At 71.2% G+C, this 46,030-nt stretch carries 46 protein-coding genes, 1 tRNA gene and 3 pseudogenes; 16 read left to right on the top strand and 34 right to left on the bottom strand.

Going from position 1 to position 46,030, the window contains the following annotated elements:
* Together EEJ42_RS30270 and EEJ42_RS30265 are read right to left on the bottom strand one after the other, a co-directional pair.
* Window positions 1-406, bottom strand: a pseudogene (locus tag EEJ42_RS30270) (hypothetical protein); the annotation flags it as partial.
* Between the two features lie 93 nt (window positions 407-499).
* Window positions 500-1,282 carry an HAD-IIA family hydrolase gene (locus EEJ42_RS30265; RefSeq protein ID WP_123104965.1) on the bottom strand — a complete coding sequence of 261 codons (783 nt, stop codon included), beginning with the start codon at window positions 1,280-1,282 and terminating at the stop codon, window positions 500-502.
* A 147-nt stretch (window positions 1,283-1,429) separates the two neighbouring features.
* Between EEJ42_RS30265 and EEJ42_RS30260 the strand changes: the two genes are divergently transcribed.
* Entirely contained in the window at window positions 1,430-1,624 is a 195-nt protein-coding gene (locus EEJ42_RS30260; RefSeq protein ID WP_123104963.1) for an antitoxin, read from the top strand.
* 5 nt (window positions 1,625-1,629) lie between these two features.
* Here the strand turns inward: EEJ42_RS30260 and EEJ42_RS51190 are convergent, their stop codons facing one another.
* On the bottom strand, window positions 1,630-3,105 hold the full coding sequence (locus tag EEJ42_RS51190; protein ID WP_184503342.1) for an MSCRAMM family adhesin: 1,476 nt from the start codon (window positions 3,103-3,105) through the stop codon (window positions 1,630-1,632).
* Window positions 3,106-3,222: 117 nt separating this feature from the next.
* On the bottom strand, window positions 3,223-4,305 hold the full coding sequence (locus tag EEJ42_RS30250; protein WP_123104975.1) for an ROK family transcriptional regulator: 1,083 nt from the start codon (window positions 4,303-4,305) through the stop codon (window positions 3,223-3,225).
* 67 nt (window positions 4,306-4,372) lie between these two features.
* Here EEJ42_RS30250 and EEJ42_RS30245 point away from each other — a divergent pair, with 67 nt between their 5' ends.
* The 5 genes from EEJ42_RS30245 to EEJ42_RS30225 all read left to right on the top strand — a co-directional run bounded on the left by EEJ42_RS30245 (window position 4,373) and on the right by EEJ42_RS30225 (window position 9,979).
* Window positions 4,373-5,512 carry a Gfo/Idh/MocA family oxidoreductase gene (locus EEJ42_RS30245; RefSeq protein WP_123104961.1) on the top strand — a complete coding sequence of 380 codons (1,140 nt, stop codon included), beginning with the start codon at window positions 4,373-4,375 and terminating at the stop codon, window positions 5,510-5,512.
* Window positions 5,509-5,997 (top strand): heme-degrading domain-containing protein, encoded by a 489-nt coding sequence (locus tag EEJ42_RS30240; protein WP_123104959.1) that lies wholly within the window; start codon window positions 5,509-5,511, stop codon window positions 5,995-5,997. Before EEJ42_RS30245 ends, EEJ42_RS30240 begins: the two co-directional genes overlap by 4 nt.
* 54 nt (window positions 5,998-6,051) lie before the next feature.
* Window positions 6,052-7,449 carry an MFS transporter gene (locus EEJ42_RS30235; protein ID WP_246097491.1) on the top strand — a complete coding sequence of 466 codons (1,398 nt, stop codon included), beginning with the start codon at window positions 6,052-6,054 and terminating at the stop codon, window positions 7,447-7,449.
* A gap of 7 nt (window positions 7,450-7,456) precedes the next feature.
* On the top strand, window positions 7,457-7,792 hold the full coding sequence (locus EEJ42_RS30230) for an N-acetyltransferase (protein WP_123104955.1): 336 nt from the start codon (window positions 7,457-7,459) through the stop codon (window positions 7,790-7,792).
* A 450-nt stretch (window positions 7,793-8,242) separates the two neighbouring features.
* Window positions 8,243-9,979 (top strand): sulfatase-like hydrolase/transferase, encoded by a 1,737-nt coding sequence (locus EEJ42_RS30225; RefSeq protein WP_123104973.1) that lies wholly within the window; start codon window positions 8,243-8,245, stop codon window positions 9,977-9,979.
* 84 nt (window positions 9,980-10,063) lie between these two features.
* On the opposite strand, the gene EEJ42_RS30220 is transcribed toward EEJ42_RS30225, so the two are convergent.
* From EEJ42_RS30220 to EEJ42_RS30200, 5 genes and pseudogenes are all read right to left on the bottom strand, one after another.
* Window positions 10,064-10,930, bottom strand: coding sequence for a fumarylacetoacetate hydrolase family protein (locus EEJ42_RS30220; protein WP_123104953.1), 867 nt, complete (start codon window positions 10,928-10,930; stop codon window positions 10,064-10,066).
* 142 nt (window positions 10,931-11,072) lie between these two features.
* Window positions 11,073-11,825 (bottom strand): YidC/Oxa1 family membrane protein insertase, encoded by a 753-nt coding sequence (locus EEJ42_RS30215; protein ID WP_123104951.1) that lies wholly within the window; start codon window positions 11,823-11,825, stop codon window positions 11,073-11,075.
* A gap of 120 nt (window positions 11,826-11,945) precedes the next feature.
* A pseudogene (locus EEJ42_RS30210) lies at window positions 11,946-12,267 on the bottom strand (DUF6412 domain-containing protein).
* Window positions 12,268-12,315: 48 nt separating this feature from the next.
* Complete coding sequence (locus EEJ42_RS30205) at window positions 12,316-13,095, bottom strand: class E sortase (RefSeq protein WP_246097489.1); 780 nt, start codon at window positions 13,093-13,095, stop codon at window positions 12,316-12,318.
* Window positions 13,096-13,231: 136 nt separating this feature from the next.
* Window positions 13,232-14,578 (bottom strand): DUF445 domain-containing protein, encoded by a 1,347-nt coding sequence (locus tag EEJ42_RS30200; RefSeq protein WP_123104943.1) that lies wholly within the window; start codon window positions 14,576-14,578, stop codon window positions 13,232-13,234.
* A 273-nt stretch (window positions 14,579-14,851) separates the two neighbouring features.
* Here EEJ42_RS30200 and EEJ42_RS30195 point away from each other — a divergent pair, with 273 nt between their 5' ends.
* Window positions 14,852-16,159 carry an SGNH/GDSL hydrolase family protein gene (locus EEJ42_RS30195; protein ID WP_123104941.1) on the top strand — a complete coding sequence of 436 codons (1,308 nt, stop codon included), beginning with the start codon at window positions 14,852-14,854 and terminating at the stop codon, window positions 16,157-16,159.
* 7 nt (window positions 16,160-16,166) lie between these two features.
* Here the strand turns inward: EEJ42_RS30195 and EEJ42_RS30190 are convergent, their stop codons facing one another.
* The 4 genes from EEJ42_RS30190 to EEJ42_RS30175 form a co-directional block, all read right to left on the bottom strand.
* Window positions 16,167-16,919 carry a DUF1707 SHOCT-like domain-containing protein gene (locus tag EEJ42_RS30190; protein WP_184503341.1) on the bottom strand — a complete coding sequence of 251 codons (753 nt, stop codon included), beginning with the start codon at window positions 16,917-16,919 and terminating at the stop codon, window positions 16,167-16,169.
* 81 nt (window positions 16,920-17,000) lie between these two features.
* Complete coding sequence (locus EEJ42_RS30185) at window positions 17,001-18,023, bottom strand: ABC transporter ATP-binding protein (protein WP_123104937.1); 1,023 nt, start codon at window positions 18,021-18,023, stop codon at window positions 17,001-17,003.
* A 14-nt stretch (window positions 18,024-18,037) separates the two neighbouring features.
* Window positions 18,038-18,802: an ABC transporter permease gene (locus EEJ42_RS30180; protein ID WP_246097492.1), complete on the bottom strand. Its 765-nt coding sequence runs from the start codon at window positions 18,800-18,802 to the stop codon at window positions 18,038-18,040.
* A 58-nt stretch (window positions 18,803-18,860) separates the two neighbouring features.
* Window positions 18,861-19,661 carry an ABC transporter permease gene (locus EEJ42_RS30175; RefSeq protein WP_123104935.1) on the bottom strand — a complete coding sequence of 267 codons (801 nt, stop codon included), beginning with the start codon at window positions 19,659-19,661 and terminating at the stop codon, window positions 18,861-18,863.
* 280 nt (window positions 19,662-19,941) lie between these two features.
* Between EEJ42_RS30175 and EEJ42_RS30170 the strand changes: the two genes are divergently transcribed.
* The gene (locus EEJ42_RS30170) at window positions 19,942-22,233 is read left to right on the top strand and encodes a transglycosylase domain-containing protein (RefSeq protein ID WP_123104933.1); all 2,292 of its coding nucleotides are present in this window, start codon (window positions 19,942-19,944) and stop codon (window positions 22,231-22,233) included.
* Between the two features lie 63 nt (window positions 22,234-22,296).
* Here the strand turns inward: EEJ42_RS30170 and EEJ42_RS30165 are convergent, their stop codons facing one another.
* Window positions 22,297-22,638: a GroES family chaperonin gene (locus tag EEJ42_RS30165; RefSeq protein ID WP_123104969.1), complete on the bottom strand. Its 342-nt coding sequence runs from the start codon at window positions 22,636-22,638 to the stop codon at window positions 22,297-22,299.
* A 100-nt stretch (window positions 22,639-22,738) separates the two neighbouring features.
* Window positions 22,739-23,095: a DUF3618 domain-containing protein gene (locus tag EEJ42_RS30160; RefSeq protein WP_123104931.1), complete on the bottom strand. Its 357-nt coding sequence runs from the start codon at window positions 23,093-23,095 to the stop codon at window positions 22,739-22,741.
* 167 nt (window positions 23,096-23,262) lie between these two features.
* Here EEJ42_RS30160 and bcp point away from each other — a divergent pair, with 167 nt between their 5' ends.
* The 3 genes from bcp to EEJ42_RS30145 all read left to right on the top strand — a co-directional run bounded on the left by bcp (window position 23,263) and on the right by EEJ42_RS30145 (window position 24,629).
* Window positions 23,263-23,730, top strand: a complete 468-nt coding sequence (gene bcp / locus EEJ42_RS30155) for a thioredoxin-dependent thiol peroxidase (RefSeq protein WP_123104929.1) — start codon at window positions 23,263-23,265, stop codon at window positions 23,728-23,730.
* A 215-nt stretch (window positions 23,731-23,945) separates the two neighbouring features.
* Window positions 23,946-24,542, top strand: coding sequence for an HNH endonuclease signature motif containing protein (locus tag EEJ42_RS30150; protein WP_246097488.1), 597 nt, complete (start codon window positions 23,946-23,948; stop codon window positions 24,540-24,542).
* A 12-nt stretch (window positions 24,543-24,554) separates the two neighbouring features.
* A tRNA-Leu gene (locus EEJ42_RS30145) sits at window positions 24,555-24,629 on the top strand.
* Window positions 24,630-24,675: 46 nt separating this feature from the next.
* Here the strand turns inward: EEJ42_RS30145 and rdgB are convergent.
* From rdgB to EEJ42_RS30125, 4 genes are all read right to left on the bottom strand, one after another.
* A complete protein-coding gene (rdgB, locus tag EEJ42_RS30140) occupies window positions 24,676-25,317 on the bottom strand; it encodes an RdgB/HAM1 family non-canonical purine NTP pyrophosphatase (protein WP_123104925.1) in 642 nt (213 codons plus the stop codon).
* 28 nt (window positions 25,318-25,345) lie between these two features.
* On the bottom strand, window positions 25,346-25,750 hold the full coding sequence (locus tag EEJ42_RS30135; protein ID WP_123104923.1) for a hypothetical protein: 405 nt from the start codon (window positions 25,748-25,750) through the stop codon (window positions 25,346-25,348).
* Between the two features lie 64 nt (window positions 25,751-25,814).
* Window positions 25,815-26,540, bottom strand: coding sequence for a ribonuclease PH (gene rph, locus EEJ42_RS30130; RefSeq protein ID WP_063735200.1), 726 nt, complete (start codon window positions 26,538-26,540; stop codon window positions 25,815-25,817).
* Window positions 26,541-26,658: 118 nt separating this feature from the next.
* On the bottom strand, window positions 26,659-26,952 hold the full coding sequence (locus tag EEJ42_RS30125) for a PTS sugar transporter subunit IIB (protein WP_078510412.1): 294 nt from the start codon (window positions 26,950-26,952) through the stop codon (window positions 26,659-26,661).
* 196 nt (window positions 26,953-27,148) lie between these two features.
* On the opposite strand from EEJ42_RS30125, the gene EEJ42_RS30120 reads away from it, so the two are divergent.
* A complete protein-coding gene (locus tag EEJ42_RS30120; RefSeq protein WP_123104921.1) occupies window positions 27,149-28,384 on the top strand; it encodes a PTS transporter subunit EIIC in 1,236 nt (411 codons plus the stop codon).
* Between the two features lie 78 nt (window positions 28,385-28,462).
* Here the strand turns inward: EEJ42_RS30120 and EEJ42_RS30115 are convergent, their stop codons facing one another.
* The 8 genes and pseudogenes from EEJ42_RS30115 to clpS form a co-directional block, all read right to left on the bottom strand.
* Window positions 28,463-29,215 carry an MBL fold metallo-hydrolase gene (locus EEJ42_RS30115; protein WP_123104919.1) on the bottom strand — a complete coding sequence of 251 codons (753 nt, stop codon included), beginning with the start codon at window positions 29,213-29,215 and terminating at the stop codon, window positions 28,463-28,465.
* Window positions 29,216-29,439: 224 nt separating this feature from the next.
* Entirely contained in the window at window positions 29,440-30,390 is a 951-nt protein-coding gene (locus EEJ42_RS30110; RefSeq protein WP_123104917.1) for a PLP-dependent cysteine synthase family protein, read from the bottom strand.
* Window positions 30,390-30,668, bottom strand: coding sequence for a MoaD/ThiS family protein (locus tag EEJ42_RS30105; protein ID WP_123104915.1), 279 nt, complete (start codon window positions 30,666-30,668; stop codon window positions 30,390-30,392). Before EEJ42_RS30105 ends, EEJ42_RS30110 begins: the two co-directional genes overlap by 1 nt.
* Before the next feature lie 115 nt (window positions 30,669-30,783).
* On the bottom strand, window positions 30,784-30,900 hold the full coding sequence (locus EEJ42_RS54310; protein ID WP_342778345.1) for a putative leader peptide: 117 nt from the start codon (window positions 30,898-30,900) through the stop codon (window positions 30,784-30,786).
* Window positions 30,901-30,991: 91 nt separating this feature from the next.
* Window positions 30,992-31,414 carry a M67 family metallopeptidase gene (locus tag EEJ42_RS30100; protein WP_009717528.1) on the bottom strand — a complete coding sequence of 141 codons (423 nt, stop codon included), beginning with the start codon at window positions 31,412-31,414 and terminating at the stop codon, window positions 30,992-30,994.
* An 80-nt stretch (window positions 31,415-31,494) separates the two neighbouring features.
* A pseudogene (locus tag EEJ42_RS30095) lies at window positions 31,495-32,935 on the bottom strand (amino acid permease).
* A gap of 223 nt (window positions 32,936-33,158) precedes the next feature.
* Window positions 33,159-33,767 carry a DUF2017 domain-containing protein gene (locus EEJ42_RS30090; protein WP_123104913.1) on the bottom strand — a complete coding sequence of 203 codons (609 nt, stop codon included), beginning with the start codon at window positions 33,765-33,767 and terminating at the stop codon, window positions 33,159-33,161.
* On the bottom strand, window positions 33,767-34,078 hold the full coding sequence (gene clpS, locus EEJ42_RS30085) for an ATP-dependent Clp protease adapter ClpS (RefSeq protein ID WP_063735273.1): 312 nt from the start codon (window positions 34,076-34,078) through the stop codon (window positions 33,767-33,769). Before clpS ends, EEJ42_RS30090 begins: the two co-directional genes overlap by 1 nt.
* Window positions 34,079-34,160: 82 nt before the next feature.
* Between clpS and EEJ42_RS30080 the strand changes: the two genes are divergently transcribed.
* The gene (locus tag EEJ42_RS30080; RefSeq protein ID WP_123104967.1) at window positions 34,161-35,495 is read left to right on the top strand and encodes a nicotinate phosphoribosyltransferase; all 1,335 of its coding nucleotides are present in this window, start codon (window positions 34,161-34,163) and stop codon (window positions 35,493-35,495) included.
* 106 nt (window positions 35,496-35,601) lie between these two features.
* Window positions 35,602-36,186: a nicotinamidase gene (locus tag EEJ42_RS30075; protein WP_123104911.1), complete on the top strand. Its 585-nt coding sequence runs from the start codon at window positions 35,602-35,604 to the stop codon at window positions 36,184-36,186.
* A gap of 66 nt (window positions 36,187-36,252) precedes the next feature.
* Here EEJ42_RS30075 and EEJ42_RS30070 read toward each other — a convergent pair whose 3' ends face one another.
* Window positions 36,253-36,564 carry a hypothetical protein gene (locus EEJ42_RS30070; protein WP_123104909.1) on the bottom strand — a complete coding sequence of 104 codons (312 nt, stop codon included), beginning with the start codon at window positions 36,562-36,564 and terminating at the stop codon, window positions 36,253-36,255.
* Window positions 36,565-36,676: 112 nt separating this feature from the next.
* On the bottom strand, window positions 36,677-39,064 hold the full coding sequence (locus tag EEJ42_RS30065) for an immune inhibitor A domain-containing protein (RefSeq protein WP_123104907.1): 2,388 nt from the start codon (window positions 39,062-39,064) through the stop codon (window positions 36,677-36,679).
* A 339-nt stretch (window positions 39,065-39,403) separates the two neighbouring features.
* Here EEJ42_RS30065 and EEJ42_RS30060 point away from each other — a divergent pair, with 339 nt between their 5' ends.
* The gene (locus tag EEJ42_RS30060) at window positions 39,404-39,670 is read left to right on the top strand and encodes a hypothetical protein (protein WP_123104905.1); all 267 of its coding nucleotides are present in this window, start codon (window positions 39,404-39,406) and stop codon (window positions 39,668-39,670) included.
* On the opposite strand, the gene EEJ42_RS30055 is transcribed toward EEJ42_RS30060, so the two are convergent.
* The 5 genes from EEJ42_RS30055 to EEJ42_RS30035 form a co-directional block, all read right to left on the bottom strand.
* Window positions 39,656-40,162, bottom strand: a complete 507-nt coding sequence (locus EEJ42_RS30055; protein ID WP_123104903.1) for an RDD family protein — start codon at window positions 40,160-40,162, stop codon at window positions 39,656-39,658. The two genes, EEJ42_RS30060 and EEJ42_RS30055, sit on opposite strands and share 15 nt — an antisense overlap.
* Before the next feature lie 51 nt (window positions 40,163-40,213).
* Complete coding sequence (locus EEJ42_RS30050) at window positions 40,214-40,792, bottom strand: RDD family protein (RefSeq protein ID WP_123104901.1); 579 nt, start codon at window positions 40,790-40,792, stop codon at window positions 40,214-40,216.
* A 78-nt stretch (window positions 40,793-40,870) separates the two neighbouring features.
* On the bottom strand, window positions 40,871-42,511 hold the full coding sequence (locus EEJ42_RS30045; RefSeq protein ID WP_123104899.1) for an RDD family protein: 1,641 nt from the start codon (window positions 42,509-42,511) through the stop codon (window positions 40,871-40,873).
* A gap of 167 nt (window positions 42,512-42,678) precedes the next feature.
* Window positions 42,679-44,046 (bottom strand): FAD-binding oxidoreductase, encoded by a 1,368-nt coding sequence (locus tag EEJ42_RS30040; protein ID WP_123104897.1) that lies wholly within the window; start codon window positions 44,044-44,046, stop codon window positions 42,679-42,681.
* Window positions 44,047-44,111: 65 nt separating this feature from the next.
* Window positions 44,112-45,149 (bottom strand): phage baseplate protein, encoded by a 1,038-nt coding sequence (locus EEJ42_RS30035; protein WP_246097486.1) that lies wholly within the window; start codon window positions 45,147-45,149, stop codon window positions 44,112-44,114.
* 248 nt (window positions 45,150-45,397) lie between these two features.
* Here EEJ42_RS30035 and EEJ42_RS30030 point away from each other — a divergent pair, with 248 nt between their 5' ends.
* On the top strand, window positions 45,398-45,898 hold the full coding sequence (locus EEJ42_RS30030) for a SigE family RNA polymerase sigma factor (RefSeq protein WP_123104893.1): 501 nt from the start codon (window positions 45,398-45,400) through the stop codon (window positions 45,896-45,898).
* Window positions 45,899-46,030 lie beyond the last annotated feature (132 nt).

The raw sequence follows: 46,030 nt of genomic DNA, 5'->3' as shown, positions 1-46,030 counted from the left end.
CGGGCCGCGGCGCACCGCCGCCGCCCGCGTGCACGGGCGCGACGGGCGAGGGCGGGCGTTCCACGGCGACGGACACCTTCCCGGTGCCCCCCGGCGCCGTGCCGCCGCCGCAGTCCACGGAGACCCGATGCGCGCCCTTGGTCGCCGTCGAGCGGATCGTCGCCTCACTGAACAGCCCGTCGCCCTCCGGGGTCAGCTCCGCGTCGCTGACGAACACCGGCGACGTGGCCGTCGCCACCATGCCCTCGCAGCCGAAGGCCCGGACCTCCACCTCGGCGCCGGGCGCGATGGCGAGCGGGCTGACCCGGATCGTGGCGGTTCCGTCGTGGCGCTGATCGGCGAGAGCGGGCCCCGAGGCGACGAGACAGAGGGCCGCCGTACAGAGTGTGAGGGTGGCGATGCGCATCGTGAACCTCCCACCACGAGGCTCACGCGCCCTGCCCGGGCCCGCATCCGCTGCGGACCCGGCCCTGCTCCATATGGGTGCTCGGGCAGGTGCTCAGACGACGCGTTCCACCAGGTCCGCGATCGAGTCGACGACGGTGGACGGCCGGTACGGGAAGCGGTCGACCTGGTCGGACTGGGTCACCCCGGTGAGCACGAGGAACGTCTCCATGCCCGCCTCCAGACCGGCCCGCACGTCCGTGTCCATCCGGTCGCCGATCATCGCGCTGCTCTCGGAGTGCGCGCCGATCGCGTTCAGCCCGGCGCGCATCATCAGCGGATTCGGCTTGCCGACGAAGTACGGCTCCTGGCCCGTCGCCTTGGTGATCAGCGCCGCGACCGAGCCCGTGGCGGGCAGCGCGCCCTCCGCCGAGGGGCCGGTCTCGTCGGGGTTGGTCGCGATGAACCGGGCCCCGTCGTTGATCAGGCGGATCGCCTTGGTGAGCGCCTCGAAGCTGTACGTACGGGTCTCGCCGAGCACGACGTAATCCGGCTCGACGTCGGTCAGGACATAGCCGATGTCGTGCAGGGCGGTCGTCAGCCCCGCCTCGCCGATGACGTACGCGGTGCCGCCGGGGCGCTGCTCGTCCAGGAACTGGCCGGTGGCCAGCGCCGACGTCCAGATGTTCTCGACCGGCACGTCGAGGCCGATGCGGGACAGCCGGGCGTGCAGGTCACGGGGGGTGTAGATGGAATTGTTCGTGAGCACGAGGAACGGCCTGCCGGACTCGCGCAGCCGCTTGATGAAGGCGTCGGCCCCGGGCACCGGTATGCCCTCGTGCATCAGCACCCCGTCCATGTCGGTGAGCCATGACTCGATCGGCTTGCGCTCTGCCACTGGTTGCTCTCCGCTCGGCTTGACCGTCTGGGCGACGTCCACAGCCTAACCGGGGCCTCCGGAGCCTCAGCGCGACAGACCCGCACAGCTGTCCGATCCTGAGGGGAGGGGGAACGCGAGCCGAACGGTAACCGTAAGGAGACCGCCATGGGCATCATGGACAAGCTGAAGGACGCGATCGGCAAGCACCCGGACAAGAGCCGACAAGCCGCACGCAAGGGGGCGGACACCGCCGACAAGAAGACAGGCGGCAAGCACTCGGAGCAGGTCCAGCGCGGCTCGGACAAGGTCGACGAAGAGCTCCGCCGCCGGGGCGAGGGGCCCCGGGGCGGTGAGCGGTAGCGTCCTCAGCGCCTCGCGCGCCGGGACTTCACGACGAGGGCGGCCCCGCCTGCCACGAGTCCGACACTGATCACGCCGAGCCCGGCGAGCCGGACGTTCTGTCCGGTGGCGGCCAGCTCGGGCTTCCAGTGCTCGGGGCGGCGGGTGCCGTCCTCGTCGCTTTTGTCGCTCTCCTCGTCTTGCTCGTCCTGCTCGTCTTGCTCGTGCCCGTCCTCGGGCTGACCGGTGCCGTCTTCGTCGGTGCCGCCGGGGTCGGTTCCGGTGCCGGGGTCGGTGCCGGGCGGGGTTTCGGTGCCGGTTTCGTAGCCGGGGTCGGTGACGGTGCCGGGGTCGGTTCCGGTCTCGGCGCCGGTCTCGGTGCCGGGGTCGGTGCCGGTGCCTGTTTCGGTGCCGGGGTCGGTTTCGGGGTCGGTGCCGGTCTCGGTGCCGGGGTCGGTTTCGGTGTCGCTACCGGTCTCGGTGCCGGTCTCTGTGTCGGTGCCGGTGTCCACGTCGGTGTCGGTGCCCGTCTCCGCGCTCGTGTCGGTGCCGGGGTCCGCCTCCGTATCCGTCGCGTCCGTGCCCGCCTCGTCCGTGCCGGTGCCCAGATCCGTCTCGACGCCCAGGTCTTCGTCCGTGCCGGAATCCGCCTGGCCCTCGGTGCCCTGGCCCGTCTCGCTCTTGAGGCTCGGCGGCGGTGGTGCGACGGGGCTCCGCTCCAGACGGCGGGTCGGGCTCGGCGCGGGAGTCGGCTCGGCGCTCGGCTCAGGGTCCGGCTCCAGCTCGGCCTTGGGCTCGGGCTTGGCGCTGGGCACCGGCTCGGCGCTGGGCTCCGGCTCCGCGCTGGGCTCCGGCGCGGGATCCGCCTCCGACGTGGCGTCCGCGCCGGGTACCGCCGCCGCGTCGATCCGGAACGCGTAGTCGTTCGACTGCCCGACCCAGTCCCCGTCGTCCGCGCGCCGCTGGACGGCGATGGCGTTGGCCGTGACCGGGCCCAGGGGTGCGTCGGTGGTGAAGCGCGAGCGTATGCGCACGTCGACCGTCTTCCCGGCCGCCACGGTGAACCCCTTGAAGTCCTTCTCGAAGACCCCGATGTTCTCGTCCTCATCGGTCGTCTGGAAGGAAACGGGCCGCCAGGTGCCGCCGCCCGCGGACGGGTCCAGGAACTCGAACTGGATCTGGCGGGGCCGCAGCGCATGGCCCTGGTCGACGAGGACCGCGACGGGGTGGACGGCCCGGCAGCCGGTGTCCGTGGTGTTGCGCAGTTCCAGGTGCCACTGCTGCCACCCGGCGCCCCGCGCGTAGTGATCCGGCCCGCCGCGCAGCCGGGTCTCTATGGGGAAGTCGGCGGCGGTCCCGTCCCCGCAGGTCGGGGCGGGTTCGGCCGCGGCGACGGGCGCCCCGATCCCGTACAGGGCCGGGGCGAGGGCGAGCGCGGCGGCGGGCAGGGCGGCGCGGAGGGACAGGGCGGCGCGGAGGGACAGGGCGGTGGGCAGGCGCATGGATGACCTCTGCTGGCAGCGGCGTATCCCCGAGCACTCCGCCACATTCCGCGTCCGCACGCCGACACACCGCGGGAGCGGCCGATTGCCCCCGACTGGCCGTCAACAAACCCTCGATCAGCCCAATGCGAAGAGCGGGGCGAGCACCAGCTGCGCCGCTCCCCCGACCACCGCCCGGGCCCCGCCGCGTACGACGTCGACCGGGACCGTGGGGCGGCTGGTGCGGGCGGCGTCCTCGGCGAGCACGGCGGCCACGCCGCGTACGTACGGGGCGGGGTCGGCCAGCACGACGCGGCCGCCGAGCAGCACCCGGTCGATGTCGAGGAGCCGTACGAGGTTGGCGGCGCCGACGCCGAGCAGCCGGGCCGCGTGCGCCTGTTCGCCGCGGGCGACGGCGGCCAGGCACAGGGCTTCGAGGCAGCCGCGGTTGCCGCAGTCGCAGGGCGGGCCGTCGAGCTGGACCACCTGGTGCCCGAACTCCCCCGCGTCCGTCCGCGCGCCCCGGTACACGCCGCCGCCGAGCACGAGCCCGGCGCCGAGGCCGGTGCCCAGGTGCAGATACGCGAACGAGTCGGTGGCCGGGGCCGCGAGGCCCAGGGCGGCGGCGTTGGTGTCCTTGTCGAGGGCGACGGGCAGGCCGAGCCGCCGGGCGAGCGCGTCGCGCAGCGGGAGCCCGTCCCACTGCGGGAAGCCGGTGACCCGGTGCAGGACGCCGGAGCCGTGGTCGAGTGGGCCGGGCGCGGCGACCCCCACCCCGAGCAGCCCCTCCGCGGCGGTCTCGGCGATCAGCGCCTCGACCTCCGACGCCGCCGCCGTCAGGGCCCGCTCGGCCGGGGCGCCGAAGTCGAAGCGTGCCGTACGGAGGGCCACAGGCGTGCCCGCGAGGTCGACCAGGACCGCCGTCAGCTCGTCGCGGTCCAGGTGCAGGCCGATCGCGTGGCGGGCGTCCGGGACCAGGCGGAGCACGGTACGCGGCTTGCCGCCGGTCGAGGCGCGGCGGCCCGCCTCGGCCGCCAGGCCCTCGGCCCGCAGCCGGGCCGTGATCTTGCTGACGGCCTGCGGGGTGAGGCCCGTGCGGTCGGCCAGCTCCAGCCTGCTGACGCCGTCCTCGCCCGCGTCGCGCAGCAGGCGCAGGACGAGGGCGGCGTTGTGGCTGCGCAGGGCGGACAGATTGGCTCCGGGCCCGGCCGCCCCCGACATCGTGCTGTTCACACCCCCATTGTGGTCATCGCTTGCGCTTTAGCAACACTGTTGTCAAAGTGGCCGCATGGATGCCAACAGCAGGGATGACAGCAACAGGGACAGCAGCGGGGGCGCCAGCAGGGATACCCGCACGCTCCGGGCAGGGCTGATCGGCTACGGCCTCGCGGGCTCCGTCTTCCACGCCCCCCTGATCGCCGCCGCCGACGGCCTCGCCCTCGACACCGTCGTCACCGCCAGCCCCGAGCGGCAGCAGCAGGCCCGCGACGAGCACCCCGGCGTGCGCATCGCCGCATCCGCCGACGAGCTGTGGGCGCGCGCCGGTGAGCTGGACCTGATCGTCATCGCCTCCCCCAACCGCACCCACGTCCCGCTCGCGCGCGCCGCGCTCGAAGCGGGGCTGCCGGTCGTCGTGGACAAGCCGCTGGCCGCGACCGCCGCCGAGACCGAGGAGCTGGCCGCGCTCGCCGAGGCCGGCGGGCTGCTGCTGAGCGCCTTCCAGAACCGCCGCTGGGACAACGACTTCCTCACCCTGCGCAAGCTGCTCGCCGACGGCGCGCTCGGCGACGTGCTGCGCTTCGAGTCGCGCTTCGAGCGGTGGCGGCCGCAGCTCAAGGGCGGCTGGCGGGAGTCCGGCGACCCGGCCGAGATCGGCGGACTGCTGTACGACCTGGGCAGCCACCTGGTCGACCAGGCGCTCACCCTCTTCGGCCCCGCCCTCTCCGTCTACGCCGAGGTCGACGTACGCCGCGCCGGGGCGGAGGCCGACGACGACACGTTCATCGCCATCCACCACGCGAACGGCGTCCGCTCGCAGCTGTGGATGAGCGCGATCACCGCCCAGCTCGGCCCGCGCTTCCGGGTACTGGGCAGCGAGGCGGGCTACGTCAAGTACGGCCTCGACCCGCAGGAAGCGGCGCTCCGCGAGGGCCTGCGCCCCACGGAGTCCGGGGCGTGGGGCGCCGAGCCCGAGTCCGCCTGGGGGCGGCTGGGCGCGGGCGAGTCGCCGCTGACCGGCGGTGGGCAGCCCGTTCCCACCGTCCGGGGCGACTACCCCGCGTACTACGCCGCGATCGCCACCGCGCTGCGCGACGGCACCCCGCCCCCGGTCACCGCGGCCGAGGCGGCGTCGGCGCTGCGGGTGCTGGAGGCGGCCCGGGTGTCGGCGACGGAGGGCCGTACGGTCCACATGGGAGGCGCCGCATGAGCACCCCCGCATCCGATCTCACCGACCTCATCGCCCGCCTGGAGGAGCAGGAGCGCCGGCTGCGCCTCCCGTCCCTCGGCAACGACGACGCCTGGCGCCTCGGCTGCCTGATCGCCGAGCTGGCCGAGGGGCGCGGCGCGGCCGTCACCATCGGCGTGCGCCGCAACGGCCAGCGCCTCTTCCACCGCGCCCTGCCCGGCACCTCGGCCGACAACGACGCCTGGCTGGAGCGCAAGTGCCGGGTCGTCGACCGCTACGCCGCCTCCTCCTATCTCGTCGGCACCCGCTTCCGGGCGAAGGGCACGACCTTCGAGGAGTCCTCCCGGCTCGACCCCGACCGCTACGCCGCCCACGGCGGCGCCTTCCCACTCCATGTGACCGGTACGGGCGTCATCGGCACGGTCGCCGTCTCCGGGCTGCCGCAGGCGGAGGACCACGCGCTGGTGGTGGACGCCCTGGAACGGTTCCTCGCGATCAGGCCCTGACCTGCGGCATCGCTTCGCCGGGCGCCGAAGCTTTCCGCGCCTACGGTGACGTGCATGGCGACGAGAACCGGTACCCCGGACCTACCGGCCACCCGCGGCCCCGCGCGCGTCCTGTCGTGCGCGCTGGTCGCGGTGTGTACGGGCTACTTCATGGTCATCCTGGACAGCACGATCGTGAACGTCGCCCTGCCCGCCCTGCGGACCGATCTGCGGGCGGGCGTCAACGGCCTCCAGTGGGTGGTGGACGGCTATCTGCTGGTGCTGGCCGCCGGGCTGCTGTCGGGCGGGGCGCTCGCGGACCGCTTCGGCGCCCGGCGGGTGTTCCAGGCGGGGCTCGGGGTGTTCGTGGTGGCGTCGCTCGGCTGCGGGCTGGCCCCCGACGTACCGGTGCTGGTGCTCGCACGGGTGGCGCAGGGGGCCGGGGCGGCGCTGGCGGTACCGGCCTCGCTGGCGCTGCTGCGGGCCGCGTACGACGACCGGACGACGCGTGCCCGCGCGATCGGGGTGTGGGGCGGCATCGCCGGGGTGGCCGCGGCCGGCGGCCCGCTGCTCGGCGGCGTCCTGGTCGCCGCGGTCGGCTGGCGCTGGGTGTTCTTCGTCAACGTGCCCATCGGGCTGGCCGCGATGGCGCTGACCGCACGGTACGTTCCGGCGCCGCGCGCGCAGACCGGCAAGCGGCTTGACCCGGCCGGGCAGATCACCGGCGTCGTGGCGCTGACCGCGCTGGCCCTCGCCATGATCGAGGGTGGCCGCACCGGAGTGAACGCGCTGGTGGCGGGCAGTGCGCTGGTGTTCGTCCTGGCGGGCGCCGGGTTCCTGGCCGTCGAACGGACGGTGCGCACGCCGATGCTGCCGCTCGGGCTGTTCCGCGACGCCACCTTCTCCGGCGGCACGGCGGTCGGCCTGCTGATCAACCTCGGCTTCTACGGCGAACTGTTCGTCATCAACCTCTACTTCCAGCAGACCCTGCACTACTCCGCGCTGCTCGCCGGGCTCGCCCTGCTGCCGCAGATGGGCGTGGTGGCGGCCGGTTCATGGCTGTCCGGGCGCTTCACGGCGCGGGTCGGCAGCCCGCGGCCCACGCTGCTCGTCGGCCTGGTCACGGGCGGGGCGGGGCTGCTGACGCTCACGGGGCTCACCGCGGCGGTCGCGCACGTTCCGTATCCGCTGCTGGTGCTCCCGCTGATGGCCACCGGCTTCGGGATGTCGTTCACCATGCCCGCCGTGACGACGGCCGTCACCGACGGCGTGCCCGGCGAGCGGGCCGGGCTCGCCTCCGGGGTGATCAACGCGTCCCGCCAGACCGGCGGCGTCATCGGCGTCGCCCTCCTCGGCGCGCTGGCCGGTCAGGGCGCTGTGGCCGGGCTGCGGACGGCGCTGGCCGCCGCGGGGCTGGCCTTCCTCGCCGGGGCCCTGATAACCCTGCGCACCGTCGACCGCGCCGTGCCATGATCCAGCGGTGCCCGCAGCGACGATACGTCCCCGAACCGACGAGGATCCGGCCGCCTGTGTCACCGCGCTCGCGACCGTACAGCGCGCCGACCGCTACCCGGTCCACTGGCCCGACGACCCCGAGGGCTGGCTGACGCCGGACGGGATGCGCGGGCACGCGGCGCGGGCGGCCCTGGCGGACGGGCTGCGGCCGGTCCTGGAGGTCGACTCGGGCGCCACCGCGGCCATCGGGCTGTACGAGCGCGCCGGGTGGCGCTTCGTCAGGGCCATGACCGCCGACTGGCACACCGCGGACGGACGGCTCGCCGTGGTCCACGCGTACAGCGGACCTGCTGGTCATTGAACACTTCCGGCCGCCGGGCCGTACGGATAACGGCGGCCCTTGACCCCCGAGCCTGGTCCGCCGTGTCACCACCGGGCCACGCACGGAAGGACCTTCGGGATGCGCCAGCAGCCGGACAAGGACAACGCCGACAAGGCTGCCCCGGAGGAGGGCGAAACCCCGGAAGACCGCCCGCCGGAGCGGGAACCGGTGGCCAACGCCGAGGGCCAGGGCAGAGACCCCGAGGGCGGTGCCCCCAAGGACAGTGGCCCCGAGGGCAGTGACGACACCGAGGGCGACCTCAAAGACGAGGACGACGGCGACGGCGACGGCGACGGCGACGGCGACGGCGACGGCGACGGCGAGGACAATACCGACGACGAGGCCGACGACGTCGAGGCCACAGCCCCCGACCACAAAGCCGCCCAGGACAAGGCCGCCGAAGAGGACGACGACGCACCGGCCGAGCTGCTGGGTGCCGCCACCGCCGGTGACGGCGCCGACGACGACGGCCCCGGCCCGGAGCAGGCCGTCACCGGCCGCCGCGGCTGGCGGGGCCGGTATCCCGTCGCGGCACGCGCCCTGTCGTGGACGGTCACCGGCCTGTCGCTCGCCCTGGTGTTCGTCGCCCTGCTGCTGCCGACGAAGCTCGAACTCCTCACGGTCGACCACTTCACCCGCATCCCGGTGGAGCTGATATTCGGCGCCGGTCTGCTGCTGCTCCTGCCGCCCCTCGCCAGGCGAGTGGTGGCGGTGCTGGCGGGGCTGTTCCTCGGCGCGCTGGCCATCCTCAACATGCTCGACATGGGCTTCAACGAGTTCCTGGGCCGCGGCTTCAACGTGGTGCTCGACTGGATCCTGCTCGACGACGCCCAGTCGTACCTGGAGGACTCGGTCGGCCAGACGGCCGCGGCGGCCGCCGTGGTCGGGGTCGGGCTGCTCGCCCTCGCCGTGCTCGCCCTCACGGCGCTGGCGGTCCTCCGGATCGGCAACGTCATGGCCCGCAACAGCGTCGTGGCGACCCGCACCACCCTGGTGGCCGGGACCGTCTGGGTCGCGTGCGCGTCGGTCGGCGCGCAGGTCGCGGGGCTGCCGGTGGCGTCCCGGAGCACCTCCGAGCTGGTCCAGGACCGGGCGGAGCGGGTGCAGAAGACCATCGAGGACGAGCGGGAGTTCCAGAAGATCGCCGCGTACGACACGTACGGGGACACCCCGGGCGATCAGCTGCTGACCGGGCTGCGCGGCAAGGACATGATCTTCACCTTCATCGAGAGCTACGGCCGCAGCGCGATCGAGGACCCGGCGATCGCGCCCGGCGTCGACGCGACGCTGGAGAAGGCGACCAAGCGGCTGGACGAGGCCGGATTCGCCGCCAAGAGCGGGTGGCTCACGTCGGCGACGTACGGCGGCAGCAGCTGGCTGGGCCACTCCACCTTCCTGACCGGCCTGTGGATCGACAACCAGAACCGCTACCGCACCGTCACCGCGGGCGACCACCTGTCCATCACCCGCGCCTTCAAGCGCACCGGCGCCTGGCGGACGGTCGGCATCATGCCGGGCGTCCAGAAGAGCTGGCCGGAGGGCACGTTCTACGGCCTCGACCACGTCTACGACTCGCGCGAACTGGGCTACAAGGGGCCGAAGTTCAGCTGGTCGACCATGCCCGACCAGTACGCGCTGAAGGCGTTCGAGCAGCTGGAGCACGGCAAGAAGCACGACAAGCCGCTGATGTCACTCAACATCCTGACCTCCAGCCACCAGCCCTGGGCGCCCATCCCGAAGACCATCCCGTGGAGCAAGGTCGGGAACGGCTCGGTCTACAAGGGCATCGAGAAGGCGGGCAAGCGGCCCGAGGACGTGTTCACCGACTCCACCAAGGTGAAGCAGGAGTACGGCAAGTCCGTCCAGTACTCGGTGAACAGCCTCATCGACTACATGATCAAGTACGGCGACAAGAACACCGTGCTCGTCTTCCTCGGCGACCACCAGCCTCTGGCCCGGGTCAGCGGCAACAACGCGAGCCGGGACGTGCCGGTCTCGATCGTCGCCCATGACCCGAAGGTGCTGAAGCGGATCGCCGACTGGAACTGGGCGGACGGGCTGATGCCCCGCAAGGACACCCCGGTGTGGAAGATGAACAGCTTCCGCGACCGCTTCTTCAAGGCGTACGGCTCGACGCCGAGCGCCTCCCCGCGCAAGGCCAAGTGATCGCCCGCGGCCCCCGGTGCCCGCTGGGCTCCGGGGGCCGCGCCGTACGTGAGGGGTCGGGCGTGCGGCATCAAACGCCCGGCGTCAGGCGTCCTTGAACTCCTGGCGCTGGCGGCCCAGCCCGTCGATCTCCAGCTCCACCACGTCCCCGGCCCGCAGATACGGCTTCGGCTCGGGACGGCCCATGGCGACGCCCGCCGGGGTGCCGGTGTTGATGACGTCGCCCGGGTAGAGGGTCATGAACTGGCTGAGGTAGCGCACCACATGGGCGACGCCGAAGATCTGCTCGGCCGTCGTGCCGTTCTGCTTGATCTCGCCGTTGACCCACAGCCGCAGGCCGAGGGCCTGCGGGTCGGGGACCTCGTCGGCGGTGACCAGCCAGGGGCCCAGCGGGTTGAACGTCTCGCAGTTCTTGCCCTTGTCCCACTGGCCGCCGCGCTCGATCTGGAAGGCGCGCTCGGAGACGTCGTGCGCGATCGCGTAGCCCGCGACGGCGGCGAGGGCGGCCTCGTCGGAGTCGAGGTAGCGGGCGGTGCGGCCGATGACGACGGCCAGCTCCACCTCCCAGTCGGTCTTCACGCTGCCACGCGGGACCAGCACCGTGTCATCGGGGCCGATGACCGTGTCGGGGGCCTTCATGAAGAGGATCGGCTCCTCCGGGAGGGCAGCGCCGGTCTCGGTCGCGTGATCGTGGTAGTTCAGCCCGATGCACACGATCTTGCCGATGCGGCCCAGCGGCGGGCCGACCCGTACGCCGCCGTCCTGGATCACCGGCAGCGCGTCGGCGCCCTCGGCCTCGGCCGCCGCGCGGATCCGGGCGAGCGCCGCCTCGTCGGCGAGCAGGGTCCCGTCGATGTCCGGGACCAGGCCGGACAGGTCGCGGAGGGTGCCGTTCTGGTCGAGGAGGGCCGGGCGTTCCGCCCCGACCGGTCCGACGCGCAGCAGCTTCATCCTCACAACTCCCTGGTCTCAGGACGGCGGCCAGGGGCGACTCCATGCCCTCTGGCCGCTCGATCCTCCATGAGCCTCATCCACCCCGCAAGACCCCGTTCACTGACTGGACCGAGGTCTCGCTCAAGCGCTTTCCCCCTGCTCACCGTCCGCGGAGCAGCAGGGCCCGCTCCACCGCGGTCCAGGTGGTGCTCGTCGCGAGGTAGAGCCCGGCGGCCAGCGGCACCACGGCGGCGGTGATGAGCGTGCCGAACGACAGCAGCGGCAGCACCCGCGCCACCCCCGCCACACCGGGCGCAGCGGTCGCCGAGGGCGTGCCCTTCGCACCGGTCGCACCCTTCGCACCCGTCGCCCCCCTAGCGCCGGGGGCCGCCGTCGCGTCGCGGGCCGCCTTGCGGTTGCGCACGTACGTCCAGGTCGCGACGGCCGCGATCAGCGCGAACAGGCCGAGGTAGACCAGCCCCTGCTGCCCGGCGAACGCCCCGCCCCAGCGGCCGTCGAGCGGCGCCCCGGCCAGGGTGTGGTCGAGCAGGTCCCCGGCGCCGCTGCCGGTGGAGAACACGTGGTACATGACGAAGAAGACCGGCAGCTGGACCAGGGTCGGCAGGCAGCCCGCCAGCGGGGACGCCCCCTCCTTCGCCTGGAGGTCGGCCATGGCGCGGCGCAGCCGCTCGGGGTCGTTCTTGTGCTTGCGGCTCAGCTCGGCGATCTTCGGCGCCAGCGCGGCGCGCGCCTTCTCGCCGCGCGCCGCCGCCCGGGCGAGCGGATGGAGCGCGGCCCGGACACACAGGGTGAACAGGACGATCGCGGCGGCGGTCGCCGAGGCCCCGAACAGCGGATCGAGCCGGTCGGCCAGGGTGGTCAGCAAGGTGCCGAGGGATGCGAAAACAGACATGGGGAGCCCTCCACGGGTCTCGTCATGGGCCGGATGACCGAAGAGAAAACGGATCGGCGTGACGAGCCGCGTGGGCGCCGCGGCAGGGGGTGATGCGGGATGCTGCGGGTGCGTGCGCCTCTACGCGGCCGTCGGGAGACGACGGCCCGGCGCCCGGGGCCTGGGGCGGCCCGCGGCATCGGGGTCCCGCTGCGGCAGGAACGCGGTGCGGCGCTCCCGGTCCCGTATCGCGGTGCGTATGCGCCCCGGGGGGCGCGGGCACCCGGGCCCGGGCGGCAAGGACCGCGCAGGTCAGCAGCGCGGCCGCGACGGCGGCGGTGGCAGCGGTGGTGGCGGCGAGGGCGACGGCGCTGATCAGCCCGGTCTGGGTGAGCAGGGTGCCGGTCAGCAGGAAGAGGAGCACGCCCAGGTGCATGCGCAGCAGCTCGATGCGATGCGTCATGCGGCTTCCCCCCTTTTACACGTCGCTTCTCACTCGACCGCCATCAGTCTACGAGGCACCTCCGACAACGCGCGGCCCGGCCGCCGTCAGCTTGGCCCACACCACCAGCCGGTAGCGGGAGGTGTATTCGGGGGTGCAGGTGGTCAGCGTGAGGTAGGAGCCGGGCTCGGTGTAGCGGTAGCGCGGATGGACGGAGCTGTACGGCACCTTCGCGATCACCGTGCCGTCGGAGGGCGAGGTGCGCGGCAGGGTGCGCTCGACGACGTAGGTGAAGCGGGCGTGGAAGGTCTCGATGCTCACCCTGTCCCCGGGCCGCAGCTCATCGAGGTGGCGGAACGGTTCGCCGTGCGTATTGCGGTGGCCCGCGAGCGCCACGTTGCCCGTCTGCCCGGGCTGGGCGGTCCCCGGATAGTGGCCCACGTACCCCTTGTTGAGGACGTGCGGCTTGCTGATGCCCTCGGCGACCGGGGCCGTGAGCCCGATGCGCGGGATGCGGATCACCGCGTACGTCTGGTTCCGGCTGGGCGTTCCGGCGCGAAGCGTGGGAATCGCGGTGCGGCTCTGACGGCGCGTATCGCCCGCGCCCGTACCCCCGGAGCCCGTACCGCGCCCGCCCGTACCGCCGGAGTCCGCATCGTCTCCCCCGGACGGGGGCGTGACCGAGGGGTCGTCGGCGCTCCACTGCCGCTCCAGCGACTCCACTTGGCGCTTGGCGCCCGCCCGCGCCTCCCGGTTGGTCCACCACATCTGATGGGCGACCAGCAGGAGCACGACGAGCCCGATCGTGACGGCGACCTCGCCGCCCGTCCACAGCACCCGGGCCAGCACCTGTCTTTTCCCTGGGCGCCGCCGTCGCACACCGACCCGCACACCGACCTCCCCACCCAGGCCACCGCCACCGGGAGGGGCACCATAGGCCCTGCGGCACGCACCCGCCAGAGACGCGCGCCCGGCAGGTGCGGCGCTACCCGCCGCCCAGCCCCCGCGAGACGGTGTAGATGACGAGCCCCGCCAGGGCGCCCACCACCGTGCCGTTGATCCGGATGAACTGGAGGTCGCGGCCGATGTGGGCCTCGATCTTCCGGGAGGTGTGCTCCGCGTCCCAGCTCGCGACGGTCTCGGTGATCAGCGAGGTGATCTCGTTCCGATAGGTCGTCACCACATAGACGGCCGCGTCCTCCAGCCAGCCGTCGATCTTGCCGCGCATCCGAGCGTCCGTCACCATCCGCGTGCCCAGCGACAGGATCGCCGCCCGGGCCCGCAGCCGCAGCTCGCTGCGCTCGTCCTCGGCCGCCGCGACAATCATCGCGCGCACCGAGGCCCAGGCGGAGGCGATCAGGTCCTGCACCTCGCCGCGGCCCAGCACCTCGCCCTTGAGCCGCTCGACCCGGTTCCGGGTGTCGCTGTCCGACTGGAGGTCCCCGGCGAAGTCGGACAGGAAGCGGTCCACGGCGCCGCGCGCCGGGTGGTCCGGCATGTCGCGCATCTCACGGACGAACCGCAGCAGTTCGCGGTAGACCCGCTCGCCGACCCTGCGGTCCACGAACCGCGGCGTCCAGCCGGGCGCGCCGCCGGTCACCGCGTCCATCACCGACTCGTTGTGCTCGACCAGCCAGTCGTGGGCGCGTACGCACACCAGGTCCACGGCCCGGCGGTGGCCGCCGTCCGCGACGATCCGCTCCAGCAGCTTGCCGAGCCCCGGCGCGATCTCCTGGGCGTCCGCGCGCCGCGTGATCGCCTCGCCGACCACGGCCTGTACGTCGGAGTCGCGCAGCACGGTGAGCGCGCCGCGCAGCGCGGTCGCCAACTCGTCCGTCACCCGGTCGGCGTGCGCGGGTTCGGCCAGCCAGGTGCCGAGGCGGCTGCCGATGCCGACGGCGCGCAGTCGCATCCGTACGACGTCGCCGGACAGGAAGTTCTCGCCGACGAAGTCGCCCAGGGTCGCCCCGAGCTGGTCCTTCTTCGTGGGGATGATCGCGGTGTGCGGAATGGGCAGCCCCATCGGCCGCCGGAACAGGGCCGTGACCGCGAACCAGTCGGCCAGCGCGCCGACCATGCCCGCCTCGGCGGCCGCGGCCACGTACCCGGTCCAGCCCCCGGCGCCGGAGTTCTGCGCCCACTTGGCGAGTACGTACACCAGCGCGACGGCGAGCAGCATGCCCGTGGCGATCGCCTTCATCCGGCGCACACCGCGCCGCCGCTCCTCGTCGAGAGGGGTGTCCGCGAACGCGACGACACCACCGGCGGCCGCCCTCGCGCCGGGCGGCGGCGGCCCTTCGGGCCCCTTTTCATCCGTCGTTGTCCGGTTCATACGCTCCACCCGGTCGAGCCGTTCCCTCTATTGTCTCGTTCCTGTCTCACTCGCCCCTGAGTGGAACGAACGGCGAGTTCCCGTCGTCTGTCTGGGGGAGCGACCCCGTCCAACCGGGGGCAGGCCGACAGGCGGACCTCTGTCCGGACATGGGATCATGGAGGACCGACCGGACCGCATCGGCGAAGCACCGTCGCTCGCCGTTCCCGTTCACTTTCGGAGCCTGAAGGCTCCGGCTGCCCGAGGAGACCTCCGCCCATGAGCGTGCCCCCCATGCCCAGACGCACGGCCTATGCCGTGTTCGCTGCGCTGGCGGCTGTGGTGGTCCTCGTCTCGACCGCGATATTCGTCGGGGTCGGCGGCCGGGACCGGAATGTGAACGAATCCGCGCAGGGTACCCGCAACTCCGCGGCCCCGGCCTCGTCGGGCTCCTGGGTGGGCACCTGGTCGACGTCCGCCGCCGCGGCCGAGCCGAACACGCTCCGCGGCCTGTCCGGCATGTCGATACGGAACGTCGTCCACACCAGCATCGGCGGCACGGGCGCCCGCATCCAGCTCTCCAACCTGTACAGCGCCCGCCCGCTGACGATCACGCATGCCTCGCTGGCGCTGGCGGCCGCCCCCAGCAACCCGACGGCCGCCGCCGGCACCATGCGCAGGCTCACCTTCGACAACCGCTCCTGGGTGACCATTCCGCCCGGCCAGGCCGCCACCAGCGACCCGGTGCGCATGAACATCCCGACCGCCGCCGACCTGCTGATCACCATCTACGCCCCGCAGGCGTCGGGCTCGGTGACGTACCATCCGCACGCCCGCCAGACCTCGTACCTGGCGCGCGGCGACCGCACGGAGGACACGGCGGGCGCCGCGTACACCGAACAGAGCCCGTTCTGGCGCTATCTGAGCGCCGTGGACGTGTGGTCCAAGGAGGCACAGGGCTCGGTCGCGGTGCTCGGCGACTCGATCACCGACGGCATCACCTCCACCGCGGGTGCCAACCACCGGTGGACCGACTTCCTCGCCGAGCGGCTCCGCACCGAGCCGGGAGCGCCCCGCCTCGGCGTGCTCAACCAGGGCATCAGCGGCAACCGCGTGCTGAGCGACGGCACCCAGTTCCCGCCGAACAACCCCAGCGGGCTGTCCCGCTTCTCACGTGACGTGCTGGACCGTACGAACGTCAAGGCCGTCATCATCGAGCTGGGCGTCAACGACATCCTGCGCATCCCCCATCAGACGGACCCGAACAAGATCGTTGACGGGCTGCGGCGGCTGACCGAACAGGCGCACGCCCGGGGGCTGCGGGTCATAGGGGCCACCCTGTCGCCGTTCTACGGCCACCGCGGCTACACCCCGCTGCTGGACTCCGTGCGCGAGCGGGTCAACGCCGAGATCCGGGCCGGGAAGGTCTTCGACGAGGTCGTGGACTTCGACAAGGCGCTGCGCGACCCGGCGCAGCCGCTGCGGCTGCGCCCGGCGTACGACTCGGGCGACCATCTGCACCCGAGCGACGAGGGCTACCGGGCTATGGCGCGGGCGCTCCCCCTCGACTACCTCCGGGGGAGCGCGGCCGCCGAGCTGTGACGGGCTCCTAGTGGCCGAGGTCGTGCCTGCGGGCGCGGCGCTCGGCCTGTCGCTCGGCGTGCCGCTCCTCCAGCTCCGCACGGCGCGCTCGGCGCTCGGCGCGCAGTTCCTCCCTGCGCGCCTCCTTCTCCCGGCGGCGCTCCGCCTTGAGCCGCTTCTGCTCCTCCTTGCGGAGCTTGCGCTCGACGCTGACCCCGCCGAACATCGCCAGGCCCGTGACGGTCACCCGCGGGCCTGTGGGGTCGCCGTCGGCCGACCCCCGGTGGTCGAAGCCGCCCATGATGCCGATGCCGCTGACATGCGTCTCCAGGTCCGGCGGCACGATGACCTCTATTCCGCCCATGAACGCGAAGCAACGGATCACGATCTCGCGGCCCTCGAAGCGGGCCTCCCGCAGATCGATCTCGCCGCCGCCCATGAGGGCGAAGGCGGTGAAGGAGCGCGGCGCGGTCCAGGTGCCCTTGCGCTGGAAGCCGCCCATGACCGCGACGGCCATCTTCGACGTCGGGGCGCCGCCGATCCGCGCGTCCCAGCCGTCCCGGGCGGCGAGGCCGGTGGCGTCCGCGGGCCGCGGTTCGACAGCGGGCGCGGCGCCGGGCACCGGGAGGTCCCGGACCAGCGGCTCCAGTTGGGCGTGGGTGCGCGCCTTGTAGGCCGCGTCCAGCCGCTCCTCGAACTCCTCCATGTCCAGGCGGCCTTCGGCGACGGCGTCCCGCAGCACCTCGGCGATGCGCTCGCGCTCGGCGTCGGATGCGCGCATCTCGGAGGCACGCACCGGGGACCCGCCCGGACGGTCGGGGGCCGCTCCCTGGGGAGATCCCTCAATTGTCATACGGACAGACTAATGCGGACCGACCGACCTGACCGCCCCACGCGCCGCGCCCGCTTCCGGCTCGCTCCCGGGGAACAGCATGCGGGCGATCACGTCCTCGATCTCCGGTTCCCGCACCGACAGGTCCACCAGCGGATATCCATCGGCGACCGCCGCGACGAGGGGTGCCGCGCTGGCCGCGGCCGGGAACGCCAGCCACTGCCGCGGCCCCTCGACCCGCACGGTCCGCGCACCGGGCACCTCGATCGGCGGCAGCTCCCGCTCCAGGTCCACCACCAGGGTGCGTTCGCTGCCGCCCACCGCGTGCAGCCCGTCCAGCCCGCCGTCGTACACCAGACGGCCGTGGTCGATGACCATCACCCGCTTGCACAGCTGTTCGATATCGGTCAGATCGTGGGTGGTCAGCAGCACGGTGGTGCCCTGCTCCGCGTTCACCTCGCGCAGAAAGCCCCGCACCTTCGCCTTGCTGACCACGTCGAGCCCGATCGTCGGCTCGTCCAGATACAGCACCTCGGGGTCGTGCAGCAGGGCGGCCGCGATGTCGCCGCGCATCCGCTGGCCGAGGGAGAGCTGACGGACCGGCACGTCCAGCAGGGCGCCGAGGTCCAGAAGTTCGACACAGCGGTCGAGGTTCCGCCGGAAGCGGTCGTCGGGAATCCGGTACATCCGCCGCACCAGCGCGTACGAGTCGCGCAGCGGCAGATCCCACCACAGGGTGGTCCGCTGCCCGAAGACCACCCCGATGCGGCGCGCGAGCCGCGTCCGCTCCCGCGAGGGGTCGATCCCGGCGACACGCAGACGGCCACCGCTGGGCACCAGGATCCCGGTCAGCATCTTGATCGTGGTGGACTTCCCGGCGCCGTTCGGGCCGATGTAGCCGACCATCTCGCCGCGCGGCACCCGGAAGCTGATGCCGTCCACCGCGCGCACCTCGCGCCGCTCCCGGCGCAGCAGCCCGGCCCGGCGCCGCACCTCGAACACCTTCTCGATGCCGTCGAGTTCGATGAAGTCGTCTTCACTGAAGCTGTCCATCGTCGGCTCCCCTCTCAGCTCCCCGTGCTCTGATACGCCCGCAGCCCCGCCCGCCAGGCCAGCCCCGCGAGCGCCGCGCAGCCGCACGCGACCAGCGGCGCGGCGAAGCCGGTCCAGCCCGGCAGGCCCAGCGGGTTCGGGCGGCCCAGGACGTACAGCGCGGGCAGCCAGTTGACGAAGGCCAGCGGAATGACGAACGTGACGCCGCGCAGCAGCTCGTCGGCGAAGACCGTCGGCGGGTACTGGAGCATCGTCGTCCCGCCGTACGTGAACGAGTTCTGCACCTCGGAGGCGTCCTTGGCCCAGAACTGGAAGGCCCCGCCCAGCACGAACACCGCCCCGAAGATCACCGCCCCGCTCAGCAGCATCAGCGGCACCAGCAGCACCCGGTCGGCCGTCCAGCCGATGTCCAGCCGGGTCAGCGACCAGCCCAGCAGCAGCGCCCCCTGGATGATCCGGCCCAGCCTGCGCAGCGCGAAGCGGTCGGCGGCGACCTGGGCGAGGATCGGCACCGGCCGCACCAGCAGGGTGTCCAGCGTGCCGTCGCGCACGCGCCGCCCGACCCGCTCCATGCTGCCGAGCGCCAGATCGGCCAGGCCGAAGGCGGTGCCGGACGTCCCGTACAGGAAGGCGACCTCGGCGAGGGTGAAGCCGCCGAGCGTGTCGATGTGCGAGAACATCAGCGCGATCGCGACGAAGTCCAGCACGTTCACGGCGAAGTTCCCGAACGCCATGATCAGGAACGAGGTGCGGTACGCCATCGTGGAGCGCACCCACATGGCGACGATCAGCGCATAGGCGCGCAGCCCGTCGTACGCCCGGGAGCGGGCCGGCGGCTCAGCCACCCTGGACCACCACCTTCCGGGTCGCGACCGACTGGAGCGCCCGCCCGGCCGCGAACAGCACCGCCGCCCACCCCGCCTGAAAGGCCAGCGCCCCCGGCACCGCGGCCCCGTGACGGTGCCCCAGGAAGACGTCCGCGGGCACCTGGAGCATCGCCGCCCACGGCAGCGCCCCGGCGATCTCGCCGAGCCGCCCGGGGAACACGTTCAGCGGCAGCACCATCCCGGAGAAGAACATGCACAGCAGCCCGCTCATCAGGCTCAGCCCCGTCCCGTCCAGCAGCCAGAAGGCGGCCAGCGCGACCAGATAGCGCACCGCGAACCCCACGCACACCGCGAGCACCACCGACAGCAGGAACCACAGCCAGGTCAACGGGGAGCCGGGCAGGGTGAGTTCGAACGCCACCGCCCCGCACACCATGGGCACGATGCCGCGCCCCACCAGCTGGAAGGCGGCCCGGCCGAGATCCGAGGCCAGCCACCACAGCTGGAGGTCGACCGGGCGGTAGAGGTCGACGGCGATGTCCCCGGACCGGATCCGCCCCTGGAGCTCGTCCTGGAAGCCGCCGCCGAACAGCGCCACGGTCGCCAGCAGCGCCTGGCCGAGCCAGACGAAGGTCAGGGCCTGGGAGAGGTCGTAGCCGCCGAGATGCGGCCGTTCGTCCCACAGCGCGGCGTACGTGTACGCAACGATGAAGCCGAAAACGGTGTTGGTGAACACCCCGGCCACGGTGGCCACCCGGTACGTCGCGTAGCGTTTGAAGCCGCTCAGCGCGACGGCCGCGTAGAGCCGCATCAGCCTGTCTCCCCCTCCCCCGTCCACACGGCACCCAAAGGCACCAAAGCTTGGGAGCTTAGTTCGCGGGCAGGTGACACAGCCAGACATTTTTCACCGGATGGTGTGAGGGGAATCACCCGATCGGCCGGTCACAGACCAGTCACGGGTGCGTGCCACGTCCCTGGCCCGGAACGGATGATGCGACAGTGTTTTATGGGGCGTACGACGCGAATCGCCCGACCGTGCACGATTCCGCCGCGGCGCAACCCTCGACGGCGGCCGAGGAGTCTCAGGAGACATGAGCGACGAGCCCCAACTGATCGACGGCAGCGCGGCCGGCGTGGGCGACCCGAGCAGCCGCAACGGCTCCGGCAACGGCGGCACCGCGGGCAGAAAGGGCCGCCCCCGGCGCACCGGCTGGCGACGGCTGCTCCCCACCTGGCGGATGGTGCTCGGTAGCTCGCTGCTGTTCCTCCTGCTCGTCGCGGGCGCCCTGGTCACCGGCTATCTGCTCGTCGACATCCCCCCGGCCAACAAGGCGGCCATCGCCCAGAGCAATGTCTTCCTGTACTCCGACGGCTCCCCGCTCGCCCGCGAGGGCAAGGTCAACCGGGAGAACGTGCAGCTCAGCCAGGTGCCCAAGCGGACCCAGCACGCGGTGCTCGCCGCCGAGGACCGCGACTTCTACACCGAGTCCGCGATCAACCCCGAGGCGATGGTCCGGGCCGCCTGGAACACCGCCACCGGCAAGGGCAAGCAGTCCGGCTCCACGATCACCCAGCAATATGTGAAGAACTACTACCTGGACCAGGAACAGACGGTCACCCGCAAGGGCAAGGAGTTCTTCATCGCGATCAAGCTGGATCGCGAGGTGAGCAAGGACAAGATCCTCGAGGGCTACCTCAACACCAGCTACTTCGGCCGCAACGCCTACGGCATCCAGGCCGCCGCCCAGGCGTACTACGGCAAGAACATCGACGAGCTGAACACCGCCCAGAGCGCCTACCTGGCCACCCTGCTCAACGCCCCCAGCGCGTACGACATCATCGCCCACCCGCAGAACAAGCCGCGGGCCGAGGCGCGCTGGAACTACGTCCTCGACGGCATGGTCAAGAAGCACTGGCTCAGCCGCGCCGAGCGCAACAAGATGACCTTCCCGGACCCCACCGAGGCCAAGGCCCCCTCCGGCATGTCCGGACAGCGCGGCTACCTGGTCGAAGCGGTCGAGGACTACCTCACCAGCAACGGCATCATCGACGAGCAGACCCTGGCCCGCGGCGGCTACCGGATCACCACCACGATCGACAAGAGCAAGCAGGACGCGTTCACGAAGGCCGTCCGCGACCGGCTGATGAGCAAGCTCAGCGACGACCGCAAGGTCGACCGCTACGTCCGGGCGGGCGGCGCCTCGATCGATCCCAAGACCGGGAAGGTCGTCGCCCTCTACGGCGGCATCGACTACACCAAGCAGTTCGTCAACAACGCGACCCGCCGTGACTACCAAGTGGGATCCACTTTCAAGCCATTCGTCTTCACCTCGGCGGTGGCCAACGAAGCCACCACCCAGGACGGCCAGACGATCACCCCGGACACCCTCTACAACGGCGACAACAAGCGCGAAGTGATCGGGCCGGACGGCCCCACCGGCTACGCGCCCGCCAACGAGGACGACGTCGACTACGGCGACATCGACGTCACCACCGCCACCGACAACTCGGTGAACTCGGTGTACGCGCAGATGGCCGAGGACGTCGGCCCCGCCAAGGTCAAGCAGACCGCCGTCGACCTCGGCATCCCCAAGAGCACCCCCGACCTCCACGCCTCCCCCTCCATCGCGCTCGGCCCCGCCACCGCCAGCGTCCTCGACATGACCGAGGCCTACGCGACCCTCGCCAATCACGGCCGCCACGGGCAGTACAGCCTGGTCGCGGAGGTCACCAAGGACGGGGCGCAGGTCACGCTGCCCGACCGGGAGGAGCGGCAGGCCATCCCCCGGACCGCCGCGGACACCACCACCTCGATACTCCAGAGCGTGGTCGACGGCGGCACCGGCACCGCCGCCCAGGGCGCCGAGCGCCCGGCCGCCGGGAAGACCGGCACCGCCGAGGAGGACAAGGCGGCCTGGTTCGCGGGCTACACCCCGGACCTGGCGACCGTCGTGGCCGTCATGGGCCAGGACTCGAACACCGGCATCCAGAAGCCGCTGTACGGGGCCACCGGGCTGGACCGGATCAACGGCGGCGGCTACCCCGCCGAGATCTGGGCGGACTACGTCTCCGGGGCGCTGGACGGGAAGCCCCCGGCCGACTTCGACCTGAAGCTCGAGGACGGCATCGACACCCCCGATCTGCCGCCGGCCCCCACCCAGGCCCCGACCTCCGCCCCGCAGATCCCCACCACACCGCCCAGCACGGAGCCCACGACCCCGACCCAGCCGCCCACGCTCCCGACGTACGACCCGCCGACCGAGCCCACCGTCGAGCCCCCGGAGACCCCGCCCACGGACTTCCCGACCGGCCCGCCGACCGACGGCGGCCCGGGCGGGCCCGGTGACCCGGGCGGGGACATCGGAGGCCCGGAGGGCGGCTGAGCCCCGGCACACGACAGAGGGTGGTGACGAAAACCGACACCACCCTCTTCTTTACGTCTACCCCTACAGATACAGCCCCGTGGAGTCCTCCGCGCCCTCCAGCCGCTCGGCGGCGACGGCGTGCAGATCGCGCTCGCGCATCAGGACGTAGGCGACCCCGCGGACCTCCACCTCGGCCCGGTCCTCCGGGTCGTAGAGCACCCGGTCGCCCGGCTCCACGGTCCGCACGTTCTGCCCGACCGCGACCACCTCGGCCCAGGCCAGCCGCTTGCCGACCGCCGCGGTCGCGGGGATGACGATACCGCCGGTGGACCGGCGCTCACCCTCCGGAATGTCGGTACGGACCAGCACACGGTCGTGCAGCATCCGAATGGGCAGTTTGTCATGGGACGTGTTCGCACTCACGGTCATGACCGTACCCGCCCGAACGGCCTATCGGCGCCACAGGGCGGCAGGAAAGCCCTAGAACCCCTTACGGCCGCCCTCACCGACGCGCTTACCGCCCTTACCGGCGCCGCTTGCAGCCCTTGCGGCCGCCACTACGGCCACCGCCGCGCGCCGACGATACCGTCAGCAGCCCGACCAGCCCCACCACGACGAGCGCGACCGGCACGATCCGCTCCATCCGCGGCGTCCCGTCCTCGGTGACCAGCTGGCCGCGCACGTTGGTGACCACCCGGTTCGCGGACACATACGCCCGCCCCGCCGTCCGGTCCACGGCCGACGCCGCCTTCGCCTTGGCATCACCCATGATCGTCTTCGGATGCACCCGCACCCCGATCTCGTCGAGCGTCACGGCGAGCTCCTGTCGCCGCCGGGCGATGTCCGCCTCGATCTGCGCAGGGGTCCTGGCATCCGACACCGCGCTGCCTCCGTCGTCGTCTCGATCAGTCCCGATGATTCGTGATGGACAGTCTGTCAGCTTCCCCCCTCCCCCGCCCCACGGCACCCCCGGCGAAGATGCTGGCTAATGTCGTCACGTCACGCCTGCCGTTACGGAACACCCGAAGCCACGAGGAGCACCCGACCATGAGCGAGCGACTTCAGCCCGGCGACACCGCCCCCGCCTTCACCCTCCCCGACGCGGACGGCAAGCAGGTCTCGCTCGCCGACCACGCGGGCCGCAAGGTCATCGTCTACTTCTACCCCGCCGCCCTCACCCCCGGCTGCACCAAGCAGGCCTGCGACTTCACCGACCAGCTCGATTTCCTCACCGGCCACGGCTACGACGTCATCGGCATCTCCCCCGACAAGCCGGAGAAGCTCGCCAAGTTCCGCGACCAGGAATCCCTCAAGGTCACCCTCCTCGCCGACCCCACCAAGGAGACCCTGGAGGCCTACGGCGCCTTCGGCGAGAAGAAGCTCTACGGCAAGACGGTCACCGGCGTCATCCGCTCCACCGTCATCGTCGACGAACAGGGCAAGGTCGAGCGCGCCCTCTACAACGTCAAGGCCACCGGCCACGTAGCCAAGATCGTCAAGGACCTGGGCCTCTGACCCCAGTCCCTCCCCGCGAGGTCCCGCACCACTGGGTGCGGGACCTCTCACGTTGTTGTGCGTGACCGCTGAGCGGGTGGTTCGTTACTCAGTGCGATGGTGCGACATGTGGTCGCAGGGAGCCGCTTCCTCCGCGCAAGCCTTTCGCGTACACGAGGGAGCTTCTGGAAGAGGCCGCCACCCGGACACAAGGCATTCGGGAGATGCTCGACTACATGGGCGTCCCTCCGTACGACAGCGCCTACGCCCACCTCCAGAGGAAGCTGGCGCAGTTCGGCATCGACACTTCGCACTTCACCCGCCGTCACGGCCAAGCGCCCATTCCGCGCGACGATCTGCTCAAGGCCGTCACCGAGTCGCGCAGTCTGGCGGGCGTGCTGCGCGCCCTGGGCCGCCCCAACGGAGGGGCAGGCCGCGCCTTCGTCCGGCGTAGCATCCATGAGTACGGCATCTCCACGGCCCACTTCGTCGGGCAAGGTCATCAGCGCGGCCAGCGGTCACCCCGCCGCAAGTCCGCCGCCGACATCCTTCAGCGAGGTGAGCCCGGCTCTCCCCGGCAGAAGACCGCCTTGCTCCGGCGCGCGCTCGACGAGACCGGAGTACCCCGGGTCTGTGCCGCCTGCGGTATAGGTGACGCGTGGCAGGGTCGACGGCTCGTCCTGGAGATCGACCACATCAATGGCGACCGGCTGGACAATCGGATCGGGAATCTGCGGTATCTCTGTCCTTCCTGTCACAGTCAGACGGAAGCGTTCTCGGTGCGGGGCCGACGACCGTCCGCCACTTGGCGTCAGGGATTCGACACGCAGTAGAGTTGCGCCCGCGGGCCCGTACCCCAGCTGGCTAGAGGGCGCCGGTTTAGGTCCGGTGTGTCGTGGGTTCGAATCCCACCGGGCCCATCGCGGAAGGCGCGGCACCAGTCTTGGTGCCGCGCCTTCGTGTCGTTCACCCCAGCAGTTCGCGCACCACCGGGGCCATCGCGCGGAAGGCCTGGCCGCGGTGGCTGATGGCGTTCTTTTCGTCGGGGGTGAGTTCGGCGCAGGTGCGGGTGTCGCCGTGGGGCTGGAGGATCGGGTCGTAGCCGAAACCGCCGCCGCCGGTGGGTTCGTGGCGGAGGGTGCCGGTGAGGCGGCCGGAGACGACGCGTTCGGTGCCGTCGGGGAGGGCGAGGGCCGCGGCGCATTCGAAGTGGGCGGTGCGGTGCTCGTCGGGGACGTCGCGGAGCTGGGCGAGCAGCAGGTCGAGGTTGGCGCGGTCGTCGCCGTGGCGGCCGGACCAGCGGGCCGAGAAGATGCCGGGGGCGCCGCCGAGGACGTCGACGCAGAGCCCCGAGTCGTCGGCGATGGCCGGGTGGCCGGTGGCCTGCGCCAGGGCGTGGGCCTTGAGGAGGGCGTTCTCGGCGAAGGAGACGCCGGTCTCCTTGACGTCCGGGAGCTCCGGATAGGCGTCGGCGCCGACGAGTTCGACGTCGAGCCCGGCCTCGCCCAGGATCGAGCGCAGCTCGGTGATCTTGTACGCGTTGCGGGTGGCCAGGATCAGGCGGCGGGGGTGTGCGCTGTCCGGCCCTGCGGTGTGCTGTGGCTGCATAGCTGTCGATTAGATCAGGGCGTACGGATCAAGGTGTGCAGACCTTGGTCAGTTCACCGGTGGCGTCCTTCACCGGGGTCAGGTCGGGGTGCTTGCCGCTGTCGACGGAGGTCCGGACGTTGTCCATGGCCTTCCGGAGGTCGTCCAGGGCCTTGCTGACGTCCGTGTTGTCGGTGCGGTCGCCGACCTTGTCGATGTCCTTGTCGAGGGCGTCGAGGATCTTGTCGGCGTCGGCGGGATTGACGGCGGCGCCGGTGACGGCGTCCTGGAGGGTGTCCACGTCGTTGGATATCTCGACCGCGAGGCGGCCGCAGTCGAGGGCCTTGTCCACGGCGTCGCAGCCGACGGTGAGGGGCGCCAGGAAGGCAACGGCGGCGAGCGTGGTGACGGCGGCGAATCGGTGGCGGTCGCGGCGGGTCTGGTGCGGCGTCATGGACGGTCCCCTCCTCTGGGATCGGACGCGGGCGCGTGCGGGAACGCACGCGCCCGTCATCTGACTAAACGCCAAGCGCCGCCCGCTGGTTGCCCGCCAGCTCGACACAGCCTCCGACGGCGAGGTCGAGCAGGCTGTTCAGCTCCTCGCGGGCGAAGGGCTCGCCCTCCGCGGTGCCCTGGACCTCGACGAAGCGGCCGTCGCCGGTACAGACGACGTTCATGTCGGTTTCGGCGCGTACGTCTTCCTCGTAGCACAGGTCGAGCAGCGGGACGCCGCCGACGATGCCGACGCTGACGGCCGAGACGGTGCCGGTGAGCGGCTGCCGACCCGCCTTGATCAGCTTCTTGCCCTGGGCCCAGGTGATGGCGTCGGCGAGGGCCACGTAGGCGCCGGTGATGGCGGCGGTGCGGGTGCCGCCGTCGGCCTGGAGGACGTCGCAGTCGAGGACGACGGTGTTCTCGCCGAGCGCCTTGTAGTCGATGACGGCGCGCAGCGAGCGGCCGATGAGGCGGGAGATCTCGTGGGTGCGGCCGCCGATCTTGCCGCGGACGGACTCGCGGTCGCCGCGGGTGTTGGTGGCGCGCGGCAGCATCGCGTACTCGGCGGTGACCCAGCCCTCGCCACTGCCCTTGCGCCAGCGCGGAACGCCCTCGGTGACGCTCGCGGTGCACAGGACGCGGGTGTCGCCGAAGGAGACGAGGACGGAGCCCTCGGCGTGCTTGCTCCATCCGCGTTCGATGGTCACGGGGCGGAGCTGGTCGGGCGTACGGCCGTCGATACGAGACATGGGATGAGCCTATCGGCAACACCGGGGGCCCCGGTCCGGTGAGGAGCGGGGCCGGGCGGCTTCAGGCCGGGGTCGTCAGCCGGTTCGCCTGAGAAGCGTGCTCACATGAGAAGCGTGTTCACATGAGGTCTTCGATCTCGGCGGCGATGGGGTCCGCGTCGGTGCCGATGACGACCTGGATCGCGCTGCCCATCTTCACCACGCCATGGGCGCCGGTGGCCTTCAGGGCGGCCTCGTCGACCAGGGAGGGGTCCTTGACCTCGGTGCGGAGACGGGTGATGCAGCCCTCGACCTCGACGATGTTGTCGATGCCGCCGAGCCCCGCGACGATCTTCTCAGCCTTGCTGGCCATGTCCACTCCCTGTTGTCCTGAGCTGTCCTGTGTTGTCCTGTTGTCTCGGCCCTTCGGGATACCGGGTGAACGGCCTTCCTACGGTAACCACGCGGGCCCGGCAGCGCAGGATCGTCAGTGGTTCAGACCACATCGGAACGAGAGATTCCTTTATCCGATCCTCACGTGCTACAACAGGTCTACACCACATGTGGTGTAGACCATATCGCGGGCCGTCCCCTGTTTCCCGAGCGCCCGCCTCACCAGGAGGAATCCGATGAGTACGGCCACCGCCTCGGCGGCGCCCGCCCAGAAGCGGGGCGCCGGTCTGATCAAGGGTATGCAGAAGATCGGACGCAGTCTCCAGCTGCCCGTCGCCGCCCTGCCCGCCGCGGGCATCCTGAGCCGACTGGGCCAGGACGACGTCTTCGGCAAGGCGGGGCTCGGCTGGAACAAACTCGCGGAGATCTTCGCCCACGCGGGCGGCGCGCTCTTCGACAACCTGGCCCTGCTGTTCTGCCTCGGCGTCGCGATCGGCTTCGCGAAGAAGTCGGACGGCACGACGGCGTTCGCGGCCCTGGTCGGCTTCCTCGTCTACAAGAACGTGCTGACCGGCTTCGTCAGCGACGTCACCGGCAAGCCGCAGGACCCGGGCGTGCTCGGCGGCATCGTGGTCGGCATAACCGCCGCGGTGCTGTGGGAGAAGTACCACCGCACCCGGCTGCCGGACTGGCTGGGCTTCTTCAGCGGGCGCCGCTTCATCCCGATCCTGATGTCCTTCGCGGGCGTGCTGTACGGCGTCGTCTTCGGCTTCCTGTGGGGGCCGATCGGTGACGGACTCAACAGCTTCTCCGAGTGGCTTTCGGCCAATGGTGCGATCGGTTCCGGCATCTTCGGCGTCGTGAACCGCCTGCTGATCCCCGTCGGCATGCACATGCTGCTGAACTCGTTCGCCTGGTTCCAGTTCGGCGACTTCTCCTCCGGCGGCCAGACCTGGCACGGCGACATCGCGCGCTACTTCCACGACGACCCGTCGGCCGGAATGTTCATGACCGGCTTCTTCCCGATCATGATGTTCGCCCTCCCCGCGGCCGGTCTCGCGATCGCGCACTGCGCGCGCCCGGAGCGCCGCAAGGCCGTGATGGGCATGATGATCTCGGTCTCGCTGACCGCCTTCGTGACCGGTGTGACGGAGCCGATCGAGTTCTCGTTCATGTTCATCGCGCCGGTGCTGTACGGGATCCACGCCGTGCTGACGGGTGTGTCCATGGCGCTGACCTGGGCGCTCGGGATTCGCAGCGGCTTCACGTTCTCCGGCGGCCTCTTCGACTACCTGCTGGGGTGGTCGCACAGCGAGCAGGCCTGGATGATCATCCCGATCGGGTTGGCGTTCGCCGTCCTGTACTACGTGGTGTTCCGCTTCGTGATCACGAAGTTCAACATCCCGACCCCGGGACGCGAACCGGAGGACTCCCTCGACGACGCGGCCGCGACGAGCGCCGCGAAGAAGTAGGGCACACGGAAGTAGGGCACACGACGCGACGGGCCGGATCTGCTCCAGCAGATCCGGCCCGTTTTCGCGTGCGGGCGCTCAGACCTCGTAGACGGCACCGGACCGCGCCAGGGTCACCGGGCCGTCGAAGACGGCCTCGGCGTCGCGCTGGTTGAGGTGGGGGTCGGTCCACGGCGGGATGTGAGTGAGGACCAGGGCGGCGGCGCCCGCGGCCTGCGCGTGCTCACCGGCCTGGCGGCCGTTGAGGTGCAGCTCCGGGATGTCTTCCTTGCCGTGGGTGAAGGCCGCCTCGCAGAGGAAGAGGTCGGCGCCCCGGGCCAGGTCCGTCAGGGCCTCGCAGGGGCCGGTGTCACCGGAGTAGACCAGGGCGCGGTCCCCGTGCTCGATGCGGAAGCCGAACGCCTCCACCGGGTGGCAGACCCGGGCGGTGCGGATCGTGAAGGGGCCCAGTTCGAAGGTGCCCGGGGTCAGGGTGCGGAAGTCGAAGACCTCCTGCATCGACTTCTCGTCGGGCACGTCGTCGTACGCCTGGACCAGGCGGCGTTCGGTGTCCTCGGGCCCGTAGACCGGGATCGCCTCGGCGCGGCCCCCGTCGTGGCGGTAGTACCGCGCGACGAAGTAGGCGCACATGTCGATGCAGTGGTCGGGGTGGAGGTGGGAGAGGATCACGGCGTCGAGGTCGTAGAGACCGCAGTGGCGCTGCAACTCGCCGAGGGCGCCATTGCCCATGTCGAGGAGCAGCCGGAAGCCGTCGGCCTCTACGAGGTAGCTCGAGCAGGCCGATTCCGCGGACGGGAACGACCCCGAGCATCCGACGACGGTGAGCTTCATGGAGCAGGAACCTCCTTGAGGGGTCCCCATGCCGAGGGCCATGGGCGAGGCGGCGGGTGCGGGGTCATACGGGGTGCCCACGAGCGTAAGGCGCTAAAGCCCTGGTAGCTCCTCCACGGGCCCGCGTTGTGGGCGGAATCACCAGGACGGAGCCCCGGGCAGCCGCGTATGCCCCACATCGGTTACCACCGGGTACCCCCGGTGCGCCGGATTCCGCCGGGGGGCTACGCCCAGAGCTGGCCGTGCAGGGTCTCGACCGCCTCCTCGGTGGTGGCCGCGGTGTAGACGCCGGTGGACAGGTACTTCCAGCCGCCGTCGGCGACGACGAAGACGATGTCGGCGCTCTCGCCCGCCTTGACCGCCTTGCGGGCGACACCGAGGGCGGCGTGCAGCGCGGCACCGGTGGAGACGCCCGCGAAGATGCCCTCCTGGGCGAGGAGTTCACGGGTGCGGGCCACCGCGTCCTCGGAGCCGACGGAGAAGCGGGTGGTGAGGATGGACTCGTCGTACAGCTCGGGGACGAAGCCCTCATCCAGGTTGCGCAGCCCGTATACGACGTCGTCGTAGCGCGGCTCCGCGGCGACGATCCGCACGTCGGGCTTGTTCTCGCGCAGGAAGCGGCCGACGCCCATCAGGGTGCCGGTGGTACCCAGGCCCGCCACGAAGTGGGTGACGGAGGGCAGGTCGGCCAGGATCTCGGGGCCGGTGGTGGCGTAGTGGGCGCCCGCGTTGTCGGGGTTCCCGTACTGGTAGAGCATCACCCAGTCGGGGTGCTCGGCGCTCAGTTCCTTGGCCACCCGGACGGCGGTGTTGGAGCCGCCGGCGGCGGGCGAGGAGATGATCTCCGCGCCCCACATGGCGAGCAGCTGGCGCCGCTCCTCGCTGGTGTTCTCCGGCATGACGCACACGATGCGGTAGCCCTTGAGCTTGGCCGCCATGGCGAGCGAGATGCCGGTGTTGCCGGAGGTCGGCTCCAGGATGGTGCAGCCGGGGGTCAACCGGCCGTCCTTCTCGGCCTGTTCGATCATGTGGAGCGCGGGGCGGTCCTTGATCGAACCGGTCGGGTTGCGGTCCTCCAGCTTCGCCCAGACCCGGACGTCCGGGGAGGGCGAGAGCCGTGGCAGCCGGACGAGCGGCGTGTTGCCGACCGCTGCCAGGGGGCTGTCGTACCGCATCAGTACATTCCGCCCGCGACGGCCGGGAGGATCGTCACGTTGTCGCCGTCCGAGAGCTTGGTGGAGATGCCGTCGAGGAAGCGGACGTCCTCGTCGTTCAGGTAGACGTTGACGAAGCGGCGCAGCTCGCCACCGTCGACCAGGCGCTCCTGGATGCCGGCGTGCCGGGACTCCAGGTCGGCGAACAGCTCGGCGACCGTGGTCCCGCTGCCCTCGACCGCCTTCTGGCCGTCGGTGTAGGTGCGGAGGATGGTCGGGATGCGGACCTCGATGGCCATTCTCAATCTCCTGTGGGAGGGCGGGGTGGACTTCCGGACCGGATCGGGCCGGGGGCGTCGTCGGAAGGCTTCGGCTGCGTGCTTCGGGCGGGCGTGGGGCGTCGGGAGGACGCGCTCAGGCGGCCTCGGCGCGGCGCGGACACATCGCGCTGGCGAGTCGGCACAGGTCGACGTGGAGCCGCGCCACGAGCAGCATGCCCGGCGTCTTCTCGCTCACGTCATCGGAAACCATGAACTCATCGTATCGATTCCCGATCCGCCCCTCGGAAGCGTGTCCCGCGGTACGGACGGGTAACAACCGCGATACGAGACGACGTATCGGGTCAGCCCGGGATGATCTCGACTTCTTCCTCGGAGACCTCACCGTCGACAATCCGGAAGGAACGGAACTGGAAGGGCCCCTCCTCGTTGCCGCAGTCGGCGGTGGACACGAGGACGTAGTGCGCACCGGGCTCATTGGCGTAGGAGATATCCGTACGAGAGGGGTACGCCTCGGTCGCGGTGTGCGAGTGATAGATCACGACCGGCTCCTCGTCGCGGTCGTCCATCTCGCGGTAGAGCTTGAGCAGATCGGTCGAGTCGAACTCGTAGAACGTGGGAGAGCGGGCCGCGTTCAGCATCGGGATGAACCGCTCGGGGCGGCCGCTTCCGGCCGGGCCCGCGATGACGCCGCACGCCTCGTCGGGGTGGTCGGCCCGCGCGTGCGCGACGATCCGGTCGTGAAGCTCCTGGGTGATGGTCAGCATGGTGCACACAATAGGAGGCGGGCTCCGGACCGAAGTCCGGAGCCCGCCTGCTGAGACGATGCGCCCAAGGGGCGGAAGCGTCAGTCCCGGGCGAACTCGGGCTTGCGCTCCGGGTCGGCGACCTCGGGCGTACGGCTCTTGAGCACGAACCAGCCGATCACCATGATCACCGCCCAGACGGCGCCGACGTACAGGGAGATCCGGGTCTCCGCGTCGTACGCGATCAGACCGGTCACGCAGATGAGGAAGACCAGCGCCACCCAGCTGAAGACCGAACCGCCGGGCGCCGGGAAGGACGAGGCGGGCAGCCGGCCGGCCACGACGGCGCGGCGGTAGCGGATGTGGCTGATCAGGATCATCGCCCAGGCCCAGATCCCGGCCGCGGTCGCCACCGAGGTGACGTAGGTGAAGACCTTGTCCGGAACGGTGTAGTTCAGTATCACGCCGATGCCCATGAGGAAGGCGGAGAGGGCGATACCGGCGAACGGGGTCTTGCGGGCGTTGAGCTTGCCGAAGATGCCCGGCGCCTCGCTGTTGGCGGCCAGGTCGCGCAGCATGCGGCCGGTGGAGTACATGCCGGAGTTACAGGAGGACAGGGCCGCGGTGAGGACGACGAAGTTGACGATGCCCGCCGCGAAGGGGATGCCGATCACCGAGAAGGCGTGCACGAAGGGGCTCTCGCCCGCGGAGAACTCGGTCCACTTCACGACGGAGAGGATGACGAGCAGGGCGCCGACGTAGAAGACGATGATGCGGAACGGCAGGGTGTTGATCGCCTTGGGCAGGGTCTTCTCGGGGTCCTGGGACTCACCCGCGGTGATGCCGACNGGGGTCCTGGGACTCACCCGCGGTGATGCCGACCAGCTCGACGGCGAGGTAGGCGAACATGACGCCCTGGAGCGTCATCAGGCTGTCCCCTATGCCGTTGGGGAAGAAGCCGCCGTGCGACCAGAGGTTGGAGGCGGCCGCGGTGTCACCGGCCTCCGAGAAGCCGAGGGTCAGCACGCCGAGACCGATGACGATCATGCCGATGATCGCGGTGACCTTGACCATCGAGAACCAGAACTCGACCTCGCCGAAGATCTTCACCGAGATCAGGTTGACGCCGAACAGCATCACCAGGAAGACCAGGGCGCTGACCCATTGCGGGATCGACGGGAACCAGAAGTGGATGTAGATGGCCGCGGCGGTCAGCTCGGCCATGCCGGTGACGACCCACATGAGCCAGTAGGTCCAGCCGGTGACGTAACCGAAGAACGGGCCGAGGAACTCGCGGGCGTACTCCGCGAAGGACCCCGAGACGGGGCGGTACAGGAGCAGCTCACCGAGTGCTCGCATGATGAAGAAGATGACGACGCCGGCGAGGGCGTACATCAATATGATGCTGGGGCCCGCCTTGGCGATGTTGGCCCCGGCTCCCATGAACAGACCGACACCGATGGCACCGCCGATGGCGATCATCTGTACCTGGCGACTACCCAGGCCGCGCTCGTAGCCCTCTTCAGGCGCCGCTGAGGTCATGTGGTGTGCCTTTCTCCCTGTGCGGCTGGCGATCGTGAAGATTTACCACGAGAGCAGCACTGATCCACTCAGTGGAATGTGGGGCACGCCACAGGGAGAAGCGGACAAAGGCCGTCGTGCACAACAAAGCGAGTGATCGTGGTGATGCGATCGTTATCCGGAGTTGAGCACCCTCTAAACGAACACTCAGTGATCACAAGCGGAAGAGATCACGCCACAGAGGTCAGGCCATCAGCGTTTCGATGAGCGTCTCCTGGAGTCCGCCCAGCCAGAAGTACGCCATCACCATCGGCTTCCGCGGATCGGAGTCGGGGAGTCCGAGCAGCTCACCGCCGTCGTCATCGTCCGTGACCTCCAGCCGGGTCCCGATCGCCAGCCGCAGGTCGTTGAGGGCACCGAGCCACTGCCGGGACTTCTGGGGGGCCAGCTCCAGCACCGCCTGGTCCTTGGCGGTCGGCCCGGTGGACAGCGAGTCCAGGTCGCGCACCATCGCCAGGGCGTCATCGCGCTTGCGGGCCCGCAGGTCGTTCTCGGTGTACCGGCGGAACTCCGCGGAGGCGGCGCGCGCCTCCTTCTCCGCGTCCCCGTCCAGCTCCTGGTCCGGCCCCCCGTAGGCGTCCGGGAACAACCGGGCCAGCGCCGGGTCGCTCGGCGCCTCGCTGGGCCCCTCGGCGAACAGCGCGTCCAGCGGGTCCTCGGACCCGGCCGGCTGGTCGCCCGGGCCGATCAGCTCCGCGAGCTGCACGGCGAGGCTGCGCAGGATGGAAATCTCCACCTCGTCCAGGGCGACGGCGGCACCGCCGCCGGGCAGCGGCTCGAATCGTCCCGACATCAGCGCTCCTGCGTGAGCGTCGCCCACAGCCCGTACCCGTGCATCGCCTGCACGTCGCGCTCCATCTCCTCGCGGCTCCCGCTGGACACGATCGCGCGCCCCTTGTGGTGAACGTCCAGCATCAGCTTGTGCGCCTTGTCCTTGGAGTAGCCGAAGTAGCTCTGGAACACGTACGTGACATAGCTCATGAGATTGACGGGGTCGTTGTGGACCACCGTCACCCAGGGAACGTCCGGCTCGGGCACCTCCATCGGCGCCTCGCTGGCTTCAGGACGTTCGATCTCCACCGGACTGACACTCACACCCCCAATGCTGCCACCCGGTAGGGCCGGTCGCCTAAACCGGCACCCAGATCTCGTCACTCTGACGAGTATGCGGGGTAACATCATCAACATGGACACTGCGGACTTGGGACTGCCGGTGGACGTGCCGTCGACTGCGCTGTTCACCGATCGGTACGAACTCACCATGTTGCAGGCCGCGCTGCGGGCCGGCACCGCCGACCGCCGCTCGGTCTTCGAGGTCTTCACCCGACGCCTGCCCGGGGGACGCCGCTACGGCGTCGTCGCGGGCACCGGGCGGGTCCTCGACGCCGTCGAGAACTTCCGCTTCGACGGCGGCGTCCTGGACTTCCTCGCCCAGCACCGGATCGTGGACGAGCCGACGCTCGCCTGGCTCGCCGACTTCCGGTTCCGCGGCGACATCTGGGGATATCCGGAGGGTGAGGTCTACTTCCCGGGCTCGCCGATCATGCGGGTGGAGGGCACCTTCGCGGAGGCGGTGCTGCTGGAGACCGTGATCCTCTCCATCCTCAACCACGACTCGGCGGTCGCCGCCGCCGCGTCCCGGATGTCGGTCGCGGCGGGCGGGCGGCCGCTGATCGAGATGGGCGCGCGCCGCACCCATGAGCTGGCCGCGGTGGCCGCCGCCCGGGCCGCGTACGTCGGCGGCTTCGCCACCACCTCGGACCTCGCGGCCGGATTCCGCTACAACATCCCCACCGTCGGCACGAGCGCCCACGCCTTCACCCTGCTGCACGACAGCGAGCGCGACGCCTTCGTCGCCCAGGTCGACTCGCTCGGCAGCGACACCACCCTGCTGGTGGACACCTTCGACGTCGCCGAGGCCGTGCGCACCGCGGTGGAGATCGCCGGTACGGAGCTGGGCGCCGTCCGGATCGACTCCGGCGACCTGCTGCTGCTCGCCCACCGGGTGCGCCAGCAGCTGGACGACCTGGGCGCCAAGGGGACGAAGATCGTGGTCACCAGCGATCTGGACGAGTACGCGATCGCCTCGCTCGCCGCGGCCCCCGTGGACGCGTACGGGGTCGGCACCCGGCTGGTGACCGGCAGCGGCCATCCGACCTGCTCGATGGTCTACAAGCTGGTCGCCCGCGCCGAGTCCGACGCGGCGGACGCGCCGCTGGTGCCGGTGGCGAAGAAGTCCATGGGCGCGAAGACCTCCATCGGCGGCCGCAAGTGGGCGGCCCGCCGGCTGGACGCGGACGGGGTGGCCGAGGCCGAGGTGGTCGGCAGCGGGCCCGTGCCGGAGGCCCTGGCGGACCGTACGCTGCTGGTGGAGCTGGTGCGCGGCGGCGAGATCGTGGCCCGGGAGCCGCTGGACGCGGCGCGCGACCGCCACGCGGCGGCGCGGGCGGGGCTGCCCCTGTCGGCGACGCAGCTGTCGCAGGGCGAGCCGGTGCTGCCGACGGAGTACTTGCAGGCGTGAGGGGTACGTCCATGACGACCATGGCGTCGACAGCGATCACACCGATCGCGCCTGCCGCTGTTGCTACTGCTGTGATTACCTCGGGCCGAGCCGGAAGGCGTGCGTGATGCACAGGGCACTGATCGTCGTCGACATCCAGAACGACTTCTGTGAGGGCGGAAGCCTCGCGGTGACGGGCGGCGCGGACATCGCCGCCGCGATCACCGACTACATCGGGGAGGCGTCGCCCGGTTACCGCCACATCGTGGCCAGCCGGGACCGCCACATCGATCCGGGCGATCACTTCTCCGACCGCCCGGACTACGAGCGCACCTGGCCGCCGCACTGTGTCGCGGGCACCGAGGGGGTCGGCTTCCACCCCAATTTCGCGCCCGCGGTGGCCTCGGGCGCGATCGACGCGGTCTTCGACAAGGGCGCGTACGCCGCGGCGTACAGCGGTTTCGAGGGCGTCGACGAGCACGGCACGTCGCTGGCGGCGTGGCTGCGGGAGCGGGGCGTGACGGAGGTGGACGTGGTCGGGATCGCCACGGACCACTGTGTACGGGCCACGGCGCTGGACGCGCGGCGTGAGGGGTTCGTGACGCACGTGCTGCTGGGGCTGACCGTGGGAGTGGCCCCGGCCACCACCGAGCGCGCCGTGGAGGAGCTGCGGGATGCGGGCGTCCGGCTGAGCGGCCAGCCGGTGGCCTGAGGGGCGCCCCCGGGGCCCGTCGCGAGTCGCGGGCCAGGGGGGCGCCCGGCGTCCGTCAGGGGGCCGTCAGGCCGTCGCCGCGGGCCGCAGGAGGGCGGCGATGGGGTGCCACAGCTCGCCGCCGATGTCGGGGGACGTGCGCCAGAGGAGGCCGTCGGGGTGGTGGAGCACCGCCGTCACCTCGTCGGGCGTCGGTGGCGCGCTGTTGCCGCGCAGGTACACGGCGCGAAGCCCCAGGTTGCGCAGCCTGGTCAGGGCGCGCGCCCGGTTCGCGGCGTGGACCAGGACGCGGACGCCGCCTTCGCCCAGCGGGCGGGGCAGGGTCAGTGCCACCACCACACTGCCGCCCGGCAGCTTGATGAATCCTCCATCGGCCATACGGTTCATGTCCCCCGTGAGACGTCGTGTCAATAAGAAGGTCCAGGGGCATCTAAACGCGAACGGCCGCCGCCCGCTAGTGGGTGACGGCCGTCACGGCATTGACCTGCGCTTATGACGACGGGCCCACCTGGACGGTCATCGACTGGCCGTCCGGGCGCTCCCAGAGGATCGCGATCCGGGTGTTGGTGTCAGCAACCTGCACCCCCGCGGTGGGGTTGGATTTGTCCCAGTACGTACCCTTGCGGTCGTCGAAGACCGGGGTGCCCCACTTGCCCTTGACCTTCGCGGCCTTCCCGTCCTTGTGGAGGGTGAAGCCTCCGGTCCGGTACCAACTGAAGGTCGAGTCGTACGCCTGGATCCGGTTGCGCATGAGCGTGCCGTCCGCCCACTTCTCCGGGGTGGCGTGCGCGTCGACCGGGAGGATCAGGCCGGTGCCCGGGTGGACGCCGGTGTTGTTGTCCGGCTGCGAGGTGTCCCACTGCCAGATCAGCAGACCGTTCTGGTACGGGAAGTGCTCGACCCAGGAGGGGCGGGTGGAGGCCCAGCCGAAGTTGTACGGGCCGGTCTTGAGGGTCTTGTCGTAGCTGACGTACTGGCGGTTCTCGGCGAGGTAGTACTGCGGGTAGTCCTTGGTGAAGGACACGCCGACGCGCGAGAAGCCGTCCGTCGTCCAGCCGTTGTCGTCGCCCTCGGCGCCGTCGGTGACGACCGGCTTGCCGTCCGCGGTGAGGGTGAGGGCGTCGGCGGTGAAGCCCTTCTGCGCGACCCCGCCGTCCGTCTGGTAGCGGAAGCGGAGGTCGATCTTCTTGCCCGCGTAGGCATCCAGCGGGAAGGAGAGCTTCCGGTACGCCCCGGAGGTGCCCGTCAGCGCGGGCTTGTCACCGGCGTCGCGCGGGATGGCCTTGCCGTCCGCGGTGCCGTCGACCGGCGTCCAGTTGGCGCCGCCGTCCGTGGAGACCTCGGTGTAGAGGTAGTCGAAGTTCTCCTCGATGTCCCACCAGCCCTTGAGGTCCAGGCTCGCCTTGGCGGCGCCCGTGAGGTCGACGGACCGGGTGAGGGTGTTCTTCAGGTCGTCGCCCATGCCGGACCACCACTGCTTGGTGCCCTCGGCGGGTGCGGTGATCTCGGTGGTGACGGGCTTGTCGGGGAGGCTGACGACCAGCGCCTGCTTGTTCTTGGTGTTGTACTCGGCGACCCCGAGGGTGTGCCGGGACTTCGTACCGGCCTTCGCGGTGCCGTAGTTGAGCCAGCCGAGCTGGAGCTTGTCCCAGGCGGACATGTCGCCCGGGAGGTCGCCGATGGAGTCCTCGCCGGTGCCCAGCCAGGAGCCCGCGGACATCAACGACCAGTAGGCGACGGAGGATTCGCCCTTGCCCGTGGTGTCGTACTCGTCGGGCAGGCCGAGGTCGTGGCCGTACTCATGGGCGTAGACGCCGAGGCCGCCGTTCTCCGGCTGCATCGTGTAGTCGCCGACCCAGATGCCGGTGTCGCCGATCTGGGTGCCGCCCGCCTTGTTGGCGCCGGGGCCGGTGCTGCCCGCGTCGGTGCCGTACGCGTACCAGCGGTGCGCCCAGATCGCGCTCTCGCCCTGGGCGCCGCCGCCCGCGGACTCGTCCTCACCGGCGTGCACGATCTGGAAGTGGTCGATGTAGCCGTCGGGCTCGTTGAAGTTGCCGTCGCCGTCGAAGTCGTAGCGGTCCCACTGGTCGTACTTGGCCAGGTCCGCCTTGATCTGCGCGTCGGTGCGGCCGGCCGCCTTCTGGTCCTTCGCCCACTGGTTGACGCCGTCGCGGATCAGGTCCCAGGCGTTGGCGCAGTTGGTGTCGCCGCAGTAGTTGGAGCCGTAACGGGCCTCGTTCCAGTCGACCTTGACCCAGTCGGAGACCTCGCCGTCGACCGAGTAGCGGCCCGAGGACTGCTTCTCGTAGTACTTCTTCAGGGACTCCTTGCCCTTGGCCTCCGAGAAGTAGAGGTCCTGGAAGTGCTTCCGGTTGTAGTCCTTCTGCCAGGCGGTGCTGTTGTCCTCGGCGCGGTCCGGCTCGGCGATCGTGTTGTGCGCCGGGCCCGGGTCGCCGCCGTACTTCTTCACCGGCGGCTGGGGGCCGTCGGCGCCGTCCGGGTCGTACATCGTGGTGTCGTCGACCTTGTCGCCGAACTCGACCAGCACGGTGAAGATCTTGTCGGTCTTCTCCCGGGCCAGCTCGACGTACTTGCCCTTGCCGAGCTTCACCACCTGCGACGCGCCGCGCCGGGTGGTCTCCTTGTCCCCGGATATGACCTGGCGCAGCGCGTCCTGGCGCTGCGCCTCCTGCTGCTTGCTGAACGGGCCCGCCAGATCGTGCTCGACGTCCGTCTTCGCGGGGGCCGGGTCATGGCGTTCGACACGCGTAGACGGCGCATCCGCCTGGGCGACACCCGTTGACAGCGCGGCCGCGCCGAGCGCGGCCACCACCGTGGCGACGGCGGCCGATCTGGCCGCCCTCCGTTGGCTGTTCACTTGTTCCTCCCCTTCCACACACCGGTGCCGCACATTTGACCGGAGTGGCAGGAGAAAAGACAGACCTTGACTTGCTTGTGAGGGATCGTTACGTTTCCCGGTCCGCCATGTACCGGTTACCGGACACCCGCGGGCCGCGCCGCCCGGGCGGGCCCGGTCCGGCGGAACACCGTTGCACGCGCCGGTGATTCCGTGCGCCCCCCGTGCTCCGCTCCCGTGGGTGAGGTCACGCTTAGTTCCGCTCCCCATCGGGCATCCAGCACCGTAGAGTCTTTTGGCGGCGCACGTCAGCCGACTCATGCCCCCGCATATCGATGCCCCCTGAGGACGGATCCCGCCATGCCGCGTCCGACTTCTGCCCAGCTCGCCTATGGTTCGGCCACCGTCGTCCTGTCGACGCTGGCCATGCTGCTGCTATCCGAAACCCGATCGGGCCTCGGGGTGGGCCTGGTGACCGTGGCCGGTCTCGCACTCGGGCTGCTGGTGGCCCTCACCGTGCCGGTGTGCCGCCCGTCCCGCGCGGGTCGCACGGTGCGCACCCACCGCCCGCTGGCCGGGTCCGCGGTGGCCGCCGAGCCCCCGCGGGAGCACTCACTGCACGGCTGACACCACGACCGTCCGCGCCGCCTTGTCGTGCAGGCAGTGCCGGAACGGCTTGTCCCACAGCTGCCACACCACGTTGAGCACCCAGAACAGGGTGCCGACGAGCACCGGGATCAGCAGGCCCGGCAGCGTGTAGACCGCTGCGCGCACCCAGCCCTGGCGGCCCGGAATGTCCCCGTTCGAGAGCACCGCGACGCGGATCCGCATCGCCTTCTTGCCGAGCGTCTGACCGCTGCGGGCCAGCATCGTGCCCTCGTAAGCGAAGTAGACCCCCATGGTGATGATCAACGCGGCCATCACCTTGCCCAGGTCCTGCTGGCCCGGATGGTCCACGGTGTACTGGAACGCGCCGGTCAGGACGAGCGCCACCGTCCAGATGACGCCGAGCACGAGGTCGTCGATCAGTCGGGCCGCGAAGCGCTGGCCGGGAGTGGCCAGCGGGGGCATCCCGGCGAGGTCGGGGTACGGGGACGACGACAGCTGGTCGGGGCTCATGCCCCCGATTACATCAGCAGCCGCCCGGGCGCCCCTCGGCGGGCCGATGCCTCAGGGCGTGGCCGAGACGACGACCGTCTTGGCCACCTTGTCGTGCAGACACTGCCTATACGGCCGGTCCCAGGTGCACCACAAGACGTTGACCAGCCAGAAGACAAAGCCGCAGCAGGGCACGATCTCGGGGAGCGCATACGTGGCGGCGCGCACCCAGCCGGGGCCGCCCGCCGGGAGCTCGCCGGTCTCCAGCATGGCCACCCGGATCTGCATCGCCTTCTTGCCGAGGGTCTGGCCGTAGCGGGTCAGCATCAGCCCCTCGTAGACGAAGTACGCCAGGACGTAGACGAGCGTGAACACGGACGAGCGGGCGTCGCTGCCATCGCCCATCGGGTAGTACGTGCCCCAGATCAGGGCCATGATCAGGCCGACCGGGATGCCGATGATCAGCCCGTCGATGATCCGGGCGAGCAGGCGGCGGCCGAGATGGGCGAGCGGAGGCATGCCCGCGAGCGGATCGGCGCCGTCGTCGTGGTCACCGTACGGGGAGCCGTTCGCCCGGGGCGGCGGCTGCTTGGCGAACGGATCCCGGTCGCGGGGCCCGCCCCCGGGTGGCGGCGGCTGGTCGGTGCTCATGGCCCGAGTCGACCGCCGATCGAGGGCGATCGCATCCGGATCGCCCCGTTCGGGCGACCCGGATGCTCCATCCGAGGATCAGTCGGCCGTCGCCACGAACGTGCGGGCGGCCTTGTCGTGCCAGCACTGCCGCCAGGGGCGGTCCACCAGGCACCACAGCACGTTCACCAAGCCGACCACCAGCACGCCCAGCACCCCGTAGACCAGCCAGCGGCGCAGGGCGGCGCCGAACGACGGGGTGTCGTGCTCCTCGATGTCCAGGACCCGCACCCCGCACAGCTTCTTGCCGAGCGTACGGCCCCATACGGCCGTCGGCAGCGCCTCCAGGAGGATCCCGCCGAGCAGCAGTACGCCCAGCACGATGGCCAGGTACCCGCTGGTGGTGCCGTCGAGGAAGTAGACGGTGACGGTCTCGCCGGACTGCTTGGCCGTCTCCACCTTCCCGTCGATGTGGTCGGCGGCCTTCCCCCACAGCGGGAACGCGGCCGCGCCGGTGATGGCGAGCAGCACGACCATGTCGATCAGCCGGGCGGAGAAGCGGCGGCCGAGCCCGGCAGGCCGCCCCTGGGCCTGGGCGGCCTGGAGGAACGGATTGTCGACCGGGGGCTTCCAGGGGATGACGCTCTCGGGCGCGCCCTGCTGGGGCGCCGGGGCCTGCGGGGACTGCGGCTGCGGGGGCTGCTGGGCGAGCTGGTGCACCTGCTGCTGCCAGCCGCCCCCGGGACCGCCGGGACCGCCGTGGGACGGCTGGGCCGGAATGCCGCCGTAGGGCTGCTGCGGGGGTTGCTGTCGCTGGGGAGGCTGCTGGGGCTGGTGGGGCTGCTGCTGTTGCGGCTGGGGCTGCTGTTGCGGTGGGGACTGCTGGGGGCCTTGCGGCGGTGCGTCGCGGTCGAGCGTACGGAACGTCATCGTGCCCTCGTCGCGGCCGGTCGGCCGCAGCGCGCGGATCGCCATCGTGCCGTCCGCCGCACCGGCCCCGGCACCGGCCTCGGCCGAGGGGGAGGGCGAGGGCAGCTCCGGGGTGTTGCGTACGGCGGGGAGGGCGTGGGTGGCGCGATCCTTGCGGTCGCCCGCACCCGCCCCAGCCTCCGCGCCGCCGCCGCGCATCGTCAGCGTGCCCTCGTCGCGACCGCCTTCACCACGGCCGCTCCCCTCACCACCGACGTCGCCGTCCGCCGCGCCGCGCGGGTCGGGCACCCCCGCTCGCGGGTCCTCCGACTCCGAGCCCCAGGAGATGCGGCGGTCCTGCTCACCGCCGAACCCGGCCTGGTGGGACGCGTCGGCCTGCCAGGCGGCCCCGGCTCCGGGGCGGGTGCCGTGCAGCCGCTGCGGATCGTCCCAGTCCACCGGGGCGGCCGTCCCGGCGGGCGGCACCGGCTCGGTGCCCATGACGCTGCCCGGGCCGGACTCCCGTACGTCCATCTCGGCGCGCCGCCGCACCTCGGGCAGGGCGCCGCCGGTCTCCACCGCGGGCCCCGGCTCCGGGTCCTCGTCCAGGAACATCGGGCCGGTCTCGTCCGGCACCGGGCTGGTGACCTGGGTGTGGGTGACTCCGGGTGGCGCGGCGGGCATGGCCTCGCCCTCGGCCGGGGCGGGGCGGCTGGTGCCGGGCACCCAGGCAGCGCCGTTCCAGTACCGGATGTAGTTGGGAATGGACGGATCCGGATAAAACCCAGGAATGGAGCTGCCGTCAGCGGATCCTGAGGAAGGGGCGCTCATGATCTCCGATGTCCCGTATCTGTGCTCGCCGTGCTGCTGTGCTGCGCTGCCGCAGTGCAACCCGGAGCGCGCTGTCAAGGTCTATCAGACGGGCCCGAGGCCCGTACCCACTGTGGCACCGCCTCGCAACTTTTTGGCAGTCAATACGGGAAGCCGCCCGCCGGGGACTAGAACAGCTTGCCCGGATTGAGCAGACCCAGCGGGTCGAAGACCTGCTTGATGCCCTGCTGCAACTCCACCCCCACCGGTCCCAATTCGCGCGCGAGCCACTCCCGCTTCAGCACGCCCACCCCGTGCTCCCCCGTGATCGTGCCGCCCAGCTCAAGACCCAGCGCCATGATCTCGTCGAACGACTCGCGCGCCCGCCGCGACTCGTCCGGGTCCGCGGGGTCGAAGCAGACCGTCGGATGGGTGTTGCCGTCCCCGGCGTGGGCCACGACGCCGATCGTGAGCCCGTACTTCTCGGCGATGGCCGCCGTCCCGTCGATCATCTCGGCGAGGCGGGAGCGCGGCACGCACACGTCGTCGATCATCGTGACGCCCTTGACCGCCTCCAGCGCGGTCAGCGTCATGCGGCGGGCCTGGAGCAGCAGGTCGGACTCGGCCGCGTCGTCCGCCGGGACCACCTCGGTCGCCCCGGCGGCCGTGCACAGCTCGCCCACGGCGGCCAGGTCGGACGCGGGGTCCGGGGTGTCGAACGCGGCCATCAGCAGGGCCTCGGTGGACTCGGGGAGCCCCATGTCGCCCAGGGCGTTGACGGCGCGCACGCTCGTACGGTCCATCAGCTCCAGCAGCGAGGGCACATGGCCGCGCTCCATGATGCGGCAGATCGCGTCGCACGCGGCCGCGGTGGAGGGGAACTCGGCGGCCAGGACGAGCTGTTCGGGCGGGGCGGGCTTGAGCGCGAGGACGGCCCGTACGACGATGCCGAGGCTCCCCTCGGAGCCGACGAAGAGGCGGGTCAGGTCGTAGCCCGCGACCCCCTTGGCGGTGCGGCGGCCGGTGGACAGCAGCCGTCCGTCGGCGAGGACGACGTCCAGGCCGAGGACGTACTCGGCGGTCACGCCGTACTTCACGCAGCACAGCCCGCCCGACGCCGTGCCGATGTTGCCGCCGATGGTGCACTGCTCCCAGCTGCTGGGGTCCGGCGGGTAGTACAGCCCCTTCTCCAGCACCGCGCGCGACAGCGCCGCGTTCACCACGCCCGGTTCGACGACCGCGATCCGGTCGACCGGGTTGATCTCCAGGATGCGGTCCATCTTGATCAGGGACAGCACGATGCAGCCGTCGGACGCGTTGGCCGCGCCCGACAGGCCGGTGCGCGCGCCCTGCGGAACGACGGGGACGCGCAGCGCCGTGGCCGTACGGCATACGTGCTGCACCTGCTCGACGGTGCGGGGGAGGACGACCACGGCGGGCGCGCCCGCATCGCAGAAGCTCGCCATGTCGTTGGCGTACGCCGCCGTGACATCGGGGTCGGTGAGCACTGCCTCCTCGGGGAGGCCCTCCCGCAGCGACTCGATGAGGTCGGTCATACGTCCAGGCTCGCACTCGGGCGGGCGCCAGGGAAGATCGGCGCGGCGACCGGGTTAGAGCGCGTTCACTGCGACTTGTAGTACACGCTCAGTTCGCGGGCGCCGGACGCGCCGGAGGCGAAGCCCATGCACAGTCGGCGCGGGCTGGTGAGCTGGACGGCCATGCCCTCGGGCTCGCGGTAGTCGAGCGAGTAACCGGCCTCGGTGCGGGCGCGCTGGACCAGCTCGCCGGTGCGCAGATCGACGCAGGAGACATGCGCGTTGCCGTGGCCGGAGGGCGGGTTGGGGCCGTTCTCGTCGGAGTACGCGGTGCCGGTGAGCTGGTACACGTAGTCGCCGAGCACCGTGAAGCCCTGGAAGACCTCGCCGTCCTCGACGCCCACCTGGGGTATGTCGTCGTACACGGCGGAGTAGTCGCCCGCCGTGACCCCGGCCAGGCTCATCAGCCGGTAGCGGACCTCGCCGCCCTGGCGGTAGCGCAGCAGCAGCCGCTTGTTGAGCATGTCGACGGCGGGCTGGTTGCTGGTCGAACCGGCCACCGGGCGGTGGGTGGCCAGCGCGGACGAGCCGCTGTCGAGCACGGCGCCGTCCTTGAACGCGAAGCGGCTGATGGCGCGCCCGTAGCCGGAGTCGGGGTTGGCGTCCGACTCGGTCCACAGCTGGGCGGTGGTACCGGTCGGCTCGCAGCCGATCGAGACGCCGTGGCCGAAGCCTCTGACGTACATGTGGCCCAGCTTGCTGCCGGTGAGGGACAGCTGCGTGATGCACATGTCCCCGCGCGCGGCCCGGTCGGCGCCGGAGACGGGGGCGGATTCGCCGCTGAGCCGGATGCCGCCCTGCATCAGCTGGATCGTGTAGAGGTGACCGTTGGCGTCGTCGAACGCGAAGGACTGGAGCACGGTGTTGTTGTGCGGTGCCTTCTCACGGATGAGCTGCGTGGAGGGCACCGAGAGGTCGAACCGGCCACCGGCGCTGGCCTCGGCGGTCCCGGCGGCGTCGGCAGCGGCGTCGACCGCGTTGGCCTCGGTGGGCCGTACCGCGAACGCCCCGAGCGCACCCGCGGCGGCAGCGCCCCCGGCCAGGGCGAACCTACGCCTTGTCAACCGACCCGCTGCGTACTTGTCCGTCTGCATGCGAATTCAACAACTCCCAAGAGAAAACACCGTGTTGGAGTGGACATAGGAACGCCGTGAGTGTAGACGGTGCGATTCTCCGACCGAGCTGGTGTTCCATTTTTCTGGCACGAGCGGCGCATTGTGGTCTGTATCACTCTCTTTCTGCCTGCTTCGGGTAGACCGGATGCCACCCGGCGGGCGTATACCCGGCGAAGACACGGATCCGGGAGTGACAGGTGACCGTCGAGGAGTTCGAAGAGTTCTACGCCCAGGCGGTCACGCGTCTCACGGGGCAGCTGTACGTGATGCTCGGCGACCTGCACGAGGCGCAGGACGTCGTCCAGGAGGCGTTCGTCAAGGGGTGGAGCCGAAGGCGGCAACTCGACCGCGGCGGCCAGCCCGAGGCCTGGATCCGCACGGTCGCCTGGCGGCTGGCGGTGAGCCGATGGCGGTTCCGGCGGCGCACGGCGGACGCCTGGCACCGCGGCGGCGTCTCACCACCCCATGTCGCGGGCCCGGAACCGGACCAGGTGGTGCTGGTCGACGCGCTGCGCGAACTGCCGCCCCAGCAGCGGCGCACGCTCACCCTGCACTACCTGTGCGACCTCACGGTCGAGCAGATCGCCGCCGAGACCGGCCTGTCCACCAGCACCGTCAAGACGCATCTGGTCCGCGGACGCGCCGCGCTCGCCCACCGCCTGCGGGACCCGCGCATCGAGGAGAGCGCCGATGTCTGAGATCCAGGATCCGCACCGGGATCCGCTGCGGACGCTGTTCCGGCAGGCCGGTGACGCCGGGCAGGCCCGCGCCGGGGCGGCACCCGTCGCGCGCATCGCCGAGCGCGGCAGACGGGCGCACCGGCGCCGCCT

The sequence above is a fragment of the Streptomyces botrytidirepellens genome, from assembly GCF_003721215.1.
GTDB lineage: Bacteria > Actinomycetota > Actinomycetes > Streptomycetales > Streptomycetaceae > Streptomyces > Streptomyces himastatinicus.
This window is presented reverse-complemented; position numbering and strand designations above follow the sequence as displayed.

Bases quoted from the DNA above. Each gene is read 5' to 3' on its own strand.
- EEJ42_RS30050 (WP_123104901.1), bottom strand. From the start codon at position 40,792: ATGAGCACCGACCAGCCGCCGCCACCCGGGGGCGGGCCCCGCGACCGG.
- EEJ42_RS30090 (WP_123104913.1), bottom strand. From the start codon at position 33,767: ATGTCGGGACGATTCGAGCCGCTGCCCGGCGGCGGTGCCGCCGTCGCC.
- EEJ42_RS30120 (WP_123104921.1), top strand. From the start codon at position 27,149: ATGAGTACGGCCACCGCCTCGGCGGCGCCCGCCCAGAAGCGGGGCGCC.
- EEJ42_RS30185 (WP_123104937.1), bottom strand. From the start codon at position 18,023: ATGGACAGCTTCAGTGAAGACGACTTCATCGAACTCGACGGCATCGAG.
- EEJ42_RS30070 (WP_123104909.1), bottom strand. From the start codon at position 36,564: ATGGCCGATGGAGGATTCATCAAGCTGCCGGGCGGCAGTGTGGTGGTG.
- EEJ42_RS30240 (WP_123104959.1), top strand. From the start codon at position 5,509: ATGAGCACCCCCGCATCCGATCTCACCGACCTCATCGCCCGCCTGGAG.
- EEJ42_RS30100 (WP_009717528.1), bottom strand. From the start codon at position 31,414: ATGCTGACCATCACCCAGGAGCTTCACGACCGGATCGTCGCGCACGCG.
- EEJ42_RS30060 (WP_123104905.1), top strand. From the start codon at position 39,404: ATGCCGCGTCCGACTTCTGCCCAGCTCGCCTATGGTTCGGCCACCGTC.
- EEJ42_RS30135 (WP_123104923.1), bottom strand. From the start codon at position 25,750: ATGACGCCGCACCAGACCCGCCGCGACCGCCACCGATTCGCCGCCGTC.
- EEJ42_RS51190 (WP_184503342.1), bottom strand. From the start codon at position 3,105: ATGCGCCTGCCCACCGCCCTGTCCCTCCGCGCCGCCCTGTCCCTCCGC.
- EEJ42_RS30215 (WP_123104951.1), bottom strand. From the start codon at position 11,825: ATGTCTGTTTTCGCATCCCTCGGCACCTTGCTGACCACCCTGGCCGAC.
- EEJ42_RS30245 (WP_123104961.1), top strand. From the start codon at position 4,373: ATGGATGCCAACAGCAGGGATGACAGCAACAGGGACAGCAGCGGGGGC.
- EEJ42_RS30115 (WP_123104919.1), bottom strand. From the start codon at position 29,215: ATGAAGCTCACCGTCGTCGGATGCTCGGGGTCGTTCCCGTCCGCGGAA.
- rdgB (WP_123104925.1), bottom strand. From the start codon at position 25,317: ATGCAGCCACAGCACACCGCAGGGCCGGACAGCGCACACCCCCGCCGC.
- bcp (WP_123104929.1), top strand. From the start codon at position 23,263: ATGAGCGAGCGACTTCAGCCCGGCGACACCGCCCCCGCCTTCACCCTC.
- EEJ42_RS30105 (WP_123104915.1), bottom strand. From the start codon at position 30,668: ATGGCCATCGAGGTCCGCATCCCGACCATCCTCCGCACCTACACCGAC.
- EEJ42_RS30150 (WP_246097488.1), top strand. From the start codon at position 23,946: ATGGGCGTCCCTCCGTACGACAGCGCCTACGCCCACCTCCAGAGGAAG.
- EEJ42_RS30220 (WP_123104953.1), bottom strand. From the start codon at position 10,930: ATGAAGCTGCTGCGCGTCGGACCGGTCGGGGCGGAACGCCCGGCCCTC.
- EEJ42_RS30190 (WP_184503341.1), bottom strand. From the start codon at position 16,919: ATGCGCGCATCCGACGCCGAGCGCGAGCGCATCGCCGAGGTGCTGCGG.
- EEJ42_RS30075 (WP_123104911.1), top strand. From the start codon at position 35,602: ATGCACAGGGCACTGATCGTCGTCGACATCCAGAACGACTTCTGTGAG.
- rph (WP_063735200.1), bottom strand. From the start codon at position 26,540: ATGTCTCGTATCGACGGCCGTACGCCCGACCAGCTCCGCCCCGTGACC.
- EEJ42_RS30250 (WP_123104975.1), bottom strand. From the start codon at position 4,305: ATGTCGGGGGCGGCCGGGCCCGGAGCCAATCTGTCCGCCCTGCGCAGC.
- EEJ42_RS54310 (WP_342778345.1), bottom strand. From the start codon at position 30,900: ATGGTTTCCGATGACGTGAGCGAGAAGACGCCGGGCATGCTGCTCGTG.
- EEJ42_RS30260 (WP_123104963.1), top strand. From the start codon at position 1,430: ATGGGCATCATGGACAAGCTGAAGGACGCGATCGGCAAGCACCCGGAC.
- EEJ42_RS30080 (WP_123104967.1), top strand. From the start codon at position 34,161: ATGGACACTGCGGACTTGGGACTGCCGGTGGACGTGCCGTCGACTGCG.
- EEJ42_RS30045 (WP_123104899.1), bottom strand. From the start codon at position 42,511: ATGAGCGCCCCTTCCTCAGGATCCGCTGACGGCAGCTCCATTCCTGGG.
- EEJ42_RS30170 (WP_123104933.1), top strand. From the start codon at position 19,942: ATGAGCGACGAGCCCCAACTGATCGACGGCAGCGCGGCCGGCGTGGGC.
- EEJ42_RS30040 (WP_123104897.1), bottom strand. From the start codon at position 44,046: ATGACCGACCTCATCGAGTCGCTGCGGGAGGGCCTCCCCGAGGAGGCA.
- EEJ42_RS30200 (WP_123104943.1), bottom strand. From the start codon at position 14,578: ATGAACCGGACAACGACGGATGAAAAGGGGCCCGAAGGGCCGCCGCCG.
- EEJ42_RS30055 (WP_123104903.1), bottom strand. From the start codon at position 40,162: ATGAGCCCCGACCAGCTGTCGTCGTCCCCGTACCCCGACCTCGCCGGG.
- EEJ42_RS30180 (WP_246097492.1), bottom strand. From the start codon at position 18,802: ATGTGGGTGCGCTCCACGATGGCGTACCGCACCTCGTTCCTGATCATG.
- EEJ42_RS30110 (WP_123104917.1), bottom strand. From the start codon at position 30,390: ATGCGGTACGACAGCCCCCTGGCAGCGGTCGGCAACACGCCGCTCGTC.
- EEJ42_RS30195 (WP_123104941.1), top strand. From the start codon at position 14,852: ATGCCCAGACGCACGGCCTATGCCGTGTTCGCTGCGCTGGCGGCTGTG.
- EEJ42_RS30175 (WP_123104935.1), bottom strand. From the start codon at position 19,661: ATGCGGCTCTACGCGGCCGTCGCGCTGAGCGGCTTCAAACGCTACGCG.
- EEJ42_RS30235 (WP_246097491.1), top strand. From the start codon at position 6,052: ATGGCGACGAGAACCGGTACCCCGGACCTACCGGCCACCCGCGGCCCC.